Source organism: Sphingomonas arenae (genome assembly GCF_016924655.1).
In the GTDB taxonomy this organism is placed as follows: Bacteria; Pseudomonadota; Alphaproteobacteria; order Sphingomonadales; family Sphingomonadaceae; genus Sphingomicrobium; species Sphingomicrobium arenae.
On record NZ_JAFFJU010000002.1, the window covers coordinates 569072 to 623259 of the forward strand.

At 65.6% G+C, this 54188-nt stretch carries 58 protein-coding genes, 2 tRNA genes and 1 pseudogene (2 of these 61 running past the window's edge); 30 read left to right on the forward strand and 31 right to left on the reverse strand.

The window, feature by feature from the left end; translation table 11 throughout:
- Positions 1-430 carry the 3' portion of a hypothetical protein gene (locus JT720_RS08845; protein ID WP_205480871.1) on the forward strand. Its footprint begins 14 nt before the window's first position, so 430 of the gene's 444 nt are visible here — the last part of the coding sequence; its start codon lies off the left edge, out of view; the stop codon is at positions 428-430.
- 81 nt (positions 431-511) lie between these two features.
- Here JT720_RS08845 and JT720_RS08850 read toward each other — a convergent pair whose 3' ends face one another.
- Positions 512-1075: an OsmC family protein gene (locus tag JT720_RS08850; protein ID WP_205480873.1), complete on the reverse strand. Its 564-nt coding sequence runs from the start codon at positions 1073-1075 to the stop codon at positions 512-514.
- Between the two features lie 23 nt (positions 1076-1098).
- The gene (locus JT720_RS08855) at positions 1099-2004 is read right to left on the reverse strand and encodes a diiron oxygenase (RefSeq protein WP_205480874.1); all 906 of its coding nucleotides are present in this window, start codon (positions 2002-2004) and stop codon (positions 1099-1101) included.
- A 324-nt stretch (positions 2005-2328) separates the two neighbouring features.
- Here JT720_RS08855 and JT720_RS08860 point away from each other — a divergent pair, with 324 nt between their 5' ends.
- The gene (locus JT720_RS08860) at positions 2329-5010 is read left to right on the forward strand and encodes an alpha/beta fold hydrolase (protein WP_272873201.1); all 2682 of its coding nucleotides are present in this window, start codon (positions 2329-2331) and stop codon (positions 5008-5010) included.
- Between the two features lie 7 nt (positions 5011-5017).
- On the opposite strand, the gene JT720_RS08865 is transcribed toward JT720_RS08860, so the two are convergent.
- Positions 5018-5107 (reverse strand) — tRNA-Ser (locus tag JT720_RS08865).
- 107 nt (positions 5108-5214) lie between these two features.
- Between JT720_RS08865 and JT720_RS08870 the strand changes: the two genes are divergently transcribed.
- From JT720_RS08870 to JT720_RS08890, 5 genes and pseudogenes are all read left to right on the forward strand, one after another.
- Positions 5215-5892, forward strand: a complete 678-nt coding sequence (locus tag JT720_RS08870; protein WP_205480878.1) for an SDR family NAD(P)-dependent oxidoreductase — start codon at positions 5215-5217, stop codon at positions 5890-5892.
- A 62-nt stretch (positions 5893-5954) separates the two neighbouring features.
- Positions 5955-6305, forward strand: coding sequence for a heat shock protein HspQ (gene hspQ, locus JT720_RS08875; RefSeq protein ID WP_237219826.1), 351 nt, complete (start codon positions 5955-5957; stop codon positions 6303-6305).
- 124 nt (positions 6306-6429) lie between these two features.
- Positions 6430-6825, forward strand: a pseudogene (gene rplU, locus JT720_RS08880) (50S ribosomal protein L21); the annotation flags it as partial.
- Positions 6826-6969: 144 nt separating this feature from the next.
- On the forward strand, positions 6970-7251 hold the full coding sequence (gene rpmA, locus JT720_RS08885; protein WP_205480884.1) for a 50S ribosomal protein L27: 282 nt from the start codon (positions 6970-6972) through the stop codon (positions 7249-7251).
- A 164-nt stretch (positions 7252-7415) separates the two neighbouring features.
- A complete protein-coding gene (locus JT720_RS08890) occupies positions 7416-7961 on the forward strand; it encodes a GNAT family N-acetyltransferase (RefSeq protein ID WP_205480886.1) in 546 nt (181 codons plus the stop codon).
- A 3-nt stretch (positions 7962-7964) separates the two neighbouring features.
- Here the strand turns inward: JT720_RS08890 and JT720_RS08895 are convergent, their stop codons facing one another.
- The gene (locus JT720_RS08895) at positions 7965-8852 is read right to left on the reverse strand and encodes a metal-dependent hydrolase (RefSeq protein ID WP_205480887.1); all 888 of its coding nucleotides are present in this window, start codon (positions 8850-8852) and stop codon (positions 7965-7967) included.
- 54 nt (positions 8853-8906) lie between these two features.
- On the opposite strand from JT720_RS08895, the gene JT720_RS08900 reads away from it, so the two are divergent.
- Positions 8907-9500 (forward strand): TetR/AcrR family transcriptional regulator, encoded by a 594-nt coding sequence (locus JT720_RS08900; protein ID WP_237219825.1) that lies wholly within the window; start codon positions 8907-8909, stop codon positions 9498-9500.
- Here the strand turns inward: JT720_RS08900 and JT720_RS08905 are convergent.
- From JT720_RS08905 to JT720_RS08915, 3 genes are all read right to left on the reverse strand, one after another.
- Positions 9497-11164, reverse strand: a complete 1668-nt coding sequence (locus JT720_RS08905) for a serine hydrolase domain-containing protein (RefSeq protein WP_205480888.1) — start codon at positions 11162-11164, stop codon at positions 9497-9499. The two genes, JT720_RS08900 and JT720_RS08905, sit on opposite strands and share 4 nt — an antisense overlap.
- 66 nt (positions 11165-11230) lie before the next feature.
- Positions 11231-11752: an alkylhydroperoxidase, AhpD family gene (ahpD, locus tag JT720_RS08910; protein WP_192586945.1), complete on the reverse strand. Its 522-nt coding sequence runs from the start codon at positions 11750-11752 to the stop codon at positions 11231-11233.
- A gap of 137 nt (positions 11753-11889) precedes the next feature.
- Positions 11890-12432 (reverse strand): peroxiredoxin, encoded by a 543-nt coding sequence (locus JT720_RS08915; RefSeq protein ID WP_205480889.1) that lies wholly within the window; start codon positions 12430-12432, stop codon positions 11890-11892.
- Positions 12433-12560: 128 nt separating this feature from the next.
- Here JT720_RS08915 and JT720_RS08920 point away from each other — a divergent pair, with 128 nt between their 5' ends.
- Positions 12561-13505 (forward strand): hydrogen peroxide-inducible genes activator, encoded by a 945-nt coding sequence (locus JT720_RS08920; protein WP_205480890.1) that lies wholly within the window; start codon positions 12561-12563, stop codon positions 13503-13505.
- A 231-nt stretch (positions 13506-13736) separates the two neighbouring features.
- On the opposite strand, the gene katG is transcribed toward JT720_RS08920, so the two are convergent.
- Complete coding sequence (katG, locus tag JT720_RS08925) at positions 13737-15959, reverse strand: catalase/peroxidase HPI (RefSeq protein ID WP_205480891.1); 2223 nt, start codon at positions 15957-15959, stop codon at positions 13737-13739.
- 109 nt (positions 15960-16068) lie between these two features.
- Positions 16069-16635, reverse strand: coding sequence for a CDP-diacylglycerol--glycerol-3-phosphate 3-phosphatidyltransferase (gene pgsA, locus JT720_RS08930; RefSeq protein ID WP_205480892.1), 567 nt, complete (start codon positions 16633-16635; stop codon positions 16069-16071).
- Positions 16636-16803: 168 nt separating this feature from the next.
- On the opposite strand from pgsA, the gene JT720_RS08935 reads away from it, so the two are divergent.
- Positions 16804-18324 carry a leucyl aminopeptidase gene (locus JT720_RS08935; RefSeq protein WP_205480893.1) on the forward strand — a complete coding sequence of 507 codons (1521 nt, stop codon included), beginning with the start codon at positions 16804-16806 and terminating at the stop codon, positions 18322-18324.
- A 14-nt stretch (positions 18325-18338) separates the two neighbouring features.
- The gene (locus tag JT720_RS08940; protein ID WP_205480894.1) at positions 18339-19640 is read left to right on the forward strand and encodes an MFS transporter; all 1302 of its coding nucleotides are present in this window, start codon (positions 18339-18341) and stop codon (positions 19638-19640) included.
- Positions 19641-19644: 4 nt separating this feature from the next.
- Here JT720_RS08940 and JT720_RS08945 read toward each other — a convergent pair whose 3' ends face one another.
- The 5 genes from JT720_RS08945 to rpsA form a co-directional block, all read right to left on the reverse strand.
- Complete coding sequence (locus JT720_RS08945; protein ID WP_205480896.1) at positions 19645-19812, reverse strand: hypothetical protein; 168 nt, start codon at positions 19810-19812, stop codon at positions 19645-19647.
- A gap of 84 nt (positions 19813-19896) precedes the next feature.
- Positions 19897-21510: an EAL domain-containing protein gene (locus tag JT720_RS08950; RefSeq protein WP_205480897.1), complete on the reverse strand. Its 1614-nt coding sequence runs from the start codon at positions 21508-21510 to the stop codon at positions 19897-19899.
- Positions 21511-21621: 111 nt separating this feature from the next.
- A tRNA-Leu gene (locus tag JT720_RS08955) sits at positions 21622-21707 on the reverse strand.
- A 71-nt stretch (positions 21708-21778) separates the two neighbouring features.
- Entirely contained in the window at positions 21779-22075 is a 297-nt protein-coding gene (locus JT720_RS08960; RefSeq protein WP_205480899.1) for an integration host factor subunit beta, read from the reverse strand.
- Between the two features lie 159 nt (positions 22076-22234).
- Positions 22235-23941, reverse strand: coding sequence for a 30S ribosomal protein S1 (rpsA, locus tag JT720_RS08965; protein ID WP_205480901.1), 1707 nt, complete (start codon positions 23939-23941; stop codon positions 22235-22237).
- Positions 23942-24308: 367 nt separating this feature from the next.
- Here rpsA and JT720_RS08970 point away from each other — a divergent pair, with 367 nt between their 5' ends.
- Together JT720_RS08970 and JT720_RS14045 are read left to right on the forward strand one after the other, a co-directional pair.
- On the forward strand, positions 24309-25418 hold the full coding sequence (locus JT720_RS08970) for a lipase family protein (RefSeq protein WP_205480903.1): 1110 nt from the start codon (positions 24309-24311) through the stop codon (positions 25416-25418).
- Between the two features lie 213 nt (positions 25419-25631).
- Positions 25632-25754, forward strand: a complete 123-nt coding sequence (locus JT720_RS14045) for a hypothetical protein (RefSeq protein ID WP_272873185.1) — start codon at positions 25632-25634, stop codon at positions 25752-25754.
- Between the two features lie 3 nt (positions 25755-25757).
- Here the strand turns inward: JT720_RS14045 and mscL are convergent, their stop codons facing one another.
- Genes mscL through JT720_RS08985 form a run of 3 tightly spaced genes read right to left on the reverse strand, consistent with a single transcriptional unit; the run spans position 25758 to position 29392 of the window.
- A complete protein-coding gene (mscL, locus tag JT720_RS08975) occupies positions 25758-26198 on the reverse strand; it encodes a large conductance mechanosensitive channel protein MscL (protein WP_205480904.1) in 441 nt (146 codons plus the stop codon).
- A gap of 57 nt (positions 26199-26255) precedes the next feature.
- Complete coding sequence (gene glyS, locus JT720_RS08980; RefSeq protein WP_336511978.1) at positions 26256-28523, reverse strand: glycine--tRNA ligase subunit beta; 2268 nt, start codon at positions 28521-28523, stop codon at positions 26256-26258.
- The gene (locus JT720_RS08985) at positions 28520-29392 is read right to left on the reverse strand and encodes a glycine--tRNA ligase subunit alpha (protein WP_205480908.1); all 873 of its coding nucleotides are present in this window, start codon (positions 29390-29392) and stop codon (positions 28520-28522) included. Before JT720_RS08985 ends, glyS begins: the two co-directional genes overlap by 4 nt.
- An 84-nt stretch (positions 29393-29476) precedes the next feature.
- Here JT720_RS08985 and JT720_RS08990 point away from each other — a divergent pair, with 84 nt between their 5' ends.
- The 7 genes from JT720_RS08990 to pth all read left to right on the forward strand — a co-directional run bounded on the left by JT720_RS08990 (position 29477) and on the right by pth (position 35480).
- Complete coding sequence (locus tag JT720_RS08990) at positions 29477-30370, forward strand: TraB/GumN family protein (protein ID WP_205480909.1); 894 nt, start codon at positions 29477-29479, stop codon at positions 30368-30370.
- 146 nt (positions 30371-30516) lie between these two features.
- Positions 30517-31362: a TraB/GumN family protein gene (locus tag JT720_RS08995; protein WP_205480910.1), complete on the forward strand. Its 846-nt coding sequence runs from the start codon at positions 30517-30519 to the stop codon at positions 31360-31362.
- 103 nt (positions 31363-31465) lie between these two features.
- Complete coding sequence (locus tag JT720_RS09000; RefSeq protein WP_205480911.1) at positions 31466-31678, forward strand: helix-turn-helix transcriptional regulator; 213 nt, start codon at positions 31466-31468, stop codon at positions 31676-31678.
- Positions 31647-32114 (forward strand): hypothetical protein, encoded by a 468-nt coding sequence (locus JT720_RS09005; protein WP_205480912.1) that lies wholly within the window; start codon positions 31647-31649, stop codon positions 32112-32114. The genes JT720_RS09000 and JT720_RS09005 overlap by 32 nt, the downstream gene beginning before the upstream one ends.
- A 97-nt stretch (positions 32115-32211) precedes the next feature.
- Positions 32212-34074 (forward strand): S8 family serine peptidase, encoded by a 1863-nt coding sequence (locus tag JT720_RS09010; protein WP_205480914.1) that lies wholly within the window; start codon positions 32212-32214, stop codon positions 34072-34074.
- 120 nt (positions 34075-34194) lie between these two features.
- Entirely contained in the window at positions 34195-34818 is a 624-nt protein-coding gene (locus tag JT720_RS09015) for a 50S ribosomal protein L25/general stress protein Ctc (protein ID WP_205480915.1), read from the forward strand.
- Between the two features lie 89 nt (positions 34819-34907).
- On the forward strand, positions 34908-35480 hold the full coding sequence (gene pth / locus JT720_RS09020) for an aminoacyl-tRNA hydrolase (RefSeq protein WP_205480916.1): 573 nt from the start codon (positions 34908-34910) through the stop codon (positions 35478-35480).
- Here the strand turns inward: pth and JT720_RS09025 are convergent.
- A complete protein-coding gene (locus JT720_RS09025; RefSeq protein WP_205480917.1) occupies positions 35443-36333 on the reverse strand; it encodes an oxygenase MpaB family protein in 891 nt (296 codons plus the stop codon). The genes pth and JT720_RS09025 overlap by 38 nt on opposite strands.
- 105 nt (positions 36334-36438) lie before the next feature.
- On the opposite strand from JT720_RS09025, the gene JT720_RS09030 reads away from it, so the two are divergent.
- From JT720_RS09030 to JT720_RS09050, 5 genes are all read left to right on the forward strand, one after another.
- Complete coding sequence (locus tag JT720_RS09030) at positions 36439-37896, forward strand: hypothetical protein (protein WP_205480918.1); 1458 nt, start codon at positions 36439-36441, stop codon at positions 37894-37896.
- Between the two features lie 22 nt (positions 37897-37918).
- The gene (locus JT720_RS09035) at positions 37919-38515 is read left to right on the forward strand and encodes a TIGR02466 family protein (protein ID WP_205480919.1); all 597 of its coding nucleotides are present in this window, start codon (positions 37919-37921) and stop codon (positions 38513-38515) included.
- Between the two features lie 108 nt (positions 38516-38623).
- Complete coding sequence (ychF, locus tag JT720_RS09040) at positions 38624-39724, forward strand: redox-regulated ATPase YchF (protein ID WP_205480920.1); 1101 nt, start codon at positions 38624-38626, stop codon at positions 39722-39724.
- 125 nt (positions 39725-39849) lie between these two features.
- Positions 39850-40302, forward strand: coding sequence for a MaoC family dehydratase (locus JT720_RS09045; protein ID WP_205480921.1), 453 nt, complete (start codon positions 39850-39852; stop codon positions 40300-40302).
- A gap of 3 nt (positions 40303-40305) precedes the next feature.
- Positions 40306-41043 (forward strand): DUF72 domain-containing protein, encoded by a 738-nt coding sequence (locus JT720_RS09050; protein ID WP_205480922.1) that lies wholly within the window; start codon positions 40306-40308, stop codon positions 41041-41043.
- Here the strand turns inward: JT720_RS09050 and JT720_RS09055 are convergent.
- From JT720_RS09055 to petA, 4 genes are all read right to left on the reverse strand, one after another.
- Positions 41015-41554 carry an adenine phosphoribosyltransferase gene (locus JT720_RS09055; RefSeq protein WP_205480923.1) on the reverse strand — a complete coding sequence of 180 codons (540 nt, stop codon included), beginning with the start codon at positions 41552-41554 and terminating at the stop codon, positions 41015-41017. The two genes, JT720_RS09050 and JT720_RS09055, sit on opposite strands and share 29 nt — an antisense overlap.
- Before the next feature lie 78 nt (positions 41555-41632).
- Positions 41633-42556 (reverse strand): cytochrome c1, encoded by a 924-nt coding sequence (locus JT720_RS09060; RefSeq protein ID WP_205480924.1) that lies wholly within the window; start codon positions 42554-42556, stop codon positions 41633-41635.
- Between the two features lie 14 nt (positions 42557-42570).
- Entirely contained in the window at positions 42571-43881 is a 1311-nt protein-coding gene (locus JT720_RS09065; protein ID WP_205480925.1) for a cytochrome b, read from the reverse strand.
- A 24-nt stretch (positions 43882-43905) separates the two neighbouring features.
- Positions 43906-44487, reverse strand: a complete 582-nt coding sequence (petA, locus tag JT720_RS09070; protein ID WP_205480926.1) for a ubiquinol-cytochrome c reductase iron-sulfur subunit — start codon at positions 44485-44487, stop codon at positions 43906-43908.
- Positions 44488-44681: 194 nt separating this feature from the next.
- Here petA and hemF point away from each other — a divergent pair, with 194 nt between their 5' ends.
- Complete coding sequence (hemF, locus tag JT720_RS09075; protein ID WP_205480927.1) at positions 44682-45524, forward strand: oxygen-dependent coproporphyrinogen oxidase; 843 nt, start codon at positions 44682-44684, stop codon at positions 45522-45524.
- Between the two features lies 1 nt (position 45525).
- Here hemF and JT720_RS09080 read toward each other — a convergent pair whose 3' ends face one another.
- Positions 45526-46332: a DUF7847 domain-containing protein gene (locus tag JT720_RS09080; protein ID WP_205480928.1), complete on the reverse strand. Its 807-nt coding sequence runs from the start codon at positions 46330-46332 to the stop codon at positions 45526-45528.
- Between the two features lie 94 nt (positions 46333-46426).
- Here JT720_RS09080 and lipB point away from each other — a divergent pair, with 94 nt between their 5' ends.
- The 3 genes from lipB (at position 46427) to JT720_RS09095 (ending at position 47776) form a co-directional block, all read left to right on the forward strand.
- Positions 46427-47083 (forward strand): lipoyl(octanoyl) transferase LipB, encoded by a 657-nt coding sequence (gene lipB, locus JT720_RS09085; protein ID WP_205480929.1) that lies wholly within the window; start codon positions 46427-46429, stop codon positions 47081-47083.
- Between the two features lie 85 nt (positions 47084-47168).
- Complete coding sequence (locus JT720_RS09090) at positions 47169-47432, forward strand: hypothetical protein (RefSeq protein WP_205480930.1); 264 nt, start codon at positions 47169-47171, stop codon at positions 47430-47432.
- Positions 47433-47530: 98 nt separating this feature from the next.
- Positions 47531-47776 (forward strand): hypothetical protein, encoded by a 246-nt coding sequence (locus tag JT720_RS09095; RefSeq protein WP_205480932.1) that lies wholly within the window; start codon positions 47531-47533, stop codon positions 47774-47776.
- Positions 47777-47786: 10 nt separating this feature from the next.
- Here JT720_RS09095 and queE read toward each other — a convergent pair whose 3' ends face one another.
- The 5 genes from queE to JT720_RS09120 all read right to left on the reverse strand — a co-directional run bounded on the left by queE (position 47787) and on the right by JT720_RS09120 (position 50908).
- Complete coding sequence (queE, locus tag JT720_RS09100; protein WP_205480934.1) at positions 47787-48416, reverse strand: 7-carboxy-7-deazaguanine synthase; 630 nt, start codon at positions 48414-48416, stop codon at positions 47787-47789.
- On the reverse strand, positions 48413-49084 hold the full coding sequence (gene queC, locus JT720_RS09105; protein WP_336511979.1) for a 7-cyano-7-deazaguanine synthase QueC: 672 nt from the start codon (positions 49082-49084) through the stop codon (positions 48413-48415). Before queC ends, queE begins: the two co-directional genes overlap by 4 nt.
- The gene (locus tag JT720_RS09110; RefSeq protein WP_205480935.1) at positions 49081-49431 is read right to left on the reverse strand and encodes a DUF3147 family protein; all 351 of its coding nucleotides are present in this window, start codon (positions 49429-49431) and stop codon (positions 49081-49083) included. Before JT720_RS09110 ends, queC begins: the two co-directional genes overlap by 4 nt.
- Before the next feature lie 175 nt (positions 49432-49606).
- Entirely contained in the window at positions 49607-49978 is a 372-nt protein-coding gene (locus JT720_RS09115) for a DUF3617 family protein (RefSeq protein WP_205480937.1), read from the reverse strand.
- A 36-nt stretch (positions 49979-50014) separates the two neighbouring features.
- The gene (locus tag JT720_RS09120) at positions 50015-50908 is read right to left on the reverse strand and encodes an Hsp33 family molecular chaperone HslO (RefSeq protein WP_205480939.1); all 894 of its coding nucleotides are present in this window, start codon (positions 50906-50908) and stop codon (positions 50015-50017) included.
- A 108-nt stretch (positions 50909-51016) separates the two neighbouring features.
- Between JT720_RS09120 and JT720_RS09125 the strand changes: the two genes are divergently transcribed.
- Entirely contained in the window at positions 51017-51928 is a 912-nt protein-coding gene (locus JT720_RS09125; RefSeq protein WP_205480941.1) for an FkbM family methyltransferase, read from the forward strand.
- Positions 51929-51953: 25 nt separating this feature from the next.
- Here the strand turns inward: JT720_RS09125 and JT720_RS09130 are convergent, their stop codons facing one another.
- The 3 genes from JT720_RS09130 to JT720_RS09140 form a co-directional block, all read right to left on the reverse strand.
- Positions 51954-53144 carry an aspartate aminotransferase family protein gene (locus JT720_RS09130; protein ID WP_205480943.1) on the reverse strand — a complete coding sequence of 397 codons (1191 nt, stop codon included), beginning with the start codon at positions 53142-53144 and terminating at the stop codon, positions 51954-51956.
- A gap of 131 nt (positions 53145-53275) precedes the next feature.
- Complete coding sequence (locus JT720_RS09135) at positions 53276-53761, reverse strand: hypothetical protein (RefSeq protein ID WP_205480944.1); 486 nt, start codon at positions 53759-53761, stop codon at positions 53276-53278.
- A gap of 114 nt (positions 53762-53875) precedes the next feature.
- Positions 53876-54188: the end of an ABC transporter permease gene (locus tag JT720_RS09140; protein WP_336511980.1), read on the reverse strand. It continues 524 nt past the right edge of the window; the window shows 313 of its 837 coding nt (coding positions 525-837); its start codon lies beyond the right edge, outside the window; the stop codon is at positions 53876-53878.

Below are 54188 nucleotides of genomic sequence, written 5' to 3' on the forward strand. Positions count from 1 at the left end.
AGCGGGGTTTGCACATCACGACGAGGGTCTAGCGGAGCAAGGAAGCGAGGAGCCTGGCGCGTTTCAGGACCTATCGGAACAACGATCTCCGATTGGTGGACATGGAAACAAAGGTGACACGCTGGCCGGACACCCAGATGCGCCGCAGGGCATGGGCGATGCCGTAAGCGCCCACTCACCTCCTCCGCACCGCGCTGGCGGCGCTGCAAGCTGGATCAGGCGGCTGTACTGGCGGATCGTTCAAGATCGCGGTCCTGATGGATCCTTCGGCCACGACCCGTTCGGCGACGCGACGGACAGGGATCTCTACGAGCCCGGCAAGATGACCTGGCTGCGGGACATCAGCATCGCGCTGGGGGTGATGACCGTCTACCTAGCGATTTTCTATTACCTTGACTCAGACCTGCCGACGAAGTTCGGCATCCACTGAAGAACGGATTGAGCGGCGGAGCATCCAGTGGGGCCCGGGGATTGCGCCCCGGGACCCACCTGCCCTGCCGGGCCAACCCGATCAGGTGAGCGTGAGCTCACCATTGAGGCGGATCGGCCGGCCGATGTTGAAGTAGTTGGGCGAGGTCTTCATCACCGTCTGGTGGATGGCCTCCATGTCCTCCGGGCTGCCGTCGCCCTTGATCCGAACCCGGTAATCGAGTTGCTCGTAGCCCGGCGGGACCTGGTCGCTGAGGCCGAGGAAGCCGCGCAGGTCCAGCGTGCCCCGGGTCTCGATCTCCACCGATTCCAGACGCACGCCCTTCACCGAAGCGCCGGCGACATAGCCGACCATGATGCAGGCATTGAACGCGGCCATCAGCAGTTCCTGCGGATTGGGAGCGCCGTCGCTGCCGAGCAACTCGAGCGGCTCGTCGGCGTGGATCACGTGCTTGCGGGGCACGTGGCGGCCGCCGATCGTGTAGCCGTCGACCGTGGTCTCGCTGCGGGTCTGCCCGGCCCAGCGGCTGGTCACGTTGAAGGTGACCAGGGCTTCCGAGGGGTCCTTTTCGATCGCTTCGACGACTTCGCCGAGCGCGGTGAGGTTGAGGTCGTTGACGATCTGGGGAGTGGTGGTGTCCAGCATTGTTCTGTTCCTTCCTTGAGGGTTTACGCAAACATCGGCGCGGCTTCGGCAATCCGGCGGGCCGCATTCGGCGAGAGTGTCTCGAGCGTCGCGCGGAAGCGGTCGTGGACCATGCCGGAGCCGATGTAGGTCCAGCGGGCGGCCTGGTGCTGCTGCGCGATCACGGCGTCGCGGTTGGGCACCGGGCGGCCGGTCACCGCTTCGAGCGCATCGAGGTTGAAGGCGGCCTGGGCCGCGAGCCCCGTATCGAGGAAGCCGCCGATCTCGAAGAAGCCGTCGATGGCCTCGTCGATCTGCTCCGCGGTACGGCCTTCGGCCAGCGCCTCGACGATCAGGGTATCGAGCTTGGCGTGCTGGGCTTCCTCGATCCAGTGATTGCGCAGCAGTTCCTTGAACAGTGGGTCGAGGCCCGTGTCGTCGCGGACCGAGCCGAGATAGTGCGCCTGCGTCATCCACTCGATCATCAGGATGACGAGGCCGACGCTGAGCGGATCGTGGCGAAGCACCTCGGCTCCGATCGCTTCCGACGGTCCGATCATCTTCGGCTGGACCGGGAAGCCGCGCAGGAAGGCTGCGTGGAACCGCTTGAACAGGTGGATGTGCTTGGCCTCCTCGCTTGCGAAGTTGAGGATGGCGCGGACCCGCCAGTCATCGTCGTTGAGCGATGGCCGCGCATGGTCGAGCAGGAATGGCAGGATGAACTCCTCCACCACGCCGAACATGCACAGATACTCGTGCGCGCTGATCTGATTGAGGAGCAGCCGCTCCTGCGGGCTGAGCTCCGCCAGATCCGCGGTCCGGGCGAGGCTCTCGGGCAGGAAGGGCTGCGAGAAGTCCAGTTCCTGGTCCTCCCGAAGCACGTCGTCGAGCTGCCAGGCGCCGCGCAGCGAAGCCGCCAAGGTCTGCTGATAGTTGAAGTCGTGGTACATTCTTGCCTCCCGCGAAATGGATCAAGCCGTCATGAAGATGAATGGAGCGAGCCCGAGGGCGGCGGTCGAAAAGCCCACCACGACCGAGCACAAGGTGATTGTGAGACTTCGGGTCCGCACAAGGCTGTAGATGTCGTTCATTGTCTTCTCCCTGGTTGAGCCAGGCACGAGTCGGCCCCCGCTCCGAAGCGATGCACTTGCGGAGTTCTTGAGTTCGCCGGCTGAGTGGCTGGGCAGTCTTTAGGACGACTGCCGATTTGCCAAAATGACCGTCATGCCGGATGATTTGACCCAAACGCCGGAAAGGAACCGCTCCTGGACGTTCTGGCCGACATTCTGGGCTCCCTGCGGTTGACCGGAGGAGTGATCCTCGAAGGGTCGGCCCGTGGGCGCTGGTGCGTGTCGTCGCAGATGCAGCCGGAGGATGTTGCGGCACTGTTCCCCGGCAACGGTCCGATCATCGCGTACCACTACATCCACAAGGGTCGCGTCTTTGCGCAGGTCGACGGCATGCCGGCAGTGGAAGCCGGCGAGGGAAGCGTGCTGATGCTACCGCGGAACGATCAGCACATGCTGTTCACCGAGCGGCGGGACCGCCCGATCGATTCCCACGACTTCCTGAACGGCATGACCGAACGCGGCCTGGCCAAGTTCGAGATCGACGGCGAGGGCGAGGAGGTTGCCTTCTTCTGCGGCTTCCTGGGGGTGGACGGACCGAGCCATCCCCTGCTGGACTGCCTTCCGCCGCTGCTCGTGGTGGAGGATTCCGGCGAAGCGGCAGACGAGTGGCTGCACAGCAACCTCAAGTTCCTGACCGGCGACCGCCAAGCACCGGACGTCATCGCGCGGGTTGCCGAGCTGCTGTTCGCCCAGTCCATTCGCGCCTACCTGGAGCATGTCGAACCGGGCGAGGGCGGCTGGCTGGCCGGGCTCCGGGATTCCGCGGTCGCTAAAGCGCTTGCGACCATTCACAGCCGCTACGCAGAAGAGCTGGATGTCGAGTTGCTCGCGCGGGAGGCGGGGGTTTCGCGAACAGTGCTGGGCGAGCGCTTCGCCGCCACGCTGGGGGAGTCCCCCATGCGTTATTGCGCCAAGTGGCGGATGCGGCGGGCCGCCAACCTCCTGCGCGACGGCAAGGAGAATACTGCCAACATAGCCTACGCTGTTGGCTTCAACTCGGAAGCGGCGTTCAATCGGGCGTTCAAGCGTGAATACGGCTTGCCGCCGGTCGCATGGAAGAAGCGCGTTGAAGCGGAGCGGCGGGAACGCAGGGCCCGGCCGGGGCTGCCCGAACAAGTCGTCCGTTATTGCCACGCGCGCGACGGAACGCGCCTGGCCTACTCGTCAATGGGCGAAGGTCCACCGCTGGTGAAGACCGCCAACTGGCTCAACCACATCGACCACGACTGGGACAGTCCGCTGTGGCGCCACTGGCTGGTGGAGCTGGCCCGCGATCACTGCCTGCTACGCTATGATGAACGCGGGAACGGCATGTCCGACTGGGACACGCCGGAGTTGTCGCTGGATGCATTCGTCGAGGACCTGCGGGCGGTGGTGGACTGCCAGGGGCTGGACCGGTTCGACCTGCTTGCCATCAGCCAGGGCGCGGCGGTGGCAGTCGCTTTTGCCACGCGTTACCCGGACCGGGTCCGGCGGCTCGTCATCTGTAATGGCTATGCCGCCGGCTGGAAGGTCCGCGCCGCTCCGGAAGAGGTGGAACGGCGCGAGGCGATGATGACCCTGACGCGCACCGGCTGGGGGTCCGACGACCCCATCTTCCGCCAGCTGTTCACCAGCCACTACATCCCCGAAGCCAATCAGCGTCAGACCGACTGGTTCAACGACATGCAGCGGCTGTCGGCATCGCCCGAGAATGCAGTCCGGCTGCAGCAGGTGCTGGGTTCGCTGGACGTCCGCGAGTTGCTTACGCAGGTCCGGACTCCGACGCTGATCTTCCACTCACGACACGACAAGGCCGTCCCCTTCTCTCAGGGGGAGGAATTGGCGGCAGGGATAGCGGGCTCACGCTTCGTTCCGCTCGAAAGCCACAATCACATCCTGCTCGACAGCGAGCCCGCCTGGCCCCTGTTCGTTCGTGAGACACGGAGCTTCCTCGCGGAGCCCGAACCGGCCCCGGCGAACCCGGAGGGCAATCGGCTGACGGAGGCGCTCAAGTCCGAGCGGCGCGCGACTTGTAAGTCGAAGGACGGCACCCGGCTCGCATTGTCCCTGCTTGGCGAAGGGCCCGCGCTGATCGTTCCGGGTATCTGGTTCCACCATGTCGGACCCGATACGGAGAGCCCGCTGTGGAAGCACTGGATCGCGTCGGCGCTGGCCTGCGGTCGCACGCTCATCCGGGCGGACGTGCGTGGCGGGGGGGAGTCCGACCCCAGCCCGCTCACTTTCGAGTTCGAGAGACTGGTCGAGGATCTCGCGGCGCAGGTCGCGTACGCCGGGGAACAGGAGGTGGACCTGCTGGCGTTCAGCAACAGCGCGCCCATGGCCCTCGCCTTCGCCGCGCGCCGCCCGGAACGGGTTCGCAAGCTGGTGCTGGTGGGAGGCTATGCGCAGGGGGTCCTGGCGCGAGGCGATCCCGACGAGATCGCCGCGCGCGCAACCATCGTGACCATGGGCCGGCAGATGCTCGAGCGGGATCCGATCGGGTTCGGCCGGGTGCTGGGCTCTCTCGTCGTGCCGGACTGCGACGAGCAGGTCATGCGCTGGTGCGCCGCCCGGATGGGTCATCCGGTCTTCCTGAACGAGGAGGCCCAACGCTGCTACGGGCTGATCGACGTGACCGAGGACCTGGAGCGGGTAAGGGCGCCCGTCCTGCTGATCCACAGCCGCGGCGATCGGGTGAGCCCGTATGCAGGAGTCGAACGGATTGCGGACGCGCTGCCAAACGCGACCCTTCGGGCGCTCGACAGCCAGAACCATATCCTGACCGTCTCCGACCCTTGCTGGCCGCAAGCGCGAGCAGCCTTGCACGAATTCCTGCGCGACTGAGGGATCATGGCGGAGAGGGTGGGATTCGAACCCACGGTACGGTTGCCCGTACGCCGCATTTCGAGTGCGGTGCTTTCGACCACTCAGCCACCTCTCCGCATGAGATCCAGGCAGTCCCGGCGTGCGGCCGGGAGGTCGGTCGCGCGCCTCTAGCAGCGCTCCCGCGGCTTGCCTAGCCCGGCATGACTTGCGATTGCGGACCGCATGAAGGCGATCGTGATCGGTGCTTCGGGCGGGATCGGGAAGGCACTTGCCGACGCCCTGGAAGCGCGCGGGGGGGAGGTGCAGCGGCTGTCCCGCAGCGCAGGCACGATCGATCTGGAGCAGCCGGCAAGCATTGCAGCCGCCGCGGAGCGTCTTCGTGCCTCCGGCCCCTTCGATCGCATCGTCGTGGCGACGGGCCTGCTGCATGATGGCTCCCAACAACCAGAGCGAAGCCTTCGCGATCTGCACGCCGGCTCGCTCGCCCGAAGCTTTGCGGTGAATGCAATCGGCCCTGCCCTCGTGGCGCGCCATTTCCTTCCGCTGCTGCCACCCCTCGGGCGCTCCGTCTTCGCGGCCTTGTCGGCGCGGGTCGGGAGCATCTCGGACAATCGGCTGGGTGGCTGGTACGGATACCGGGCGTCCAAGGCGGCGCTGAACCAGTTGATGCGGACTGCCTCCATCGAGCTCGCCCGGTCCCGCCCCGATGCGATCTGCGTGACGCTGCACCCCGGTACAGTGGACACCCGGATGAGCGCTCCATTCCAGCGCGGGGTTGCGCCGGAGAAGCTGTTCACGCCTGCCACCTCCGCCGGCCACCTGCTCGACGTCATCGAAAAGCTCGGACCCGAGGACAATGGTGGCTGCTTCGATTGGGCCGGAAAGACCATTCCGTTCTGACTTGTGTTGCGCCGCAGCACCATTAGATTGCAGCCATGTCAGTCCAACAACGTTTCGGTGCCATGGACAGTGTTCCGGCAGCACCTCCAGTGGTCAGTGCTCGCTTCGGTATCGGGGACGTGGTGCGCCACCGGCTGCTCGATTTCCGGGGCGTGGTGTTCGACGTGGACCCGGTCTTCGCGAACACGGAGGAATGGTACGAGGCCATTCCGGTGGAGATCCGCCCGTCCAAGGACCAGCCCTTCTACCACCTGCTCGCCGAGAATGCGGAGTCGAGCTACGTGGCCTATGTGTCCCAGCAGAACCTGGTGCGGGACGACGATGAGGATCCGATCGACCATCCGGCCATCGACGGCCTGTTCGATCACTTCGAACCCGGACGCTATCACCTGCGGCGCGAACACCGCCACTAGGGGTCCGTCTCCGGTTGACACCTGCCGCCCCCTCCCTTAGGCGGCACGCTTTCCGCGCGCGGACCCCTGGTCCGGGCGCAAGCCGGCGCGGAAACGAGAGATTCTAGAGCAAAGAGAAGAGCCAATGTTCGCAATCGTGCGCACGGGCGGCAAGCAATATCGTGTTGCCCCGGGAGACAAGATCGTCGTCGAAAAGCTGGACGGCAATGCCGGCGACAGCGTCACCCTCTCGGACGTCCTGCTGGCCGGCGACGGCTCGGACCTGAAGGGCACCGATGGGCTGACGGTGGCGGCCGAGATCGTCGCCCAGGCCAAGGGCGAGAAGGTCGTGGTGTTCAAGAAGCGCCGCCGCCACAATTATCGTCGCAAGAAGGGCCATCGCCAGCAGCACACGATCCTGAGGATCGTGTCGATCGGCGGCGAGCAGGCCACGTCGGGTGGCGACGCGGCCGCGGCCAAGCCGAAGAAGGCCAAGGCCGCGAAGGCGGAGAGCGCTCCGGCTCCGGCGGCGGATGAAGCGACCAGCTTTGAGGGCGTGGCTCCGGCCGATGCGGGCACCACCGCGACGCACGAAGCGGACACCTCGACTCAGAATGCTGCGCCTGCTAAGGGCAAGGGCAAGAAGGCTGCTGCGGCGGCCACTCAGACCGAAGAGTAATCGACGATGGCACATAAGAAGGCAGGCGGCTCGTCGCGTAACGGCCGTGATTCGGAATCGAAGCGCCTTGGCGTGAAGAAGTTCGGCGGCGAGACGGTTCGCGGCGGAAACATTATCGTGCGTCAGCGCGGCACGCGCTGGTACCCGGGCGACAACGTCGGCCTGGGCAAAGACCATACCCTTTTTGCGCTTTGTGACGGCCGCGTGGAGTTCCGCGACGGCCGACAGGGCCGCAAGTTCGTGCATGTCGCAGCGATTATGCCGACCACCGCGGAAGCAGCTGAATAGGGACCGGTCGCTAAAGGGCCGTCCCAGGAGGGGGCAGCCCAACCGAGGTCCGAAATGGGTTTCGAAAGGGAGAAGAGGGAAGCCCCCTCTTCTCCCTTTCTTTTTCTTCTCCCGAAACTGTCACGGAGGGCCTCTAGCGGGCTCTCGAGCGAGGGAGAGTACCAATGTTCGCACGTACCGAGCGGCTGCTGCTCCGGCCCGGCTGGGCTGAGGATGCACCGGCACTTGCTCAGGCGATTGCCGACGAGGCGATCGTGCGAAACCTTGCGACCGCGCCATGGCCTTACGGCCTGAAGGACGCGGAAGCCTTTCTCTCCATGCCGAAGGATCCGGCTCTGCCGACCTTCCTGCTGTTCAAGCGCACTGCTGCGGAACCCGAACTCGTGGGAGCATGCGGGCTGGCGCGGCGGCCATCCGGTGCGGTGGAACTCGGCTACTGGATCGCGCGGGCGCATTGGGGGCACGGCTATGCGACGGAAGCCGGGCGCCACCTCATCGAAATCGCGCGCACGCTCGGCCTGACGCGGCTCGAGGGCTCGCACTTCATCGACAATCCCGCGAGCGGCCGGGTGCTGGAGAAGCTCGGCTTCGTCCCGACCGGCCTCACGGCTCCCAGGATGAGCTGCGCCCGGGGAGCGCAGGCGATGACGAAGCTCTTCAGGCTGAGCCTGATCGAGCGGCGGGAGCGCTCGGAGGCACTGGCGGCCTGATCGTCAGACCGCCGTGCGCACTCGCTTGGCTGGCGGCTCCTGCCGGTAATCGTAGGTCGCGTCCCACCCGCGGATCAGCGCGCGGTCGTCCTCGTTCCACGGGTGGAACCCCGGCAGAAAATACTTGAGCCACGCCGCTGCGACCTTCCGGAACATGCCGGGCGAGCCCCACATGGCCCAGAGCAGCCTGGCGAAAACCCGCTTGCCGGTCAGCCCGTCCTGCCGCAGCAGCTCCAGTGCCCCCTGCGTCCGATGCTCGACGAAGTTGCGTGTGACCAGCAGCATGATGATCGACTTGACCTTCCACCGCTTCCACCGCGACCAATCCTTGGTCGCCGCGAGCCAGGTGTCATAAGCGACGCCCTTGTGCTCGATCTCCTCGACGGCATGCCAGCGCCACAGGTCGGCGCTGGCCTGATCCGCACCGGCCAGGTGCTTGGGGTTGGCGAGCAGTTCGTGCGCGATGATCGCGGTGAAATGCTCCAGCGCCATGGTCGAGGCGAGGTCCAGGACCTTGGGCCGGCCCTCGAGCAGCTTGAGGCTCTCGTCGACGGTCCGCTCCAGCGGGGTCAGGTCGTAGCCGGCTTCGACGGCACGCTTGTTGAACTCGGTGTGCTCACGGCTGTGTATGACCTCCTGCGTGGTGAAGGCCTTGATCTCTCCCTCGAGCACCGGGTCCGCGCGATCCCGAAACGCGCGGACCGATTCGATGAAATAGGCCTCGCCCTTGGGGAAGGTCGCCGACAGGGCATTGAAGATCGCGGTCTGGTACGGATCGCCGCCCAGCCACCAGCGGGCTGTCTTCTCACCGCGCCCGAACCGGCGGTCGCGCGGCGTGATCGTCAGGTCCGCGGGCGTCGGCGTGCTACGCTGAAGACTTGCAACGGCCATCTGTGTCCTCCAACCCTGACAGGCGCGGCACTATCATCGGTATTGCTTACAACAATGTCAATAAAACTGCTCGGACGCAAAAGAGTTTCACCGCAGGAGAGCCGCGCCGCGGCGCTCGGAGCGGCGCGCGAGCTGTTGAAGACCGATGGTGCCGCTGCGGTCACCCTGCAGTCCGTAGCCAAGAGGATCGGGCGGACTCACGCCAACCTGCTCCATCACTTCGGATCCGCGGCGGGCCTGCAGCGGGCGCTGGCGGAGGACATCGCGCAAACGGTGGCAGCCTCGATCGAAGGCGCGATCGAAAAGCGGCGCCTCGGCCAGGCGACCGAACGGGACGTCATCGACGCCATGTTCGACGCGTTCCGCCGTGAAGGCGCTGGCGAGCTGATCGGCTGGATCGCATTGACCCGCCAGCGTGAGGCGCTCGAGCCGGTGATCCAGACCATCGATCGGATCGTCCGCCTGATGAAGGCGGCAGGCGACGAACGACCCGTGGACCGCATGACGCTCGGGCTGACCCTGCTCGCCATCGGGGACAGTCTCGTCGGGCAGGAGGTCGCGCGCGCCTGCGCCCTGCCCCGCGAAACCGTCCGCCAGGTCGCGGTCACCCAGATCGAAGCACTGGCCGGCGAATCGCTCAGGGATTAGTTTGCAGCGACGCGCTGTGCGTCGCGCTTGCTTCCACCCTGATCGACCGTGAGGTGCGAAACCGCCCCATCCTTTTCGTGGAAGGTGACCCGCGCATCGACACCTTCAAGCCGGAACTCGGTCGCACTCGTTGGAACGATCGGGATCGAGTTCTGAGAACCGAGCTTGACGGTTAGCCGCCCATCGGTGCCGAAGGCCACCAGCAGCGGCGCAGGCCCGAACTGGTAATTTCCGGCATACCGCTCCAGCGTCGCCCGCGGCACCTCCACGGCGGCAGCTTCCGCCGGGATCGGTCCAGTCCAGGCGGACACTTCGGGCGTCTTTGCGCCATTCTGGTAGAAGGTCATCACCGGCTTGCCCGATGCGTCCCGGGCAGCCGTGAACCAAGTGAGGCTGTTTGCATAGAAGAAGCGCCCCTGCCCCGCCGGAATCGCCTCGAGGTCGGAGCCCCCCGTTCGCCGGGTGAAGAGCTTTCCATCGCGCAGGAACACGCTCCGCTCACCTTCCGCCAGCTTGTACATTCCGACCAAGGGCTCGAGCTCAGCGGTGGGAACCTCGACCCGCGCGAAGCTGGGGTACGGGTCATTGATCGCCAGGGCTGCCAGTTTCACCGCTGTCATGTCAGGCGAGCTGCGCGGCTCGTCGCTATTGGCGAAAACGGCGACGAACACATCCTCGTCTGGAACATAAAGGCTTGCGGTCGAGAAGCCGAAGATGCCGCCACCATGGCCGATCGACCGGCGACCCCGCACGTCCCCGTTCGACAGACCATAGGCGTAATCGACCTCTTTCCCGTCCGAGAGCCGGGTGCGGGCGATCATCTGCTGATAGGTCTCGCTCTTGACCACCTTGCCGCCGTGCAGCGCCTTGGCCCACTTGGCCAGGTCCCCAACGCTGCCCACCAGCGCGCCGGCGGCATGTGGAACGCTCATGTGGATCGGCCGAGCGGGCGCGACCTTTCCGTCACGATCCGTGTAGCCCGCGGCCATCTGGCTGATGCCCGGCTCATCCAAACCGTGGCGTATCGTCGTGAGACCGAGCGGCTTGGTGATGCGGTCGGCAACCGCCACGTACCAGGGCTTGCCGCTGACCTTCTCGATGATCGCGCCGAGCAGGACGTAGCCGGAATTGTTGTACGAAAAGCGGGTGCCGGCGGGGAACTCGTCCGGCTTCTCACGGAATTCCGCGATAAGGCTATCCGTCGTGACTGCTGTCGCGGGCTTGTCGCTCGACATCCAGCCGGGGATGCCCGTGTAACTCTGGATACCCGACGTATGATTGAGCAATTGCGCGACCGTCGCGGCGGCACCCGGTTTTGGATAGTCCGGCAGGAATTTCGAAAGCGGGTCCGAAAGGGACAGCTTGCCCTCTTCGACCAGCTGCAGAATCACTGCCGCCGTGAACTGCTTGGTGATGGAGCCGAGCCGGAACACCGTGTCAGGGGTGATCGGCCGCCTCGTATCGACATTGGCGAGACCGCGGCCGGCAGAATAGGCAATCTTGCCATCGTCCATGACGATGACGGCGGCACCGGGCGCGTCAGCCGGGAAGCTGTTCGCCAGAAGCGCATCCGCTTTCGCCTTGAAGCCCGCTGGAACGGCCGCCGCCGGTACGGACCAGATCAACGCCAGCGGCAGGACAGCCGCACCCCAACGCATTGTCATTCGACTCTTCTCCCTCTGCGCTGTCTTACGTGACTAACACAGAGGGAGAGGTCAAGCCCCATGCGCTTAGAGAGTGGCGTGAACCGTGGCGACCGCCTGCATGATGGCTGCGACACGGGCCGCAGCCTGGATGGTCTCCGCCTTCACGCCATGCTGCTGGAGCACACGCTCATGGCTGTCGATGCACATGCCGCAGCCGTTCATCGCGCTCACGGCGAGGCTGAACAGCTCGAAGTCGTCCTTCTCGATGCCCGGATTGCCGATCACGTTCATGCGCAGCCGCGCGGGCAGCTTGCCGTATTCCGGGTTCGAGGCGAGGTGGACGAAGCGGTAGTAGACGTTGTTCATCGCCATGACCGCAGCGGCCGCGCGCGCCGCGTTGGCGGCTTCCGGCGATAGCTTGGGCGCACAGTCCGCTTCGGCAGCGGCGACCAGCGGCCGGTAGCCGGAGCCATGCGCGCAGGCGAGCAGAAGGCCCCACTTTCGCTGGTCACCAAGGGTCTGGTCGTTGAGCATGGAGCCGAGGTTCAGCCGCAGGTCCTTGGCATAGTCCGGAAGCGTGTCGGCGAATTCCTTGAGGGAAGACATGGTCTCTCCTGACGAAAACGCCCGCGGGATGAACGCGGGCGCTTGCTTGTTGATGAAGTCGGAAGGGGTCCCGCAGGGGGTACGAGACCCCTTCCTCCCACTCCATAGGGGTCTGGAGGGGAACTGGTGGGTGTGGCTCAGGCCGCGGGCTTCAGCACCTCGTCACCGGCCGTCCAGTTGCACGGGCACAGCTCGTCGGTCTGCAGAGCGTCGAGCACCCGAAGAGCTTCCTGCGGGTTGCGGCCGACGTTGAGGCCGTTGACCGTGACGTGCTGGATGACGTTGTCCGGATCGATGATGAAGGTCGCGCGGAACGCGACATGCTCGTTGCGGTCGAGGATGCCGAGCGCTTCGGCGAGCTGCTTGCCGTTGTCCGCAATCCACGGGAAGTCGCAGGCAGCCAGCTGTTCGTCCGACTTGCGCCAGGCGAAGTGCACGTGCGCGGTGTCGGTCGAAGCGCCGATCAGGTCGGCGTCGCGGTCGGCGAAGTCGTTCTTCAGCTCGCCATAACCGACGATCTCGGTCGGGCAGACGAAGGTGAAGTCCTTCGGCCAGTAGAACAGGATCTTCCAGCGGCCATTGGTCTGGCCCAAGTCAATCGTCTCCCCGGCGGGGAGCGCGGACGTGCCCTGCTGCACGGGAAGAACGAGGCTGGGGATCTTGTCACCGACGGTAAGCATTACTGCGCTCCTGTTTGTAAGAAAAACGGCGTCCCGCGAGTGCGAACGCCGTGTGTGCGATGCAGCATGTAGAGGCTGGCGCTCAGCGTTCAAGCCGATTAATCCGATAAGCTTCATCGGATGGATCAATGACTGTCTACCTACCCACGTTGAAGCAACTTCAATATCTGGTCGCCCTGCACGACCACGGGCACTTCGGCCGTGCCGCGGAGAGTTGCTTCATCACGCAGTCGACCCTCTCGGCCTCGCTGAGAGAGCTCGAGACCCTGCTCGGCGCGAGGCTCGTCGAACGGACGCGACGGGTGGTCCGTTTCACGCCTCTCGGGCTGCGGATCGTGGCGAAGGCGCGACGTGTGCTGCACGAATCGGAGGAGCTGGCGGACATGGCCCGAGCCGAGCGCGCTCCGCTAACCGGCGAACTGCGCATGGGGGTCATTCCGACCATTGCTCCATTCCTGCTCCCCTCGCTACTGCCGCAACTGCGCGCCGAGTGGCCGAGCCTGAAGCTCTACTTGCGCGAAGAAACCAGCCAGGCCGCTTGCGACTCCTTGCAGCGGGGCCAGCTCGACTGCGTGCTGCTGGCGATGCCGTATGCGTGCGGTGACGTGGATACGGAGGAGCTGTTCGACGATGAGCTGCTTGTCGCCTTTCCGGCGAGCGAAGAGCCGCTGAAGGCCCGGGTAGAACCGGAGGATATCGCCACGGGACGGTTGCTGCTGCTGGAAGATGGGCACTGCCTCAAGGACCATGCGCTGTCCGCCTGCAACCGCCCGGAACTGCGCGCATCGGCGATGATGATGGGCACGTCGCTGCACACTTTGGTGCAGATGGTCGACAATGGTCTTGGAGTCACCATGGTCCCGAAGATGGCGGTGGACGCCGGACTGCTCGCCGGAACGGGCGTAACGGTGAAGCCCCTCCAGGCTGATCATGCGCTTCGGCGCATCGCGCTCATCTGGCGGCGAGGCAGTCCAAGAGCGGAAGAGTTCCGGCTGCTGGGCGACGCGCTTCGGCGACACCACGCGGCGCTCAATCCAGCCCGAGCATCCAGCGTGCCAGCTCGACTGGCCTGACCTGCGCCCCCGGGAGAGCGCGGGTCAGCTCGAGCCGGTGAGCCATGATCCATTGGAGACACTCGGACCGGGTTCCGAACGGCACTGCGTGATCCCGCGTCGGCCGCAGGGTCTGGTCGTCAACCAGGAACCGGGCGCCACGCCGGCAGCCCGGCGCTCCTTCCCAGTTCCTCGTCGGAGCCGTCACCGCGGGCACCCACCAGGTGCGCCGCGGATCGAGGCCGTCCGTGTTCACACGCCAGTCGCCACGTCGCGCGACACCTTGCGGTCCGGCAGCAGGTCGAAGCGGTCCGCGTTCATCACCTTGGTCCAAGCCTTGATGAAGTCGCGCACGAACTTCTCTTCGTTGCCGCGCTCGGCGTAGACCTCTGCCGTGGCGCGCAGTTGCGAGTTGGACCCGAAGATAAGGTCGGTGCGGGTCGCCCGCCACTTCTCCTGCCGCCCCTTGCGCGCATAGCCGATGAACTCCTCATCACTCGATGCGTCGACCAGATCCCAGAAGGTATCGTTGTCGAGCAGGTTGACGAAGAAGTCGTTGGTCAGCTGCCCCTTGCGGTGGGTGAACACGCCCTCCGGCTTGTCCCCGTGGTTCGCTCCGAGCACCCGCAGACCACCGAGAAGCACCGTCATCTCCGGTGCGGACAGGCCGAGCAGCGACGCCTTGTCGAGCAGCAACTCTTCCGTCTTCACCGGCTGGCGAGTCTTCAGGTAGTTACGGAAGCCATCCGCCTGCGGCTCCATCCAGCGGAAGCTCTCGACGTCGGTCCATTCCTGTGTCGCGTCGCCGCGGCCGCCATGGAACGGCACCTCGACGTTGAAGCCAGCGTCACGCGCCGCCTTCTCGACCGCAGCCGACCCGGCGAGAACGATGGCGTCGGCGAGACTCATGGAGCCGCGCAGCTCGTTGAGCTTGTCGAGGACGATCTTCAGCTGCTCCGGCTCGTTGACGTCCCAGTCTTTCTGCGGAGCAAGTGCAATACGGGCGCCGTTCGCACCGCCGCGATGGTCGGACTTCCGGTAGGTCGAAGCGGACGCCCATGCCGTCTTGACGAGCTGGGACACGGTCAGCCCGCTCGCGAGCACCTTCTCCTTGAACGCGCTGACCTCCGCGTCCGAGGGCAGCGTTCCGGCGGGAACCGGGTCTTGCCAGATCAGATCTTCTTGAGGAACTTCCGGCCCCAGGTAGCGGATTTTCGGACCCATGTCGCGGTGCGTCAGCTTGAACCAGGCCCGCGCAAACGCGTCGTCCAGCGCCGCCTGATCGTCCTTGAAGCGCAGCGAGATCTCACGGAACTCCGGGTCCATCTTCAGCGCCATGTCCGCCGTAGTCATCATGGTCGGCACGCGCTTGTTGGGATCGCGGGCGTCGGGCGCCAAATCCTCCGGATCGGGGTTGATCGGCTGCCACTGCTTGGCGCCCGCGGGGCTCTCGACCAGTTCATAGTCGTACTTGAACAGCAGCCGAAAATAATCGCCGCCCCATTTCGTGGGGTTGTTGGACCAACTGCCCTCGATGCCTGAGGTCGTGATGTGGCCCTTACCAATCTCCTCCACGTCGGTCAGCCAGCCGAAGCCCTGCCGGTGAATCTCCTCTGACGCAGGGTCTTTCCCGAACGTGTCCGCGGGCTTCGCGCCATGCGCCTTGCCGAATGCGTGACCGCCGGCGGTCAGCGCCACCGTCTCCTCGCTGTTCATCGCCATGCGCAGGAAGGTCGCCTTCATGTCGCGCGCGGACTGAAGCGGGTCGGGATTGCCGCCCGGTCCCTCGGGATTGACGTAGATGAGGCCCATCTGAATGGCGGCCAGCGGTCCCTCCAGTTCGGGCAGCTCCTCCGTGATGCGCGTCTGGGCGCCTTGGTTGACCCAGATTTCCTCGGCGCCCCAGAAGGTGTCGCCTTCTGACTGGTAGACGTCCTTGCGGCCGCCGGCGAAGCCGAACACCGGCCCGCCCATGCTCTCGATCGCGACGTTGCCGGCGAGGATGAACAGGTCGGCCCAGCTGATGTGCTTGCCGTACTTCTGCTTGATGGGCCACAGCAGGCGCCGCGCCTTGTCGAGGTTGCCGTTGTCCGGCCAGCTGTTGAGCGGTTCGAACCTTTGCTGACCCGAATTCGCTCCGCCCCGGCCGTCGGTCACGCGATAGGTCCCTGCGGCATGCCAAGCCATGCGGATCATGAAGGGACCATAGTGGCCGTAATCCGCAGGCCACCATTCCTTGCTGTCGGTCATCAGCGCCGTGAGGTCGGCTTTCAGCGCCTGATAATCGAGCTGTCTGAATGCCTCGGCATAATCGTAATCGGCGCCCATGGGGTCGGGCGAGACGCCATGCTGATGGAGGATGTCGATCGGCAGGGCGTCAGGCCACCAGTCCTTGTTCTGCCGGCCAAGCAGAGAGCGGGCCTTGACCTCACCCCGCATCGGGCAGCCGCCGAGATCGCCAGTCTTCGCATCCATGACCTTGAGCCTCCTGTCAGAATCCTCGGGCAGACTAGGCCAGGTAATCGGCGAGCGAAAACGATTAAGCTTCGTTGATGTGACAAAGGAAATCGATAAGTTGTGCAGGTCAGTCCATGTGCCGGATGCCCACCCGCAGATAGTCCCACCCTGTGATCAGAGTCAGCAGCGCCGCCGCCCAGAGGCTGACCAGTCCAACCTGGTGCACCCACTCTTGCGCCGGCACCGCACCGGCCAGGATCAGCGCTCCGAGCGCCACGAGCTGGAGGGTGGTCTTCCACTTGGCCAGCTTGCTGACCGGTACCGAGACATGCAGCGGCGCCAGGAACTCGCGCAGGCCGGACACAATCATCTCACGCAGGAGGATGACCAGTGCGGGGATGATGTGGAGCCCGTGGATGATCGGCTCGCCGCTGTCGCGCCGCGAGGAGACCAGCATGATGATGACGGCAGCCACCATGATCTTGTCGGCGATGGGGTCGAGGAACTGACCCAGGCGGCTGATCTGGCCCTGGGCGCGGGCGAGATAGCCGTCAAAATAGTCCGTGATGCCGACGATGCAGTAGAGGACGAAGGTGATCGCATAGTCCACCGGAGTCGGCTTCCACAGCAGGAACACGAGGATCGGCACCGCGAGGATGCGCGACAGGGTCAGGAGGTTCGGGAGCGTCAGCATTCGCGAACGCTCTTAGCGGCCTTTGCTCCACTTCGGGAGCCCTGCCACCACGCCGCTATTGTGCTCCCCGGCAAGTCCCGCCAAGACGCGCGAACCCTTCAATGGCTCGGGAAATTGGCGATGCGTCTGATGCTTGCGGTGGCTCTGGGAACAAGCATTCTTTTCTCTGTGCCCGCCGCCGCTCAGCGCCCGGTGCAGTTCGCCGCCACCGCTCCGGCCGGTTCCGACCTGGTCCTGCCGCTCCGCAACGCGGATCACCTCGGCCATGCCGCGGCTGTACTGGACGACGGCAGTCGTGAGGCGGTGCGCCGGGCACTCGCATCCGCGGACTTCGATTTCGAGCGGGGCTCGACCCTTTCGCTTCGGGGGATCGGCCCATGGGCGCGCATCTTGGTCATGGGTATGGGGCAGCCGCCGTTCGAGCCGAAGGTGTTGCAAGACCTCGGCGGCACGATCGCGCAGGAGACCAAGGGATCGCGGGAGCCGGTCGCCGTTCTTCTCCAGACGATTCCGAGCGCGGGCCCACAGGCTGGGCTGCACGTCGCCACCGGCGCGATGCTGGGAGGCTACAGTTTCGACCGCTACAAGTCCGCCGATCCCAAGCGCCCGGCGGGAGCAGAGGCGCCGCTCGTCATCCTGGGCTCCGACGCAGCGACCGCGCAGCGCTACCAGCGCGAGGGCGCCGCACTCGCCGAAGGCACGAACTTCGCCCGCGACCTGATCCGGGAACCGGCGAACGTGCTCTATCCGGAGGTCTTCGTCGAGCGGACGCGACAGGCGTTTGCAGGCGTGCGCGGTGCCTCGATCGAAGTGCTCGACGTACCCGCCATGGAGCGGCTCGGGATGGGCGCAATCTTGAGCGTGGGGAAAGGATCCGCGCGACCGCCGCGCATGCTGATCGTGCGCTATCGGGGCACCGGGAACAACCCTCTCGTCGGACTCGCGGGCAAGGGTATCACCTTCGACTCCGGCGGCATCTCGCTCAAGCCTGGGAGCGGCATGTGGGCCATGAAGGGCGACATGGCCGGCGCTGCCGCCGTGGTCGGCACGGTGCTTAGCCTTGCGAAATCGCAAGCTCCCGTGAACGTGATCGGTGTGGCAGCACTGGCGGAGAACATGCCGAGCGGGAGCGCAAGCCGGCCGGGCGACGTGGTCCGCGCCTACAACGGCAAGACGATCGAGATCCTCAACACTGACGCGGAAGGCCGGTTGGTCCTGGCCGATGCGGTCGCTTACCTCGAGCGGCAGTTTCGTCCGGCCGCGATCGTCGATATCGCGACCCTGACCGGTGCGGTGTCGACGGCCCTTGGTGATGAATATGCCGGCCTGTTCAGCCGCCATGAAGGGCTTGCGGCCCAGCTTTCCGCCGCGGGCACCGCAACGGGCGAGGAGCTGTGGCGGCTTCCGCTTCATCCCAACTATGCGAAGGACATGAAGTCGGACATCGCCGACCTCCAGAACGTCGTGGAGGGCGGCGCTCCCGGGGCAGGGTTTGGTGCGCACTTCATCGGTGAGTTCGTGGCCAGCACGCCATGGGCTCACCTCGACATCGCGAGCGTCGATAACCGCAGTTCGGCGCTTCCGACGGTGCCGGAAGGTCTGTCGGGATTCGGCGTGAGGCTGCTCGACCGGTTCGTTCGTGACTTCCGGCCAGGTGCGTCCAACCCCTCTCTCACCGCGGGCAACTGAGCTCCCGACACCCGATGCAGGACAGCCTCCACCTTCTCCGGACGCGGCGATTCCTGCCGATTTTCGTGACCCAGTTCCTGGGTGCGTTCAACGACAACCTATTCCGCACGGCCATGGTGATGCTGGTGATTTACGGCATCTACCGCGACCCGCAGCAGGAGGCGGCGTTCAGCGCGGTAGCTGGCGGACTGTTCATCCTGCCGTTCTTCATCCTCTCGGCCGTCGCTGGACAATTGGCGGATGCGACCGACAAGGCGCGGATCGTGCGACTGGTGAAGACGGCCGAGATCGTCATCATGCTGTTCGGGGCAGCGGGTCTCCTCCTCCACAACGTTCCCCTCCTGCTTCTCGCCTTGTGCGCCATGGGCGTGCATTCGACCTTCTTCGGTCCGATCAAATACGCGATCCTGCCGCAGCACCTGCGCGACGACGAAGTCCTGGGAGGAACGGGCCTGGTTGAGGCCGGCACCTACATCGGCATCCTGGTCGGAACGCTGCTTGGTGGAGTGCTGGTGCTGCAGAATCTGGACGGCAGCTATCATGCCGAATGGGGCGCAGTCGGCGTTCTTGCGGTGGCGGTGCTGGGCTGGATCAGCGGCCGGTTCGTCCCGCCCGCGCCGCCGGAACATGACGCACCGGACGCGAGAATCGACTGGCACATCCTCCGTGCCTCGATCAGGCTGGTCAGCGCCACGCTGCACATTCCCCGCCTGTTCCTGGCGATTGTCGCGATCAGCTTCTTCTGGGCCATGGGCGCCGTTCTTGCCGCGCAGTTCCCGCCGCTCGTGAAGAATGCGCTCGGCTCGAACCAGGAGGTGGCGACCCTGTTCCTGGCGATCTTCTCGGTGGGAGTGGCGATTGGCTCCGTGGCCGTGAACCGATTGCTCAAGGGCTCGGTCTCGGCCCGCTATTCACCCGTTTCTGCCCTTGGGATGGGTCTGTTCGTGCTGGACCTGTTCCGCAGGGTGAAGGTCTGGCCGAACGTGGAAGGCGCCCCGTTGCGAGACCTCCAGGCGTTCCTTGCGGAGCCGCACGGCTATTGGATCGTGGCCGACCTGCTCGGCGTCGCCATCGCCGGGGGTATGTTTGTCGTTCCGCTCTACGCCTTCCTGACCACCACCGTGCCCAAGTCGCAGACGGCGCGGACCATTGCCGCCAACAATATCGTCAATGCGGGCTTCATGGTGGCAGCGACGGGCCTGCTCACCCTTGCCATCCTGGCCGGAGTCACCGTGGCGGACAGCCTGTTGATCGTGGCAGGATCAAGCCTGCTCTCCGCATGGCTAGGCTGGCGGCTGCACAAGGCCTGCGATTAGGTGGTCACGCCAAAAAAAGGCTGACGAACAGGAAGCCGGCGGCGAAGGTCGTGGCAAACAGTCGAAGATCATCGTTCAGCCCCGACGCCCGAAGCAGCTCCGCACGCGCCTCCGAACGGACTCGCCGGACGAGGGAGGAGTGAGTGAACGACAGGACTGCGGCACGGCTCATGGGACAACCTTAACGCGGTTTTTACCATGGCTGCAACGCGCTCAGCCGACGTCGGCTGCGGGCGTCCCGTCGCGGGACGGTTCGTCAGCTAGCGGCGCGGAGTCGCGGTGGCGAAGTCGGAGCTTCCAGTGGTCCAGCGAGGTTGCGGGTGAGCAGTTCGGCTGTTCGATCTGCGCTCGTGGCCTTTCCGAAATACCATCCCTGGCCGCGACGTGCTCCAAGGGCAAGGACAGCGGCGTGGGTGGGGGCGTCCTCGATTCCCTCCACCATCACGGGAACGCCGATGGCGGAACCCAAGGTCGTGACCGCCCGAACGATCGCCGCGCTCTGACGCTCCGCCATGAGCGTGGTGACGAAGCTTCGATCCAGCTTGATCATGTCGAGTGGCAGGGAGCGCAGCTGCGAAAGGGACGAAAAGCCCGTTCCGAAATCGTCCAACGCGAGACTGATGCCGTGTCCCTTGAGGGCGGCGGCGATCGAGCGTGCAAGTTCCAGATCCGCGAACAGAGAACTTTCGGTGATCTCCACGATCAGCCGCTCCGCCGGGAAGCCCGCCTCCTCGAGCAGTCGCACGATCTTCTGGGTCAGGCAGGGATCACTCAACTGCGTAGGCGAGATGTTCACGGAAATCGTCAGCTTCGCGTCCCAATCTCGTGCCGCGGCAAGAGCTGCGCCGATGACCTTTTCCGAGAGAAGGCCGATGAGCCCGATGTCCTCGGCGACCGGGATAAACACATCGGGACGGATCATCCCACGGGTCGGATGCTGCCACCGGGCGAGGACTTCAAAGCCGATGATCTCTCCGCTGCGGAGATCGACCTGGGGTTCGAAGAAGGGAACGAACTGGTCGTGCTCGAGACCCAAGCGGAGAGCATGCTCCAGTTCGCTTCGGGCGATCAGCGCCTGCTCCATGCTGGCGTCGAACCAGACCGGCCGCGCCGAGCGAGCACTGCGGGCACGCTCCAGGGCGATGTCCGCTCGGCGAAGCAGGTCCGCAGGGCGGCTGTCCGACGCGGCAGGCTGCACCGCTATTCCGAGGAACGCGCCGACCTGTGCCAAAGTCCCGTCGATGTCGTAGCTGCGACCCAGAATACGGAGCAGCGCTTCTCCGGCCTGCTCCACCCGCTCGCGATTGTCGCAGTCGCAGGCGACTGCGACCGCGAACTCGTCACCGCTCAGCCGCGCGATGACGGCATCTGCCGGAAGTTCCTGCCGGATGTGGGAGGCAAGGCGCCTCAGCAACTCGTCCCCAACATCGTAGCCATGCCGGTCGTTCACCGCCTTGAAGCGCTGCAATTGCACCGACAGAATGGCAACATGACGCCCCGCTGTGCTGATCTCTGCGTTCAGCTGCTGCAGCCCGTCAGCAAACCCTTTGCGATTGGCGAGACCGGTGAGGCTGTCCGTAGAAGCCATGATGGCGGCACGGCGCTCTCCATCCGCCCTCAGCTCCGCTTCATGCTGAAGGTCCACGTAACGGCGCCATCCGAAGAGGATCAGGGCGACGTTGAGGATCAGGGCAGTCGCCGCAACCTTCATGCTGGTGCCGAAGCTGGCGCTGCGGCCCTCGGTTGCGATCTGCAGAAGCGAGCCGCCGTTCCAGATCAGCAGCATCACGGCGGACACGAGGATCAGGACGACGAGAAGATCCCGCCGCGCAGCTTCTGTCCGACTGTTCGCGGAGATGAGGGTACGCACGATCAGAGCCACGCGCACAGCTTAAGCGTGTGTCGTTAACAAATCGCTCCGCTTCGGAGTGTTCGGATGCGGTGTGCCCGGAAATCCGCCATCTCCCTGAAGGCGCCGGTCTGGTGCGGACGGCGGGACTCGAACCCGCACGCCCAAGGGGCAGAAGATTTTAAGTCTCCAGCGTCTACCGGTTCCGCCACGTCCGCACCGCTCCCTCTTCGGGATGCGATGCAGGTCGGTCAAGCGAAGTTGGCCGCTGCCGGCCGAACGGCCGCCCTTATTCTGCGGTGACCTCGCCCAGGTTCAGTCGCTCCCGCATTTCCTTGCCGGGCTTGAAATAAGGCACGCGCTTGGCGTCGACGTCCACGCTCTCGCCGGTCCGGGGATTTCGGCCGACGCGAGCATCGCGTTGACGCGTAGAGAAGGCGCCAAAGCCACGGAGTTCTACCCGCCCGCCGCTGGCCAGCTGCTCGGTGATGGAATCGAACAAGGCCGACACTACGCCCTCGACCTCACGTTGGGTGAGGTCGGGAAAGTCGCCGCAGAGCTTCTGAACCAGTTCCGACCGGATCATTCGTTTGTCCCCGCAATTCGCAATCGCTGCGAGCGCCCCCCGGCGCCCTCCATGGAAGCTGTCACAGCTGCCCAGTACACGCAAGCGAGCAGGGCAGAAAAAACGGGCGCGGAGAAAGACTTCCCCACGCCCGTGTGCCTTTTCGATACGCTCCGACGCTTACTTCTTGGTCGCGTTCTTCAGCGCCTCGCCAAGGATGTCGCCCAGCGACGCGCCCGAGTCCGAGCTGCCGTACTGCGCAACAGCCTGCTTCTCCTCGGCGATCTGCATCGCCTTGATGGAGAAGGTCGGCTTCTTGGACCGATCGAAACCGGTGACCATGGCGTCAAACTTCTGCCCGACCTGGAAACGCTCCGGACGCTGCTCGTCGCGATCACGGCCCAGATCGGTGCGCTTGATGAAGCCGGTCGCCCCATCGTCGCCGACCTGAACCTCGAGACCGCCGTCGCGAACCTCGAGCACCGTCACGGTCACGACTTCGTTCTTGTTGACGCCGCCACCCGTGCTGCTGCCGACGGCCACGCCGCCACGCTCGAGCTGCTTCATGCCGAGGCTGATGCGCTCCTTTTCGACGTCCACGTCGAGCACGACCGCCTGCACTCGCTCACCCTTGCGGTGCAGCGCCAGCGCGTCCTCACCCGAGATGCCCCAGGCGATGTCCGACATGTGCACCATGCCATCGACGTCGCCGTCGAGGCCGATGAACAGCCCGAACTCGGTGGCATTCTTGACTTCGCCCTCGACCTGGCTGCCGACCGGATGCTTCTCCGCGAAGTCGGCCCACGGGTTCGACTGCGCCTGCTTGAGGCCCAGGCTGATACGGCGCTTCTCGCCATCGACCTCGAGGATCTTGACGTCGACTTCCTGGCTGGTGCTGACGATCTTGCCCGGGTGGACGTTCTTCTTGGTCCAGCTCATCTCGGACACGTGGACCAGGCCCTCGATGCCTGGCTCCAGCTCGACGAAGGCGCCGTATTCGGTGATGTTGGTCACGCGGCCGCGGAATACGCCGTCGATCGGATACTTGGCGGCGGCGCCCTCCCACGGATCGCTCTCGAGCTGCTTCATGCCGAGGCTGATACGCTGGGTCTCGCGGTTGATGCGGATGATCTGCACCTTCACCGTGTCACCGATGTTGAGCACCTCCGACGGGTGGTTGACGCGCTTGTAGCTGACGTCCGTGACGTGCAGCAGGCCGTCGATGCCGCCCAGGTCCACGAAGGCACCATAGTCGGTGATGTTCTTGACCACGCCGTCGATGACCTGGCCCTCGGCCAGGCTCTGAATGAGGCCGCTGCGCTGTTCGGCGCGGGTTTCTTCCAGGATAGCGCGGCGCGAGACGACGATGTTGCCCCGGCGGCGATCCATCTTCAGGATCTGGAACGGCTGCGGCAAGTCCATCAGCGGCTGCACGTCGCGAACCGGACGGATGTCCACCTGGCTGCCCGGCAGAAAGGCCACGGCACCGCCGAGGTCGACGGTGAAGCCGCCCTTCACGCGGCCAAAGATCACGCCCTCGACGCGGTTCCCGGCCTCGAATTCCTTCTCCAGCTTGTCCCACGCAGCCTCACGGCGGGCGCGGTCACGGCTGAGCATCGCCTCGCCCTGCGAGTTCTCGACCCGGTCGACGTAGACCTCGACCTTGTCGCCGACCTTCAGCTCTGCCTTCTGGCCCGGCGCTGCGAACTCGCGCAGCGGCACGCGGCCTTCGCTCTTCAGCCCGACGTCGATGACCGCCAGGTCGTTCTCGATCGCGGTGACGGTGCCTTCGACGACGCGGCCTTCAAAGGCCTCGTTCTCGCCGCCAAGCTGTTCATTGAGGAGCGCCGCGAAATCGTCGCGGGTGGGAAAAGCCGCCGTGGCCATATAAAAGTGTGTCTCTCTACTTCAGTTTCGTTTGCCGCCAGCCGGACCACCATGGTCGGCTTACCCTCTGGCGGGCCTGGAAACCCAATGCCGCCCCGCCGGCCCCATGCCGGTCGAGGCATCCGCGCGAACGAGGCTGCGGGCAGGTCCATTCCAGCGAAAAAAGCGCGTCGAGGACGGACCTCATGGGTCCGGAGCCTCACGCGCACCGCCGAAAGACGAGCTGCCCACGGGTTCCACCGCCCGCCGGACGCGCGGCCCTATAGTGCAGAAGCCCTTGAGCGGCAAGCGATAGGCACTTGTGCCGTATGCGTTACGGTTGCAGCATCACATAGATTAGCGATCAGGTCGAACGGGAGACCCCTTGATGCTGCGATCCGTAGCCGTTCTCGTCGCACTCGCCGCCAACACGCCAGCCCTGGCGCAGCAGGCCGGACAGCTTATCTCCGCCGAGCCTGTCGTGCAGACGCCCGGCGGCAGCCAGGCGTGGAAGATCCGCTACTGGACGACCACGACCGAGAGCAGGCCAATCCAGGTCACCGGAATGGTGGTCGCGCCCCGAGAAGCCATCCCGCCGCGCCCGCGCGACGTGATCGCCTGGACTCACGGCACTTGGGGCGTGGTGGAGAAATGCGCACCGTCGCTCAGCCCGCGTTTCTTCGAGCTCACCCCGGCCGTGCCGGCAGTTGCTTCCGGCAAGGTGGTCGTCGCTCCGGATTACCCCGGCCTCGGCGCGGCCACGCCCCACCCCTATCTGGTCGGGAGAGCTACGGCACGCTCAACGCTGGACGCGGTTCGGGCCGCGCAGCAGATCGCGGGCGCTGCCGCGGGACCTCGATTTGCGGTGTGGGGCGAGAGCCAGGGCGGGCACGCAGCGCTGTGGACGGGCCAGCGAGCGCGTGCATATGCGCCGGAGCTCGTGTTGGTTGGCATTGCTGCTGGCGCGCCAGTCACGGATCTTGCCGCCAACTTCCGTGCGGCGCGCAACCCCAATGCCAAAGCATTCATGACCGCGCTGGCAACATACAGCTGGTCTCAGCATTACGGCATTCCCCTGGTGATCGGGCGGAGAGGTACGCCCGGCATCATCCGCCGCATGGCGCAAAACTGCGTGGACAGCCTGATCTCGCCTAACCTTGGAACCATGCTCGGCATGCTGACCTTGCGCCGTGACCTCAAAGGCGTGGACCTCGCGTCCACCCAGCCTTGGGCCCGGTACGTGCGCGCCAACAGCCTTGCTCCGCAGTCTCCGGTTCCGGTCCAGATCGCGCAAACGCGAGAGGACCCGCTCGTGTCCTCGGCCGTGACACGCCAGTACGCTGGCCAGCTGTGCCGCGCCGGCGTTCGGGTCGATTGGGTTGATCTCCCAGGCAAGGATCACGCGACGACCGCCAAGCAGTCTGCATCCGCAACCCTTGCGTGGATCAACGACCGCTTCGCCGGTGCTCGCGCGCCGAGCGACTGTGGTCGCATCTAGCCGAGAGAGGACTCGACGTGCGCTTGTCACTCGTCGCCGCCGGCGCAAGCCTGTGCCTCGCTGCGACCGCCGCATGCGCCTCGACCCCGGAGGCCTGGGCCCAGCTCAATCAGCGCGCCAACCGTGCGTGCGTGGCCATGTCCGGCTTCACCTACCCGCAGCTTCTCGCGGCAGCGGATCAGCTTAAGCGACACGATCCCGGTCGAGGCTCGCATGATCTGCGGGCGTGACAATGCGGGCCGATACAAGCGGTTGCTGTGCCTCTACGACCGGCGCACCGGCCGGGCCGAGGTCCAGGCGGCGCCCAACTGGAACGCCGCCACGACCCGTCCCTGACGGTCAGGCGCGAGGCGCACCCCGACCTTCGCGAAGCTCGTCCCTGATCTCGCGGAGCAGGAGGATGTCCTCGGGCGGAGCCTCTTCTGCCGGACGCCGCCCCATCGCCCGGTTGGCGGCCTTGACCAGCAGGAAGATCACGAACGCGAGGATCAGGAACTTGATGACAGCCGTCAGGAAGGCGCCGTAACCCAGGATTGGGACGCCGGCCTTCTTGAGCGCGGCATAGTCGGTGAGGGAGCCCGTGTAACCGGCGGGCACCTCGCCCAATCGGACGAAGTAGGACGAGAAATCGAGACCGCCGAGAACTTGACCTAGCACAGGCATGATCATGTCGTCCGTCAGCGAGCTGACGATCGCGCCGAATGCCGCACCTATGATCACGGCGACCGCCAGATCGATGACGTTGCCGCGGGCGACGAAGGTCCGGAATTCCTTGAGCATGAGCCTCCCCATTCTGACCGCGCGAGAACAACGCAACGGCTCGCGTGAGAGGTGAAGCTAACCTTCGATCCGGCTGAAGTCAGCTACCCGATGTACCGCATCGCGGAAGCGGGCGAGCAGGTTGAGGCGGCGGGCGCGGTCTTCCTTGTTGTCGGCGTTAACCGTGACCTTATCGAAGAAGGCGTCGATCGGCTGGCGGAGGGAGGCGAGCGCGGCCATTGCTGAACGGAAGTCCTCCTGCTCGATCGCGGCTTGGGCGTGTGGCTCGGCCTGGTCGAGCGCGGCGACCAGCGCACGTTCTTCCTCAGGAGCATCGGCCGGTGCGGCCGAACCCTGCGCCATCTGGGCAATAGCCTGCGCCAGCTCCGGCGCTTCGTCGACCAGCACCAGAGGGTCTTCCTCGCCGGTCTGCGGCATCGCCTGCTCGCCGGGATCGCTCATGACGCGAGGCAGCGACCAGTTCTCCTTCTTGAGAATGTTTGCGGCGCGCTTGTAGCCGGCGAGGAGGTTGGCGCCGTCACCTGTGTTCAAGAATATCTGGAGCGCTTCCGCTCTACGCCGAACGCGCCAAAGGTCACCATCAAGGCGGCTATCGAGATTGGTCGACGCTTGGACCACGTCATAGCGGATACCCTCATCACGCATCTGAACACCCAACCGATCGTGAAGAAAGTCTTCGACCTTCAATCCAGGACCGACAGTTCCGTCAGTGTGCCATGCCCTAGCAATTTCGCTGACGAGAGCTCGCACGTTCGCAGCCTCGACTAGCCTCAGGTACGCGAGGCCAGCCCGACGCAGGGCGAAAGGGTCTTTCGAGCCAGTAGGCAGAAGGCCCTCACGGAAGAATCCGAAAAGAGTATCTAACTTATCCGCCAGCGCCACCGCTGCCGTTACCGGCGCGGTGGGCACCTCGTCGCCTTGCCCGACCGGCTTGTAATGATCGCGGATGGCGTCCGCGACGGCCTTGGGCTCGCCCTGCGCCTCGGCGAGGTAGCCGCCGATGATGCCTTGCAGCTCCGGGAACTCGCCGACCATGCCGGTGACGAGGTCAGCCTTGGCGAAGCGGGCAGCGCGTTCGGCTTGGCTGGCTACGTGCGCCACTTCCTCGTCATTCCCGCGAAGGCGGGGGTCCATCTCGGAACTGTCCGCCTGCACGACGGTAGCGAGATGGACCCCCGCCTTCGCGGGGGTGACGGTGATTATGCGTTGCTCCACGAGCCATCGCGCCAGCTTCGCTACGCGCTCGACCTTGTCCGCAACCGTGCCGAGCTTCTCGTGGAACACGATCTGCCCGAGCTTCTTCGCTTGGCTTTCCAGCGGAACCTTAAGGTCCTGCTCCCAGAAGAACCGCGCATCGCTGAGCCGCGCGGCCAGCACGCGGCGGTTACCCTCGACGATCGCGGCGCCGCCGTCGCTTGCCTCGATATTCGCCGTGCAGACGAACGCAGGCGCCAGCGCGCCGCTCGCGTCGGTGCAGGCAAAATACTTCTGGTTGGTGCGCATGGTGAGCACGATAACCTCGCGCGGCACATCGAGGTAATCGGGGTCGAACCGGCCGAGCAGCGGCACCGGCCATTCGGTCAGCCCGGCATTCTCCGCCACCAGCCCCTCGTCCTCGACCAGCGCCAACCCCTCGGCCTCAGCCGCCGCCCGCGCCCCGTCACGGATGATTGCCGCGCGTTCGTCCTGATCGACGATGACGCGGCAGGCCTTCAGCTTCTCGGCATAGTCGCTCGCCCCGCCGAGCGTGATCGGCCCTGGATGATGGAAGCGATGCCCGACGGTCGTCGCGCCGCTGCCAATGCCGTCCACCTCGACCGGTACGATCTCCTCGCCCAGCAGCGCGACGATTCCGTGCAGCGGCCGCACCCAGCGGAGGCTCGCCGTGCTGGCCGACGCCGCGCCCCAGCGCATCGACTTGGGCCAGGGAAAGCCGCGCACGATCCGCTCGATCGCCGGCCCGAGCACCGCCGCCGTCGCCTGCCCCGGCTTGTCGACCACTGCGAACAGCACGCCGTCGCGCTCGACCAGCTGCTCCCGGCTGAGCCCGGTCTTGCGCAGGAAACCCTCCAGCGCCTGCGGCGGCGCGGAGGCACGCGGGCCCTTGATTTCCTCGGACTGCGCCGCCGTCGCCAGGGGCAGACCGCGCGCGATCAGCGCAAGCCGCCGCGGCGTTGCGAACGTCTCGATCGCCTCCGCTGCGAGCCCGACCTTGTCCAGCTCCTCCGCGAACAGTCGCGCGAGGTCGTTGCGGGCCTTGGCCTGCATGCGCGCGGGGATCTCCTCGGAGAGGAGTTCGAGGAGGAAGTCAGCGGTGCCGCTCACGCCGCATACCCCTTGCATTCCATCCACTTGCCGCACGCCGCTTTGGCGAGGTCGCGCACGCGGCCGATGTAGGCCTGCCGCTCCGCCACGGAGATCACGCCGCGCGCCTGCAGGGTGTTGAAGATGTGGCTGGCCTTGATCGCCTGCTCGTAAGCCGGAATCGCGAGGCCGGCGCCGAGCGAGTTCTCCGCCTCGGCCGCGGCCTTGCGGAACAGGTCGAACAGCGCCTCGGTTTCCGCCACCTCGAAATGCCAGGCGCTCATCTGCTTTTCGTTGTCGAGGAACACGTCGCCGTAGGTCACGCCTTCGGAGTTGAACCGGAGGTCGAACACGTTGTCGACGCCCTGGATGTACATGGCGAGCCGTTCCAGCCCGTAGGTGAGCTCGCCGGCCACGGGCTTGCAGTCGAAGCCGCCGACCTGCTGGAAGTAGGTGAACTGCGTTACCTCCATTCCGTCGCACCAGACTTCCCAGCCGAGGCCCCAGGCGCCCAGTGTCGGGCTCTCCCAATCGTCCTCGACGAAGCGGATGTCGTGCTTGAGAGGATCGATCCCGATCGCGTCCAGGCTGCCGAGGTAGAGCTGCTGCAGGTCCGCGGGCGCGGGCTTCAGCATGACCTGATACTGATAGTAATGGCCAAGGCGGTTCGGGTTCTCGCCATAGCGCCCATCCGTTGGTCGCCGGCACGGCTGCACGTACGCCGCCTTCCATGGGTCCGGCCCGAGCGCCCGCAGCACCGTGGCCGGATGGAAGGTCCCCGCCCCCATCTCCATGTCGTAGGGCTGCAGGATCAGGCAGCCGCGCTCCGACCAATAATGGTGCAGCGTCAGGATCAGGTCCTGGAAGCTCAGTGGCGTTCTCTCTGTCACGGGCGGGCGTTTGGCAGGAGCTTGGGGCGCGGGCAAGTCGTGCCTACATGGCTCGTTAACCTGGGCCGGGAAAGAACAACACCGATGATCATGAAGTGGGTACAGCGCGGCCTCGCCGCTCTCGGCATCGCGGCGGCGAGCGGCTGCGCTACCGCTCCGCAGGAACAGGTCGCCCGGCCTGCGCTGTGGCAAGTCGCCGACAAGGATACGACCATCTACCTGTTCGGCACGATCCACGTGCTGCCCGACGAGCATAGCTGGCGCACGCCGACCCTGGAGAAAGCCATCGCGGGTTCGACCGATCTGATCGTCGAGACCATAATCGACCCGAGCAACCCGCAGAAGACGCAGGCGGTCATGCTGAACCTGGCGCAGAGCCCAGGACTGCCGCCGCTCCAGCAGCGCCTGCCGGAAGCGAAGCGCGCCGATCTCACCGCCACTCTGGCTCAACTCGGCATTCCGGCAGGAGCGCTGGACCGGTTCGAGACCTGGGCGGCGGCCCTGATCATCCTCCAGCTCCAGCTGCAGAAGGCGGGGCTGGAAAGTGACAATGGCGTCGAGTTCGTGCTGAAGCGCGACTTCGCCGCTGCCGGCAAGCCGATCGGCCAGCTCGAGACCAACGAGGAGCAGTTCGGCTTCTTCGACACCTTGCCGGAGGACTCCCAGCGACTCCTTCTGGAAGGGTCGATCGAGCGGCCGGAGGAACTCCGCACCGAGTTTGGCGCGATGCTCGCAGCCTGGACCCGCGGCGACGTGGCGGCCATCGCCAGGAGCTTCAATCGCGAGTTTTCGGAAGCTCCTGCGCTGGAGGACGCCCTGCTGAAGCGGCGCAATGCCAATTGGGCTCGGTGGATTGAACAGCGGCTTGCACAGCCTGGCAAGATCCTGGTGGCGGTCGGGGCTGGGCACCTAGCCGGCGACACCTCGGTTCAGTCGCTCCTGAAAGAGCGCGGCATCAAGGTCACTCGATTACAATAATTCACCCTGCCTCTTCAGCCACTTGACACTCCGTTAACTGTCAGCGGACACTATCGGCTTGAACAACGCGGCTGGGGGGTCGCAACATGGTCGGTGGAAGGTCTCTCCGGGGCAAGTGCGCCCGGAGCACGAGAGCGTTCGGCCTGGTGAAGCGGCTCTGGCGAGCATCCGCTGCTCTGCTGGTTCTGACCGCGCCCGCCGCAGCGGGAGCGCATGACGCAGCATCACCGGCTGGGCTCACTGAAGAATGCGCCAATCCGGCTCTCTGGGTCGTCCGCGACTCCGACACGACCGTCTATCTGTTCGGGACCTTCCACGCCCACGACGGCAAGGCCCACTGGTTCGACCATGCGGTCAGACAGGCTTTCGATGGCTCGGACGAACTGGTCCTTGAAACATTGGTCCCGGAGAGTCCCGCCGCGATTGACGCCGCCTTGGCTCGCCACCGGGCGCGCAAGTTGGTGGCGGCCTCTCCTGCCCTTCCGGCAGCCCAGCCCAGCGCAGGTCTCGCGGGGACGCGTCAGGCGATGACCGCGGCCAAGTCCGTCGGCTTGTCCGTTGAGCAAGGCGCCGACGCCGTGCTCCATCGTGCCGCGACTGCCGCGGGAAAGCCCGTCTTGGGTCTCGAAAGCTTCGAGTTCCAACTGGCCATGTACGATCGTCTGCCAGGTGCCGCCGCCAGTCCGGCGCGAGCGAAGCCCAAGGCCTCTCCGGCGGTCATTGCCGGCCAGATGAAGCAAATGGTCGGGGCATGGAACGCGGGCGATCACCGGACCTTCGAAGGCGTGGTGTCGGCTGTTCAGGCACAATCCCCAGAGGCCTACCGCATCCTGTTCGCTGACCGAAATGCGGCCTGGTCCGAGTGGGTGACGGCTAGAATGAAATTGCCGGGCACCGTCTTCGTGGCCGTGGGCACCGGGCATCTCGTCGGCAAAGACAGCTTGCAGGCACTGTTGGCAGCGAAGGGGCTGACGAGCGCACGCGTGCACTGAACGTCAGCTCTGCATGACTTAGTGTCAGCTATGCTTGACAAATCCCCGACTCACGGATACGTAAGGCACACCTGACATCGTGTCAGGGGAGCCGGACACTGCGATGAACAATCGACTGCGAGTCTTGCGGGCGGAACGGGGCTGGAGCCAGGCGGAGCTTGGCGGCCGGCTTGGCGTATCCCGTCAGGCCGTCAACGCGATTGAAACAGGCAAGTACGATCCGTCGCTCCCGCTCGCTTTCAAGCTCGCGCGGCTGTTCGAGCTGCGGATCGAGGAGATCTTCGATGATGGTGAAGTCGACCATGGACACGGGTGAGGGCGAGCGCCTGCTGGCGGCGCGGCGCCGACGATTCTGGACGATCGTTGCGCTGCTGGTCGGGACAGGAGCCCTCGTGGGCTTCTTCAGCGGCATGTACGCCGGCTACACCGACGCGGCCCGCGCGGAAGGAGGTGTCGCGGCTCTCGGGCCGAGTGACTTTCCATTCGTCCTCCGCATTGCAGCTGTTGCGGCCGCGGTCCTTGCTTTCGCAGCCTTGACCTGGTGGTTCACCGTTTCGGTCGACGAGTTGGAGATTGCGGACAACCTGTGGGGCTCAACCGCAGGCCTCTATGCCTACTCGATCCTGTTTCCGGCCTGGTGGGCGCTTTGGAAGCTCGAAGTTACCAGCGAGCCGGATGACTGGATCATATTCGCCACAAGCCTGATCGTCGCAGGCATCGTCTATCTGTGGCGCAAGTGGCGGTACCGGTGACCGCCGTTTGCAGACCCATGCCTGCCAGGCCGTCGAAAGTTCATCGGTACGGTCACATTCACTCTTTAGCCAAACGTCATCTCACTGGGGGAACACCATGCGCCTGACCAAACTTGCCATTCTTTCGACCACTGCCCTGCTCTTCGCTGCCGCGCCGGCCGCGGCCCAGCAGAAGAAGGTCATCGCTACCGCTGCCGATCTGCCGCGCGTGCAGGTGCAGCTGCCCGCCAAGCCCAGCGAGATCGCGATCAATGGCGGTCCGCAGCTGGAAGCACTGGAAACGCAGCTCGAGGCTTATGTGCGTGACCTCATGACCAACTACGACATCCAGGACCGCTCGACGCGCATGGGCCTGCTCAGCGTGCTGGCGCAGGATGCGCTGGTAGACAATCGCTGGGACGAATATCTGAAGCTCGCGGACGAGATCGCGGCGCTGGAGGAAAAGCCGGCGCAGCGCGCCGTCTCCGGTTTGCTGGGCCGCTCCTATGCGCGCGCCGCCAAGGCGGTTGGGGAAGGCAGCCCCCAGTTCGCCGACCGCTTCGAGACTGAGCTTCGCACTGCTCTCCAGGCGCTCGATTGGTCATTGGTGGCCGATTCAATCCAGGCGAGCCGCGGAAGCTACCAGACGATGAGCCGCGACCTGATCGTCGGTGGCTTGCAAGGCGGACTGGACACCGCCGCCGCGGCCCAGAACAACAAGGTCGATATCGGGATCGCCGGAGCGCTGATCGGTGCACACCGCACGCTCACCGAAGTGCTGCCGCTCAAGGACCGCATTTTCCGGGTCTATGACGCGCAGGTGAAGGCGAACCAGAAGGAGAAGGCAGACCGCTGGAGCGAGCGGCTGGTCGAGCTCACGCCCGCCCAAGCGCAGCAGCCGGTGGTGATCGCGATCTGGGACGGCGGCTTCGATCCGTCGGTGTTCGGGAGCAACTTGTGGCGCAACGCCAAGGAGCAGGCCAACGGCCGCGACGACGACGGCAATGGCTTCGTGGACGACGTTCACGGCATCGCGTTCACGCCGGAGTGGACGCCGTCGACCGGCGATCTCCGGCCCATGCCCGCTGAGGACACGTCCAACCTGCCGTCTCTGCTCAAGCTGGTGAAAGGATCGCTTGACCAACAGGCGGCAGTGGACTCCGCGGAAGCCGCGGCCATGCGGCAGCGGCTGTCCACGCTCAAGCCGAACGAGGTTCTGCCCTTCTCTCTGCAGATGGCGCGGGTCGGTCTGTTCCTTCACGGCACCGCAACCGGCTGGACCAGCAGCGTCGGCAACCCCGCCGCGCGGTTGCTCAACACCCGCTTCGACTACGAGATCGCCGCCGTGCCCAAGGCGATGGACGAGAAGATCGCCGAGAACTTCGCCGATCACGTGTCCCGCGCTATTGCCTATTACAAGGCAAACGGGGTTCGCGTCGTGAACATGAGCTGGCGCATTACCGAGCCGCAGATCGAGGCGATGTTCGCCGCGCATGAGCCTGACCTGGCCAAGCGCAAGGCCCGCACGAAGGCCGTGTTTGACCGCATGAACGGTGCGCTGGAGACAGCCTTCCGCTCGGCCCCCGACGTCCTATTCATCGCCGGGGCTGGCAACGAGGACCAGGACGTCGACTTCGTTCGCAGCTTCCCGGCCGGCATCAACCTGCCCAACGTGATCACCGTGGGTGCGGTCGACGTAGCTCTGCAGCCCGCCGGCTTCACCAGCTATGGCAAGTCGATCGACCTCTACGCCAACGGCTTCGAAGTGCCCTCCAAGGCGCCGACCGGGCTGCCGATCAACATCTCCGGCACCTCGCTTGCCGCCCCGCAGGTCACCAACCTCGCCGGCAAGCTCCTCGCGGTGAACCCGAAGCTGACGGTCGCGCAGCTTCGCCAGATCATCGAGGAGACCTCCACGGAGGAAGGACCCAAGAAGTTCAAGGTGATCAACCCGAAGGCGGCACTCGCCCGGGCCAAGTAAGCGCATCGGGGCGCGTCATTTGCCATGACGCGCCCCTTCCGCTATGCGCCCGGCCGCTCCCCATGGTCATCCCTGGAGGCGTGGGGGCTCACACACGAACTTACATAAGGAATTGCACGCATGAGCGAACAGCTGACGCTGCCCGCCGAGACGCGTGACCGGGCTGGCAAGGGAGCCTCCCGTGCACTGCGTCGCGAAGGTCGGGTCCCCGCCGTTGTCTACGGCGCCAACCAGGAGCCGCTGGGCATCCACGTCGAGGAAAAGCTCCTCGCGAAGATGCTTTCGACCGGTCACTTCATGAACACGGTGGTCATGATCGATGCCGGCGGCGAGGCTGTCCGCACCCTGCCCAAGGACGTGCAGTTCCATCCCGTGACCAGCCGCCCCGTGCACGTCGACTTCCTCCGTATCGGCGAGCACAGCAAGGTGACGGTCGCGGTGCCCGTGCGCTTCACCGACGAAGAGGGCAGTCCCGGCATCAAGCGCGGCGGCGTGCTCAATGTCGTCCGCCACGAGCTGGAACTCGTCTGCGATGCGGCCGAGATCCCCGACGAGATCGTCATCAGCCTCGCCGGCCTCGATGTGGGTGACAGCCTCCACATCTCGGCGGTCCAACTGCCTCAGGGTACCGAGAGCGCGATCACCGACCGCGACTTCACCATCGCCACCGTCGTCGCTCCGTCCGCGCTGAAGAGCGAGGAAGGCGACACCCAGACGGAAGCCGAAGGCGGCGACGAGGGTTAACTCACCAGACCCGCTCACCCTGAGTAGCGGCGAAGTCTCTACTCAGGGTGAGCGCTTTATTTTTCGCGCGCCCGCCCTACTAACCCGCCATGCAGATCTGGGCAGGCCTCGGTAACCCGGGCGCGCAATATGCGCTCCACCGGCACAACGTCGGCTTCATGGCGGCCGACATCATCGCCGAGGTCCACGCCTTTTCGCCCTGGACCAAGAAGTTCCGCAGCCTGGTCGCCGAAGGCCGCATCGGCCGCCACCGCACCCTGCTGCTGAAGCCCCAAACCTTCATGAACGACAGCGGCGACGCGGTTCAGCAGGCGCTGCACTTCTACAAGCTCGACGAGGGCGCCCTCACCGTCTTCCATGACGAACTCGATCTCGCGCCGTTCAAGGTCAAGGTGCGCACCGGCGGCGGCCTCGCCGGCCATAATGGCCTGCGCTCGATCAACGCCTCGCTCGGCCCCGACTTCCGCCGCGTCCGCATCGGCATCGGCCATCCCGGCCACAAGGACCGCGTCACGCCACACGTCCTCGGCAACTATGCCAAGGCCGAGATGGAGCCCCTGTCCGACCTCCTCGCGGCCATCGCCGCCGGGGCCGAGTGGCTTGCCAAAGGCGACGACGTGCGCTTCATGAGCGAGGTCGCCCGCCGCCTCCACCAGGACTGAGCCGCCGCCCGGCCTGGCTCCACGGCGCGTCGGGTACCTCGATCGCTCCGCTCACCCGCGCCGCCAGCCGCAGCAACGCCCGCCCGCCCCTTCCCAGGCCCGGCTCTGCGCGCAGGCCGAGTCGCTCGCGCAGGCAGAGCGGAACCAGCGACAGGGCCCCCCGTGCGAGCAGCGGCTGCAGCCACCCCGCTCCGCCCGGCAGAATCCTGCCCGTCCTCATGATCGCTAGGAACTCGTGCAGCACAGGCGATGGGCCGAGCCGCGGTGCCATCTCCGCCAGCAGTGCCCACATCTCCCCTCGCGAACGCGGCGCATCCGCGACCCCGTACAGCGCCGCGCCCAGGCTCGCCTCGTCGTAGAAGGCGTCCTCCTCCCCGGCCGACAGCGGTGCCACATACGCCTTGTACGCTTCGACAAATCCGAACGCCGCCGTCGCCTGGACCCACCGCAGCAGCACCGGATCGTCCGCACGGTACGGCTCGCCCGCGTCCGTCACCCCGCGCACTTGGCGGTGAATCCCATTCACCCGCCTCGCATAACCCTCGAACCGGCTCCTAGCGCCATAGACCGTGATCATCGCGCCCAATCCGGTGCGCCGCATCCGCTCCCGCGGGTCTCGGCGGAAGCTGCTGTGGTCCCACACGCCCGATCGCACCCCCGGCTCCCCAAGCTCCAGCAAGACAGCCGTGATGCCGCCGACCGCCAGGCTCACCGGGTTCTGGAACACGCGCCACGAGACGGAGGCCGGCCCGACGATTGCCGGCTCTCCCGCGGGCACGGTGAAGTCCTCCTCCGGGAAGACCAGCTCGCGCGCCAGCAGCGGCCCGGCGATCCTGCTCAACAGCCAGCTCATGCATCCCGAACGCTCCACGCCGGCCGCTTGCCCCGCCCGCACGCCGCGCTAGGTTGCCCCATGGCCTTTCACCGCCTCTTAGCTCCTCCGGTTTAAGGCAGCGCCATGGACATGGCCGCGACCTGGACCCCCGCCCGCACCGGCAGCCTGGCCCCGAGCCTCATCCTGCTCGCCGCAGCAGTGGTCGCCGCCAACGTCCAGAGCTTCTTTATCCCGATCGACGGCGATGTTTCCTGGCTGATCACCGTCTCGGAACAGGTGCTCGCCGGCAAGCGGCTCTACATCGACCTGTTCGAGGTCAATCCGCCCGCCTCCGTCTGGCTCTACGTGCCGATGGTGTGGCTCGCCCAGCTCACCGGCCTGCGCGCCGAGGGAGTCGTCGCGGGCACCACCATCCTGCTCGCCTTTCTCTGCTCTTTCGCGACCCTCCGGCTCGCCAGCCGCCTCCGCCATTCACCTCCGCCAATCGCGTTCGCCGCCACCCTCGGCTTCGTCACTCTAGTCCTCCCCGGCGGCCTGTTCGCCCAGCGCGAGCATGTCGCCCTCCTGCTCGCCCTGCCGACGCTGACGGTGTTCGCACTGCTGGCCGAGCAGCACCCGCTGAGCGCTCGCACGCGCTTCGTCGCTGGCCTCGCCGCCGGGCTGGTCGTTGTTATCAAGCCGCATTTCGCGCTTGCCGTCGGCCCGGCCGCGCTCTGGGCCGCGTGGCAGGCGCGCTCACTTCGGCCGCTCGTGCCCGCCATCGTCGCCGGCGCGCTGGTCCTTGCCGCCTATGCGGCCGGCCTGCTGCTCTTCGCCCGCGCTTACTTCGACTACCTCCCGTTGCTCGCGGGCACCTACCTGCACATGCGCGAGCGCTGGCACCTGATGCTTGCAGGTCCGAGCGTCTTCACCCCCGCCGCCTTGCTCGGCCTGGCCGCCCTCCTACGTCCCGCCCGCGTGCCGCCGCTCGCCACGACTCTGTTCCTCGGAACCGTGGGTTTCGCCCTCGCCGCAGTCATCCAGGGCAAGAGCTACGCCAACCACGCCCTCCCCGGCACCGCGCTCGGCATCGCGGCGTTCGGCGTCCTGCTGCTCAAGGGTGGCGTCACGCGCGAGCGCCAGCGCCTCGTCGGGGCGGCCGCCCTGATCATGGCCGCGATCCCGCTCTCTTCCACCCACCGCATCCTGCCCCAGCCCGGACTCGCCGAAGCCCTTCGCCGAGTCGCGCCGCCAAATCCGAAGATGATCACGCTCGGCACCGAACTGGTGACGGGCCACCCCGCCGTTCGCAACGTCGACGGCCGCTGGATCGGCTCCCGCGCCTCGCTGTTCACCGTCGCCGGCGTCCAGTACCGCCGCCCCACAAAGATGAGCGGAGCCGAGCGCGTCCAGCTCGAACGCTGGTACCAGGCCGATATCCAGTCCTTCGCCGACGACGTCGCTCGCGGCCGGCCCGACGTGGTCCTGGTCGAAGTCCTCGAGAAACGCTGGATTGCCCGCGAGCCGCTGCTGGTGAAGGCCATGCGCCCCTATCGCTACGCCACGCGCGCCGGCGACATCGAGATCTGGTTGCGCCGCTGACCGTCCGCGCTACGGCAGCCTTATGACTCGGAGCCTGTTCGCCACCCGACTCCACGAAGCCGATCTCGGCGACGAGGCGCTCCTCGCCGACCTCGCCCATTCCATCCGCAGCCTTGCCGAGGACGACGTCGCCGGCCAGCGCTGGAGCCGCGACAAGGGCTATCGCGGCTACACCAGCTACGCCTCGCTGGACGACCTCCCTCGGCGCGACCCGGCCTTTGCGGACCTGTCCAGGCACCTCGTGCGCCATGCCGCCGCCTTCGCTTCCGACTGCGCCTTCGCCATGCCCCGCAAGCCGCGCATCGACAGCCTTTGGGTCAATCTGCTGCGCGGCGGCGGGCACCACAGCGCGCACATCCACCCGCACAGCATCATCAGCGGCACGCTCTACGTGGAGGTGCCCCCCGGCACCGGCGCAATCCGCTTCGAGGACCCGCGCCTGCCCATGATGATGGCCGCACCGACGCGCCACGAGGATGCGCCGGAGGAGCTGCAGCCCTTCGTCACCGTGCAGCCCCGCCCGGGCCTGATCCTGCTGTGGGAAAGCTGGCTGCGGCACGAGGTACTACCCGGCACCGGCCGCGCCGAGAGGTTGTCCATCTCCTTCAACTTCGCCTGAGTCGTCACCCCGGACTTGATCCAGGGTCCGCCTTCCTTTCTAGGAGACGCCAACAGAAGCAGGCGGACCCCGGCTCTAGGCCGGGGTGACGCAGTCTCAGGAGTACACATGGGTTTCCGCTGCGGCATCGTCGGCCTGCCGAACGTCGGCAAGTCGACCCTCTTCAACGCCCTGACCGAGACGCAGGCGGCGCAGGCGGCCAATTATCCGTTCTGCACGATCGAGCCGAACGTCGGGCAGGTCGGCGTCCCCGACCCGCGCCTCGACAAGCTCGCGGCGATCGCCGGCTCGGCCAAGATCATCCCCACGCAGCTCGGCTTTGTGGATATCGCGGGCCTGGTGAAGGGCGCGAGCAAGGGCGAGGGTCTCGGCAACCAGTTCCTCGGCAACATCCGCGAGGTGGACGCCATCGTCCACGTCCTGCGCTGCTTCGAGAATGACGACATCCAGCATGTCGCCAACAAGGTCGATCCGCTCGCTGATGCGGAGACGGTTGAGACCGAGCTGCTGTTGTCCGACCTCGAGAGCCTGGAAAAGCGCGTGCCCAACCTCATCAAGCGAGGGCAGCAGGGCGACAAGGAGAGCAAGATCGCCGCTTCCGTCCTGGGGCAGACGCTGGAGCTGCTGCGCGAGGGCAAGCCGGCGCGCCTGACCCAGCCGAAGGACGAGGAAGAAGCGCGAGTCTTCGCTCAGGCCCAGCTGATCACGGGCAAGCCGATACTCTACGTCTGCAACGTTAATGAGGAGGACGCGGCCCGCGGCAACGCGCTATCCGAGCAGGTGTTCGCGAAGGCCAGAGCCGAGAGCGCCAACGCTGTGGTCGTCTCCGCAGCGATCGAGTCCGAGCTGGTCGGCATGGGGCAAGAGGACCGCATGGAGTTCCTGTCCGAACTCGGCCTTACCGAAACCGGCCTCGCCCGCGTCATCCGCGCTGGCTACGACCTCCTCCACCTCATCACCTTCTTCACCGTCGGCCCTAAGGAAGCCCGTGCATGGACGGTCGAGAAGGGGGCCAAAGCTCCGCAGGCGGCGGGCGCCATCCACTCCGACTTCGAACGCGGCTTCATCCGCGCCGAAACCATCGCCTACGACGACTATATCGCCCTGAACGGCGAAGCCGGCGCCCGTGACGCAGGCAAGCTGCGGCAGGAGGGTAAGGACTATGTGGTGCAGGACGGCGACGTGATGCACTTCAAGTTCAACGTCTGAAGCACCGATGCTAACGCCGAAGGCGTTAGGCGAGAGATGCGGAGGGCGGGCCGGCCTGCAGCGCAGCCGACAGGACCGACGTCTTGGGATTTACTCCCATGACGGGCTCTTCCATGAGAGCATTCATGATCTATTTCGAAGACCTCGTGCTCGGCGAGGAACAGCTATTCGGCTCCGTCGAGGTCACCCGCGAGGAAGTCATCGACTTCGCGCGCAAGTACGACCCGCAGCCGTTCCATTTGTCTGACGAGGCCGCGGCCAAGACCTACTTCGGTCGCCTATCGGCCAGTGGCTGGCATACCTGCGCGATGACCATGGGAGTGATCGCGCGCCGCGTGGTGCAGCAGGAGCAGGCCGGCCTCGGCTCCCCGGGGATCGACGAGCTGCGTTGGCTAAAGCCCGTCTACCCGGGCGACACGCTCAGCGTGTACGGCACGGTGATCGAAAAAACTCCTTCGCGTTCCAAACCCGATATCGGCAGCTTTCGGACGCAGACCCGCGTCGTCAATCAGGATGGGGTCGACGTGATGCGGTTCACCAGCATCGTGCTGATCAGGCGGCGCCCGACGCAAGGCTGACGCGTGCCCGACATCCAGATCGGAACAGCCGGTTGGACGATCCCCCGCGATGTTGCCGTCAAGTTCCCGAAGGAAGGTTCAGCCTTGGAGCGTTATGCGGCGCAGTTCAGCTGTGCCGAGATCAACAGCAGCTTTCATCGGTCGCACCGGCCATCCACTTGGGTGCGCTGGCGGAACAGCGTTCCCGAAGCATTTCGGTTCTCCGTCAAGCTGCCGAAGACCATCACGCATACGCGTCGTCTTGTGGATGCGACCGAACTGCTGGACGCCTTCCTGTCAGAAGTTGCGCATCTCGAGGAAAGGCTGGCCGTGCTGCTGGTACAGTTGCCCCCAAGCCTCGCGTTTGACACTGGCACTGTCGAACGCTTCTTTGCCGATTTGGTCCGCCGCGCGACTGTCCCCCTCGCCTGCGAGCCGCGTCATGCGAGCTGGTTCCAGCCTGATGCCGACACGCTACTGGGCGCTCTTGGCGTTGCGCGCGTAGCGGCCGATCCCGCCCGCGTTCCGGCCGCTGCAGAGCCGGGCGGGTCCGGCACTTTGCGATACTGGCGCCTGCACGGATCACCGGTCATGTACCGATCGAGCTATGGGGATCGGATCACGTCATATGCCGAGCAGATGACGAAAGCCGCTCGATCAGCGGAATGCTGGTGCATCTTCGATAACACCGCCAGTTCCGCAGCAACGGCAGATGCACTGCAACTTCAAGCCGCTATGCGCCGGCAAATTCCAGTAGGCTGACGCAATCAACCCCATTCTGCCGGAGCATCGCGCTGCCGCCGAGCTCCGATAGGTCGATAATGAAGCGAGCGCCGGTGACCACGCCGCCAGCCCGTCGCACCAGGCGTGCGGCCGCCAAGGCCGTGCCGCCGGTAGCCAGCAAGTCGTCCACGATCAGCACCCGCGCGCCGGGCGTGCAGGCGTCGACGTGCATTGCCAGCCGGTCGGAGCCATATTCCAGCGAATAGTCCTCGGCAATCGTCTGGCCTGGAAGCTTGCCGTCCTTGCGGATCAGCAGCAGGCCGCATCCGAGTTCCACCGCCAGTGCACCGCCGATCGCGAACCCCCGTGCGTCAATCGCGGCGACGAGGTCCGGCTCCTGCTCCACCGTGGCACCCAGGCGGGAGACAGTCTCCCCGAAGCCCCACGGGTCGAGCAGCAAAGTCGTGATGTCGCGAAACTGGATGCCGGGCTTGGGGAAGTCGGGGATCGTCCGCACCAAGCGCTTCAGGTCATCGTTGTAATTCGTCATGCGGGCTTGTCCCTAACGCAAACAGCCCGGCGCCAAGGACGCCGGGCTGCTGCTGCTGCATTGTAGTGGAGGCGCTGATCAGCCGGCGATCCCGCGCTCGCCCTTCTGTTCGTCCATGCGCTCTCGGAAAGCGGGCTCCAGCGGACCCCGGATAGAGACCTCGCGCTTGGCCGTGGCCCAGATGTTCCGGTAGGCCAGGTAGGCCAGGATGGTCGCGATGGTGAGGAAGATCAGCGTCGCCCATCCGGCGCGGTGACGATTCTCGAGCGTCGGCTCCGCGGTCCACATCAGGAAGGCGCTGACGTCCTTGGCCATCTGGTCGACGGTGGACTTGGTCCCATCGGCGTAGGTCACCTGCCCGTCCGCGGTCAGGGGCGGCGGCATCGCGATATTGAGGTTCGCGAAATACGGGTTGTAGTGGAGGCCCTGACCCGTCTTCGCTTCAGGGAACTTGCGAAGCAGCTCGGCCGGTTGCTGCTGGTAACCTGTCAACAGCGAGTAGATATACTCAGCGCCGCCCTCGCGAGCTTCGGTGATCAGCGACAGGTCGGGCGGATAGGCGTTATTGTTCGCCGCACGGGCCGCAGTCTCGTTGGCATAGGGGCTTGGGAAGCGGTCGGAGGGCAGTGCCTTGCGCGTCGTCGCCTCACCAGTTTCCGGGTTTACGTCAGGAACCTCGATCGCCCACTGGTTGGCGATGGCCTTCACTTCGGCCTCGTTATAGCCAAGGTCCGACAGCTGGTAGAAGCTGACGAACTTCATCCCGTGGCAGGCGGCGCAGACCTCCTTGTAGACCTGGAAGCCGCGCTGCAGCTGTTCCCGGTTGTACTTGCCGAACATGCCTTCGTGCGTGAACGCGACGTTCTTCGGCTTAAGGTGGAACTCCTCCTCGGCCGTGTGCGGGGACGGGTTCTGGATCGCGTCAATGCCATTCACGACCAGGGAGATGAGCAGGACGCCGACGAAGCCGAGCCCGACGAAGAAACCGATGATGCGGACCATGTGTCCCTTATCCCTTATTCAACGGCCGTGACGGCGGGCGACGTCTTGGCCAGCCCGAACGGAGCGCTCTCCTGCTTCTCACCGTGCAGCACCGATTCCGTGATCGAGTTCGGCAGCGGCAGCGGCTTCTCGAACTTCGAGACGAGCGGCAGGATGATGAGGAAGTGCGCGAAATAATAGGCGGCGGCGACCTGGCTCAGCGCCACGGTGAGCGGCGTGATGTGCGCCACCCCGAGATAGCCGAGCAGCGCGATGTCGAACACCAGAATCCAGAAGAAGATCTTGTACACCGGACGGTAGCTGGTCGACCGGATCGGCGAGCGGTCCAGCCAGGTGAGGAAAAACAGCAGCAGGATCGAGCTGAACATCGCCAGCACGCCCCACAGCTTCGCCGGCAGGATGAAGTCCACCGTGAAGGCCCGCAGGATCGCGTAGAAGGGCCAGAAATACCATTCCGGGACGATGTGCGCCGGCGTCACCAGCGGGTTCGCCTCGATGTAGTTGTCGGGGTGACCCAGGCTGTACGGCCAGAAGAAGATGAACAGCGAGAAGATGATCAGCGCCACGCCCAGGCCGAAGCCGTCCTTCGCCGTGTAGAACGGGTGAAAGGGCAGCGTGTCCTTCTCATCCTTGACGTCCACGCCGGTCGGGTTCGACGAACCCGGGATGTGCAGCGCCCAGATCTTGAGGATCGTCACGCCCGCGATCACGAACGGCAGCAGGTAGTGAAGCGAGAAGAAGCGGGTCAGCGCGGCTTGGTCCGGCGCATAGCCGCCGAGCAGCCAGACCCGGATCGGCTCACCAACCAGCGGGATCGCCGAGAAGAAGCCGGTGATCACCTGCGCCCCCCAGTAGCTCATCTGCCCCCAGGGAAGGACGTACCCCATGAACGCGGTGGCCATCATCAGGAGATAGATGACGAGGCCGAGCATCCACACGACTTCACGCGGAGCCTTGTAGGAACCGTAGTAGAGGCCGCGGAAAATGTGGATGTAGATGACTGCGAAGAAGAAGCTGGCACCGTTCTGGTGAACGTAGCGCAGCAGCCAGCCCGCGTTGACGTCGCGCATGATGCGCTCGACCGACCCGAAGGCCGCACCCGCGTAGCTGTTGTAGTGCATCGCCAGCACGATGCCGGTGATGATCTGCACCATCAGTGCGAAACCGGCCATGAACCCGAAATTCCAGAAGAAGTTCAGGTTCCGCGGGACCGGATAGCCGCCGCCGACCGCACCATAGACCAGGCGCGGAACGGGAAGGCGCTCGTCCACCCACTTCATGAAGGGTGACTTCGGTTCGTAGGGCTTGGCCCAGGCAAAGCTCATGATCGGTTCCTAACCCTCGTGACTTCAGCCGATCCGAACCACGGTATCGGAGGCAAATTCATATTCCGGCACGACCAGGTTCAATGGCGCGGGGCCCTTACGGATGCGCGCCGCCTGGTCGTAGTGCGAGCCGTGGCAGGGGCAGAAATAGCCGCCATACTCGCCCTTGTTCTCGCCCTCGCCGATGCCCAGGGGGACGCAGCCCAGATGCGTGCAGACGCCCAGAGTTACGAGCCAGTTCGTCTTGCCGGGCTTGGTCCGGTCGGCGAGCGTCTGCGGATCGCGCAGGTCAGACAGCGGCACCTTGTTCGCCGCCTGGATCTCCTGCGGGGTCAGGTTGCGGATGAACACCGGCTGCTTGCGCCACACGGTCTTGATGCCTTGGCCGGGCGCGATCTTCGAGATGTCCACCTCGACCGACGCGAGCGCACGAACTTCGGCCGACGGGCTCATCTGGTTGACGAGCGGCAGGACCGCGATGCCCGCGCCCACTCCGGCAAAGCTCACCGCGGCGATGTTGATGAAGTCGCGGCGCCGCACGCCATCCCCCGCCTCCGGGGTCGGCTCGCCGGGCATCATCGGCTGGGTCTGTTCCACTGTGGCCATCTGTACCTTCGACGCATCTGAAAGAGCGCGTACGGACGGGCACGCGCCTATGACGAATGCCGCCACGGCGGACCGAAGCGGGTTGGCGCGCCTGATAGCGAGGCGTTACGAGCTTTCCAAGCGGCTTGTTGAATGCTGCGAGCGGTTCGCAACTGGGACTTTTACGGATGCTGTCGGTCGCCTAACAGCCGGCCATGGACCCCCTGGATCAGCAGCAGCAAGCCGCCCGTACCTGGTTCGAATCCCTCCGTGACCGGATCTGCGCGGAATTCGAGGCGATCGAGCGAGAAGCGGGCAGCGAAGCGTGTTTCCTCTACACCCCTTGGGAGAGAGTCGACGTCACGGGCGAACCCGGCGGCGGGGGTGTCCGTGGCCAGATGGCCGGGGAGGTTTTCGAGAAAGTCGGCGTGAACGTCTCCACGGTGGGCGGCCGCTTTTCGGACGAGTTCGCGCGCTCCATCCCGGGCGCCGAGGAGGATCCGCGCTTCTTCGCCACGGGGATCAGCCTGGTGGCGCACATGGCGAACCCGCATGTGCCGGCCGTGCACATGAACACGCGCTTCCTGACAACGACGCGACGCTGGTTCGGCGGGGGAGCGGACCTCAATCCGGCGCTGCCGTACGATGAGGATCGGGCCTTCTTCCACGACCAGCTGCGCGCGGCCTGCGATCGGCACGATCCGACCTATTACGAACGCTTCGCCAAGTGGGCGGACGACTATTTCTGGCTTCCGCACCGCAACGTCGCGCGTGGGGTCGGTGGAATCTTCTACGACCGGCTGGAAGGTGAGTTCGATCCGAACTTCGCCTTCACTCGCGACGTGGGCGAGGCCTTCCTGGCGGCGTTCCCGCCGCTGGTGCGCAAGCGGATGGGAATGCCGTTCAACGAAGCTGACATGGAGCGCCTGCTGGAGTTCCGCGGTCGGTACGTGGAGTTCAACCTCCTCTACGACCGCGGGACACTGTTCGGGCTCAAGACGGGGGGGAACGTCGACGCCATCCTGATGAGCCTGCCGCCGCTCGCCCGTTGGAAGTAGCTCAGGGCGCGTCTGGCACGGACGCCGATTCGGGAGCGGCCGGACCGGTCAGTTGCGCGTAGAGGCGGGTGATCAGGAGCACCAGCAGGACGGTCAATGCCGCCGAGAGCAGCTGCGAGGTCAGGGCCAGCACGAGAGCGCCGGTGCTCCATGGTTCCGGCGGCCCGTCGGCCAGACCCACCACCACCCCGACCACGCTCGTAACGGCAGTGATCACGATCAAGGCGGCGACGAAGAACAGCACCAGGAAACCGAACAGCCGCCACCAGCGCCCGCGCGTCAGCCCCCAACTCCTTCGCAGGATCGTGATCGGTCCTGCCGCTTCGCTCCCAGCGACGGGTGTCGTCAGAATCAGGCGAACGGCGAGGAACAGGAAGATCAGCAGCACGACCACCATGATCAGCGCGCTCGTCGGATCGGGAGCGTTGGGGTTGGCCTCGATCCGCTGCGCGAAGGGAACCACCAAGAGGGCAAGCGGCAAGACCCACAACACAGTGGCTCCCAGGAAAGCCGGAGTTCGTCGCGCACCATGTGCGATGGCTTCACCAACCGACTGACGGCGCCCGAGCGCGATCTGCACCACGGCCAATTGCCCGACGACCCCGATCAGCAAGGCAAGCAACTGGACCAGCGTCCACCAGCCCGGTTCCGCCATCTGGCCGGCCGGAGCGCGTGGCTGGACCATGGCCGAAATCGTGCCGGGCAGGACCATCAGGGCCAGCGCAAGGGTCGCGATGAGGCTGCCATCGCGCCGGAGAACCTCTCGCGTCTCGTCCCAGGCTCGTGAAATCGACAAAGGCTGCATCATGTCCCTCAACTCTCTTCGTGCGCGCTTATGCGCAAGGAGCGAGCGAACTGGCAATCGCTTGCCGATCGCGGTCAGCCGATCCATCTGCAGCGTGATGATCGATGACATAGCGTGGAAAGCGAGCGACGACCTCGTGCCCTATGACGAGGCACTGGCCTTCATGGAGGAACGGGCCGCGGCCATTCGCGCCGGCACGGCTTCCGAGTGCATCTGGCTGCTGGAGCACCCGCCGCTGTACACCGCCGGCACGAGCGCGGATCCCGCCGAGCTGTTCAATCCCGAGCAGTTTCCGGTCTTCGACGCGGGTCGGGGAGGACGCTACACCTATCATGGCCCGGGCCAGCGGGTCGGCTATCTCATGCTGGACCTCGATCGACGTGGGCGGGACGTCCGGCGCTTCGTCCATGCCCTGGAAGGCTGGATCATCGCCGCTTTGGCCGTGCTGGGAGTTGAGGCGCACCGCTCGTCGGGGCGGATCGGCATCTGGGTCGGCGAGGGTCCGGCCGAGGCGAAGATCGCGGCCATCGGCGTGCGGGTCAGGCGGTGGGTCACGCTTCACGGTTTCTCCGTCAACGTCAGCCCAAACCTGTCGCATTTCGGCGGCATCGTTCCCTGCGGAATTGCGGAATATGGCGTCACCAGCCTCGATGCGCTCGGAAAAAGCGCCCGGATGATGGACCTAGATCGCGCGTTGAGGGTTCACTGCCCTGATTTCCTTCGGGAAATCCGTGGAAGTGAGAAGGCCACTTGAGGGGCGCTTGGATCGCCACTATTGTGCCGCCCGATTTGCGACGCGGGCAAACCGCGCCAGATCCAATTTATCGAGGGAGTTTTGAATGCGTGCTCTTATCCTGGTCGCTGGTGCGGCCCTCGCAGTTTCGGCCTGCAGCAGCAACGAAGCCGCGAACAACACTGCCGTTGACGAGAACCTGATGGCCGACAACATGATGATGTCGAACGACATGATGGCGACTGACGCCAACATGATGATGAACGACATGAACATGTCGGCTGACGCCAACATGTCGGGCCTGAATGCGGCTGAGACCAACGACCTGATGACCAACACGCCGGACACCAACGTCGCAAACGGCATGTAACTGGTTCTCGCCTCCCCTGTCGGGAGGCGTTTGAGTTTGAGGGGGCTGCCGGTCCGTCCGGTGGCCCCCTTTCTCATGAGGAAGAGCGGGAGGACGGTATGGTTCGGATAACGGTGGTTTTGGCCGGTTTCCTGGCGCTTTCGGCGTGCGGAACCAAGCAGGAGTCGGAGCAGCAGACCGGGGTCGAGGAGAACATCAACGTCGTGACCGCGCAGGGCAATGACGTGACCGCGATCGACGCCGCGACGAGCGACGATGCCAACATGGCCGCAGACGTTGAGTTCACGTTGAATGAGACTGGAGACGTCGAAAACGGCACGGAAAACGCGTCAAACGTCGAGTAATTGCTCGCCCCTACGCCAATCCGACGATTTTGTGCGCCTGGAGACTGAGGCGCCACCTGGGCCGGGCCATCGCCAGCGCGACCGCGGACTGAATCGCTCCGCGAGCATCGGCGCAGTCCATCGGCTGCACCAGAAAATGACGAAAGTCCCAACTCTCCAGCTCGGCGGGATCGATGCCGTCCTGCGGCCACACCAGCTTCAGCTCGTCGCCGGACCGCTGAACTACCTTCGTGCCCGCTTTCGGGCTGATGCAGAGCCAGTCGACGGGGGCAGCCGGCAGAGTCCCGTTGCTTTCGGCAGCCACGCGGAACCCGCGCTTGTGCAGGGCGCCGATGAGCGCTTGATCCAGCTGCAGCATCGGCTCGCCGCCGGTGACCACCACCAGGCGCTGCTCATGCCCGTCACCCCAGAGCCGCTCGACATGATCGGCGAGATCCTGGGCGTCCGCGAACTTGCCCCCGCCCTCGCCGTCTGTGCCGACGAAGTCCGTGTCGCAGAAGCGGCATTGCGCGTTGGCCCTGTCCTGCTCGCGGCCTGACCACAGGTTGCAGCCAGCGAACCGCAGGAACACCGCGCGGCTGCCCGACTGCACGCCTTCCCCCTGCAGGGTGAGGAACGCCTCCTTGACGGCGTAGGTCATGCGTAGTGGGTCGGGTCGGGCAGTCCCGCTTCTTCAAAGCCCCGGGCTCGCAGCCGGCACGCATCGCACTGGCCGCAGGCGCCGCCGTCCGGCGCCGGATCGTAGCAGCTGTGACTCAACCCCGCGTCCAGACCGAGCCGGGCGGCCTCTCGCGCAATGTCGGCCTTGGTCATCTGCTGCAGCGGGGCATGGACGGTGAAGCGATCGCCTTCCACGCCGGCCTTGGTCGCCTGGTTCGCCAGCGCCTCGAAAGCCGCCACGAACGCGGGCCGGCAGTCGGGATAGCCCGAGTAATCGAGCGCATTCACGCCGACGAACAGGTCTCGCGCGCCAGCTGCCTCGGCCCAGCCGAGCGCGAGGCTGAGGAAGATGGTGTTGCGCGCTGGGACGTAGGTCACGGGGATACCGTCGCCGAGCCCGTCCTTCGGCACGGCCAGATCGTCCGTCAGCGCCGAGCCGCCGAAGGCCCGCAAGTCTAGGGGCAGGACGATGTGACGATCCGCGAGAAGGGCCGCAATCCGGGTTGCGGCCTCCAGCTCGACCCGGTGCCGCTGGTTGTAGTCGATCGTCAGGGCCAGAAGCCGAAAGCCCTGTTCGCGCGCCAGCGCTGCGCAGACCATGGAATCGAGGCCTCCGGACAGCAGGACCACCGCGGAGCGCCGGGTCACAGCCTCACTCCCATCCTCGGAGCCGCCCAGAACATCAATGCATAGAGCGCCAGGGTTCCAGCCAAGCCCAATGCCATGCTGGGCCAGAAGCCGAGGCCCGTGCGCAGCATCCAGGGAAGTGCCACGAAGAGCGGCATCGAGGGAAGGAAGAACCAGAAGGTGCTCGTCGCCAAGGCTGCGACTCGTTCCGGATCGCCGCTGTCCCGCCAGAGCCAGATCATCGCCAGCAGGCTGGTGACCGGCAACGATGCGACCAGCCCGCCCCAGCCGGGCGCACGGCGGGCGATCTCTGAAATGAGAGCCACCAGCAAGCCGGATATCGCCGCCTTGAGGATGAAGTAGAGCATGGGGCGCCTCTACGGGCGAGTGCCTGAAAAAAGAAGGGCCGCTCCGGCTCTTCGCCATCGCGGCCCAGGTTTCGGGTCAAGCCCGATAGGGAGGAAAGCGTGCCCAAACACTGGGGCACGACCAGACCCTCATAGCCCCTCGGGGTTAAACCACCCCTTAACAACATTCAGAAGATCAACAATTTCCGACGCGCCGGGCATGGAGTTGGTAGGAAAACGGCAGGCCGCTGGAGATCCCCTGCGTTTCCAGCCGCAGGGAGCGCGGCGTGATCACCGTCACCTTGGTGCGACCGAAGTCGCCGCCCTGGCAGGTGTAGTGGATGATGGTCTCGGCGGCGCGATCCGAAAGGATCACCCGGGTGCAGGATCCGCCACGATGCTCGAACTGGGCCAGCATGGCAGGGTCGGCAACGCAGACCCGGGTAGCGCCATGACCGGTGGCCGAGCGGCTGACTTCCCAGCGCCCGCCGGCCACGTTCTTCAGCGCGACAGGCGCGGCACCGACGAGCGCTATCGCACCCACGGCCACCAGTCCGGCGAGTCGCATCGAATTTCGCATCACCCGGTTGATACCATCAATTTGTTAATCGAAGAGAACCGGAAAGGAGGTAGAGCAGAATTCGCAGTTGACCCGGATCACGCCGTCGTCACCTGCCATCTCCGCCCGCTCCTCTTCCGGGAAGCGAGCGATGACCGAGCGGACATAATCGGGATTGCACCGGCAGCCCTGTCCCAGGTCCACGGGCTCCAGAGTCCGAACCTCCGGCTCCTCATGGAACAGGCGCCAGATGAGGTCGCCAAGCGGCAGTGCAGGGTCGGTCAGCTCCTCGGACCGTGTCGAACCGGCCAGAACGGCAACATGCTGCCACTCCGGGTGATCGAGACGCGTGTGCAGCCGCTCCCGCCCTTCCTCGCCCTCGGGCAGGTGCTGGAACAGCACGCCGCCGGCGATCCAGCCGGTCCCATTCTTCTCGGCCGCGAGCCGGACGATGCTGGGGATCTGCTCGGACTGGCTGAAGTAGCTCTGCGCCGCCTCGGCCAGGCTTGCGCCCTCCAGCGGCACGATGCCCTGGTAGCGCTCCTTGGTCGCCGGCTGGTCGAAGGTGATCGCCAGGTAGCCGGTGCCGAACAGGGTCGCGAGCGACGGCTCGTGCGCCGCATCCGCCAGCCGCTCCGTATCGTGCCGGACGTAGCCGCGCAGCTGCCCGCCGAGGTAATCGCAGACGAGCAGGTCGACGATGCCGTCCTTGGTCTGAGCCTGCATGGTCAGCTGCCCGCCCGGATCCTTGAGCAGGGAGCCGAGCAAAGCGGTCAGCGCCAGCGCCTCCGCGAGCAGTTTCTCAATGACCGCCGGATAGGCGTGCCTGGACAGGATGGAGTTGAGCGCTGGCCCGAGGCGAACCGCACGGCCGCGCGCCGAGCGCGTCGGAATGGTGACGCCCAGCGCCACGTCGAGGTTCGAAATGTTGGAAGTCATCGGGTGGGGAGATAGGAAGGGCTTGCGGGAGCGACAAGCCGCGCCGCCTTTGGGCTGGGGAGCGGCTTCGTGAGCATTGGCCGCCCCCCCGCATAGAGGAGGGACAGCATGGGTCGATGGACCAGCGCCTACACGCACGGGGTCAGTTGGCTCCTACGCCCTTATATTCGGCGGGAGCTGCCCGGCTGGGGCATGCTCTATCGCACGTTCATCGGCTCGAACGAGGCGGATCACCGCTGGGCCGGTCATGGCGAGCGGTGGGTGCGCGGCAAGCTGCACCACTATGAAATGTCGGTGCGAATCTCGGGCTGGTCCAACCGCGCGACCTTCTTTCTCGAACGCTTCTACGACCTGCCGACCCAGCTCCTCATGCAGCACGTTCTGGAGCGCGGAGACACGTTCGTCGACATCGGCGCGAACGAAGGCATGATGACCTTGCTTGCGGCCCGGCTCGTGGGCCCAGGCGGCAAGGTGGTCGCCTTCGAGCCCAGTCCCGTGCCGCGGGCGATCCTCGAGCGCAACCTCGAACGCAACGGGATCGAGCATGTCCGCGTCCACTCCGTGGGTCTGGGCGACCGGGAGACCGACTTGCAATTGCTCGTTCCCGACCGGAACAGCGGCGAAGCCACCTTCACGCAGATGGACCTTCCCGGGAAGGTCGTGACCTGCCCGGTCAAGGTCGCCGACGCCATGCTCAGGCAAGAGACGCCGAAGTTGATCAAGATCGACGTGGAAGGGTTCGAGACGCGCGTGCTGACAGGCTTGTCCGAGACAATCGCGCGGTCTCAACCGTTGATCAGCATTGAGATGATTGCAGGTCATCTTCAGCGCGACGGAAGCTCACCCGCAGCGGTGTGCGCCCTCTTTCGCGAGCTCGGCTACGTGGGCAGGCGGCTCGGGTTGCGGCGCGTTGGACGCAGCCACCGCCTGACGCTGAGCGAACCGGAAGACCCTTGGAGCGACGGAGATTATGTTTGGGGCCGCCCCGCCAGCATCGAAGCTTTGGAGCGCAGATTGTGACCCGGGGCTAGCCCGCCGGGCGCGATCAGGCCGCGGCGGCGGGAACCTCGTATTCGGCGGCGGCGGCGCTGAGGCCGTCGACGAACTCGCGCACGTGCTGTTCCTCGATGATCAGCGGCGGAAGTACGCGGACGACGTTGTCGCCGGCCGCGACCGTCAGGATGCCCCGGGTGCGCAGGTAGCCGACGAAGGCGCGGCTGTCGGTCTTCATCTTGATGCCCAGCATCAGGCCGAGCCCGCGAACGCTGTCGAAAAGGTGGTCGTGGTTGGGGATCATCTGCTCGAGGGCCGAGCGCAGGCGGTCACCCATGGTGCGGACATGCTCCAGGAACTCAGGGCTCGCGACCACGTCCAGCACCGCCATGCCGGCGGCCATGGCGAGCGGGTTGCCGCCGTAGGTGGAGCCGTGAGTGCCGATCACCATGCCCTGCGCGGCATTCTCGGTCGCCAGGCAGGCACCCAGCGGGAAGCCGCCGCCGATGCCCTTGGCGGACGCAAGGATGTCCGGAGTGATGCCGTACTGCTCATAGGCGTAGAGCGTGCCGGTGCGGGCGACTCCGCACTGCACTTCGTCGAGGACCAGCATGAGGTCGTGCTCGTCGCAGATGGCGCGCAGGCCCTTCATGAACTCAGGGGACGCGGGGCGGATGCCGCCTTCGCCCTGGATCGGTTCGACAAGGAAGCCGGCGGTGTTCTCGTCCACCGCGGCGCGGGCGGCTTCAAGATTGTCGAACTCAACGACCTTGAAGCCCTCCAGCAATGGGGCGAAGCCGTCGCGCAGCTTGACCTGGTCGGTCGCGCTGATGGTGGCCATGGTGCGCCCGTGGAAGGCATTGGAGAAGGTGATCAGCGTGTGCTTGTGCGGGTTACCCTTGGCATGATGGTAGCGCCGCGCGGTCTTGATCGAGCATTCCACCGCTTCGGCGCCCGAGTTGGTGAAGAAGACCGTGTCCGCGAAGGTCAGCTCCGTCAGCCGCTGGGCCAGCGCCTCGCCCTGCGGCGAACCGTACAGGTTCGACACGTGCATCAGCGTTTCGGCCTGCTTCTGAATCGCTCCGATCAGGTGCGGGTGGCTGTGGCCAAGGAGGTTGACGGCAATGCCGCTGGCGAAGTCGATGTATCGCTCTCCGCCCTCCCCGATCAGATGGACGCCCTCGCCCTTGACCGGCCGCACCTCGCTCCGTGGATAAACGGGCATGAGCGGAGTGATGGCCATTCGGGCGTCCTTTTCTGCTGTGCTGTTCGGGTCGGCGGTCCCCACCGCCTGCCGCGCCTATAGCCGCTCCGGAGCGCAAAAGAAAAGGCGCCGCGGTCTCCCGCAGCGCCTTAACTCAGTGGAGGCGATCCTTAGCCGGGATAGCGGCCGCGGTCGTCCTCGTAGCGGTCGTCACGTCCGTCGCGATCGCGGTCGCTCCAGCCGTCGCGGCGGTCCCAGCGGCCATCACGGTCACGGTTGCGGTACTGGCCGTCACGCCAGCCGTTGTTGCCGTCACGAACGTCGTCGCGGATCTGGCTGCGAAGCCAGGCGATGCGGTTGTCGAGATCGTGACGCTCCCGCGAATTCAGGCCACGGCTCTGGGCATAGCTGCGGGCGCGCTGCTGCAGGTCGGCAGCATGGCTACGGAGCCAGCGGGCCTCACGCTCGCTGATCCGGTTGCGGCGGTCCAGCTGCTCGATGCGCGACCGGAGCTGGTCGGTCTTGACGATGTAGTTACGGGAAGACTGGTCGAGCCGATAGCCGTACCCCTGACCCGGGTAATATTGGGCCGCGGCGGGGCTTGCGGCAGCGATGGCGCTGGTGGCGACGGCGGCGGCGATGAAGAACTTGCGCATGACACTCTCCTTTCGAGCGTTGATGCGTCCTTCTACGACTCGGCCCCTACCCGGACGCTGAACGTCAATGTTAGCTGCCGTTCACTTGTCTTAACTTGTCAGGCCTGGGCGGGTTCAGTTCTTGATCTTCCACCCGCTGCGCAACAGGCCGAAGCACAGGCCCCAGAGCACGAGGTTCAGCACGGCGAGCACCGCGGCCCCGACCCAGATTGGGGAGTCCGCCGCACCCAGGAAGCCGAAGCGGAAGCCGCTGATCACATAGAAGAAGGGGTTTGCGTGGCTGATCCCGCGCCAGAGGGGGGCGAGTGCCTCCACCGAATAGAAGGTGCCGCTCAGCAGGCTTAACGGCGCCACTACGAAGTTGGTCACCGCCGCCGCATGGTCGAACTTCTCCGCCCAGATGCTGGTCAGAAGGCCGAGGAAGCTC

Bases quoted from the DNA above. Each gene is read 5' to 3' on its own strand.
- JT720_RS08850 (WP_205480873.1), bottom strand. From the start codon at position 1,075: ATGCTGGACACCACCACTCCCCAGATCGTCAACGACCTCAACCTCACC.
- JT720_RS08855 (WP_205480874.1), bottom strand. From the start codon at position 2,004: ATGTACCACGACTTCAACTATCAGCAGACCTTGGCGGCTTCGCTGCGC.
- JT720_RS08870 (WP_205480878.1), top strand. From the start codon at position 5,215: ATGAAGGCGATCGTGATCGGTGCTTCGGGCGGGATCGGGAAGGCACTT.
- hspQ (WP_237219826.1), top strand. From the start codon at position 5,955: ATGGACAGTGTTCCGGCAGCACCTCCAGTGGTCAGTGCTCGCTTCGGT.
- rpmA (WP_205480884.1), top strand. From the start codon at position 6,970: ATGGCACATAAGAAGGCAGGCGGCTCGTCGCGTAACGGCCGTGATTCG.
- JT720_RS08890 (WP_205480886.1), top strand. From the start codon at position 7,416: ATGTTCGCACGTACCGAGCGGCTGCTGCTCCGGCCCGGCTGGGCTGAG.
- JT720_RS08895 (WP_205480887.1), bottom strand. From the start codon at position 8,852: ATGGCCGTTGCAAGTCTTCAGCGTAGCACGCCGACGCCCGCGGACCTG.
- JT720_RS08900 (WP_237219825.1), top strand. From the start codon at position 8,907: ATGTCAATAAAACTGCTCGGACGCAAAAGAGTTTCACCGCAGGAGAGC.
- JT720_RS08905 (WP_205480888.1), bottom strand. From the start codon at position 11,164: ATGACAATGCGTTGGGGTGCGGCTGTCCTGCCGCTGGCGTTGATCTGG.
- ahpD (WP_192586945.1), bottom strand. From the start codon at position 11,752: ATGTCTTCCCTCAAGGAATTCGCCGACACGCTTCCGGACTATGCCAAG.
- JT720_RS08915 (WP_205480889.1), bottom strand. From the start codon at position 12,432: ATGCTTACCGTCGGTGACAAGATCCCCAGCCTCGTTCTTCCCGTGCAG.
- JT720_RS08920 (WP_205480890.1), top strand. From the start codon at position 12,561: ATGACTGTCTACCTACCCACGTTGAAGCAACTTCAATATCTGGTCGCC.
- katG (WP_205480891.1), bottom strand. From the start codon at position 15,959: ATGGATGCGAAGACTGGCGATCTCGGCGGCTGCCCGATGCGGGGTGAG.
- pgsA (WP_205480892.1), bottom strand. From the start codon at position 16,635: ATGCTGACGCTCCCGAACCTCCTGACCCTGTCGCGCATCCTCGCGGTG.
- JT720_RS08940 (WP_205480894.1), top strand. From the start codon at position 18,339: ATGCAGGACAGCCTCCACCTTCTCCGGACGCGGCGATTCCTGCCGATT.
- JT720_RS08945 (WP_205480896.1), bottom strand. From the start codon at position 19,812: ATGAGCCGTGCCGCAGTCCTGTCGTTCACTCACTCCTCCCTCGTCCGG.
- JT720_RS08960 (WP_205480899.1), bottom strand. From the start codon at position 22,075: ATGATCCGGTCGGAACTGGTTCAGAAGCTCTGCGGCGACTTTCCCGAC.
- rpsA (WP_205480901.1), bottom strand. From the start codon at position 23,941: ATGGCCACGGCGGCTTTTCCCACCCGCGACGATTTCGCGGCGCTCCTC.
- JT720_RS08970 (WP_205480903.1), top strand. From the start codon at position 24,309: ATGCTGCGATCCGTAGCCGTTCTCGTCGCACTCGCCGCCAACACGCCA.
- JT720_RS14045 (WP_272873185.1), top strand. From the start codon at position 25,632: ATGATCTGCGGGCGTGACAATGCGGGCCGATACAAGCGGTTGCTGTGC.
- mscL (WP_205480904.1), bottom strand. From the start codon at position 26,198: ATGCTCAAGGAATTCCGGACCTTCGTCGCCCGCGGCAACGTCATCGAT.
- JT720_RS08990 (WP_205480909.1), top strand. From the start codon at position 29,477: ATGATCATGAAGTGGGTACAGCGCGGCCTCGCCGCTCTCGGCATCGCG.
- JT720_RS09000 (WP_205480911.1), top strand. From the start codon at position 31,466: ATGAACAATCGACTGCGAGTCTTGCGGGCGGAACGGGGCTGGAGCCAG.
- JT720_RS09005 (WP_205480912.1), top strand. From the start codon at position 31,647: ATGATGGTGAAGTCGACCATGGACACGGGTGAGGGCGAGCGCCTGCTG.
- JT720_RS09010 (WP_205480914.1), top strand. From the start codon at position 32,212: ATGCGCCTGACCAAACTTGCCATTCTTTCGACCACTGCCCTGCTCTTC.
- JT720_RS09015 (WP_205480915.1), top strand. From the start codon at position 34,195: ATGAGCGAACAGCTGACGCTGCCCGCCGAGACGCGTGACCGGGCTGGC.
- pth (WP_205480916.1), top strand. From the start codon at position 34,908: ATGCAGATCTGGGCAGGCCTCGGTAACCCGGGCGCGCAATATGCGCTC.
- JT720_RS09025 (WP_205480917.1), bottom strand. From the start codon at position 36,333: ATGAGCTGGCTGTTGAGCAGGATCGCCGGGCCGCTGCTGGCGCGCGAG.
- JT720_RS09030 (WP_205480918.1), top strand. From the start codon at position 36,439: ATGGACATGGCCGCGACCTGGACCCCCGCCCGCACCGGCAGCCTGGCC.
- JT720_RS09035 (WP_205480919.1), top strand. From the start codon at position 37,919: ATGACTCGGAGCCTGTTCGCCACCCGACTCCACGAAGCCGATCTCGGC.
- ychF (WP_205480920.1), top strand. From the start codon at position 38,624: ATGGGTTTCCGCTGCGGCATCGTCGGCCTGCCGAACGTCGGCAAGTCG.
- JT720_RS09045 (WP_205480921.1), top strand. From the start codon at position 39,850: ATGATCTATTTCGAAGACCTCGTGCTCGGCGAGGAACAGCTATTCGGC.
- JT720_RS09055 (WP_205480923.1), bottom strand. From the start codon at position 41,554: ATGACGAATTACAACGATGACCTGAAGCGCTTGGTGCGGACGATCCCC.
- JT720_RS09060 (WP_205480924.1), bottom strand. From the start codon at position 42,556: ATGGTCCGCATCATCGGTTTCTTCGTCGGGCTCGGCTTCGTCGGCGTC.
- JT720_RS09065 (WP_205480925.1), bottom strand. From the start codon at position 43,881: ATGAGCTTTGCCTGGGCCAAGCCCTACGAACCGAAGTCACCCTTCATG.
- petA (WP_205480926.1), bottom strand. From the start codon at position 44,487: ATGGCCACAGTGGAACAGACCCAGCCGATGATGCCCGGCGAGCCGACC.
- hemF (WP_205480927.1), top strand. From the start codon at position 44,682: ATGGACCCCCTGGATCAGCAGCAGCAAGCCGCCCGTACCTGGTTCGAA.
- JT720_RS09080 (WP_205480928.1), bottom strand. From the start codon at position 46,332: ATGATGCAGCCTTTGTCGATTTCACGAGCCTGGGACGAGACGCGAGAG.
- lipB (WP_205480929.1), top strand. From the start codon at position 46,427: ATGATCGATGACATAGCGTGGAAAGCGAGCGACGACCTCGTGCCCTAT.
- JT720_RS09090 (WP_205480930.1), top strand. From the start codon at position 47,169: ATGCGTGCTCTTATCCTGGTCGCTGGTGCGGCCCTCGCAGTTTCGGCC.
- JT720_RS09095 (WP_205480932.1), top strand. From the start codon at position 47,531: ATGGTTCGGATAACGGTGGTTTTGGCCGGTTTCCTGGCGCTTTCGGCG.
- queE (WP_205480934.1), bottom strand. From the start codon at position 48,416: ATGACCTACGCCGTCAAGGAGGCGTTCCTCACCCTGCAGGGGGAAGGC.
- JT720_RS09110 (WP_205480935.1), bottom strand. From the start codon at position 49,431: ATGCTCTACTTCATCCTCAAGGCGGCGATATCCGGCTTGCTGGTGGCT.
- JT720_RS09115 (WP_205480937.1), bottom strand. From the start codon at position 49,978: ATGCGACTCGCCGGACTGGTGGCCGTGGGTGCGATAGCGCTCGTCGGT.
- JT720_RS09120 (WP_205480939.1), bottom strand. From the start codon at position 50,908: ATGACTTCCAACATTTCGAACCTCGACGTGGCGCTGGGCGTCACCATT.
- JT720_RS09125 (WP_205480941.1), top strand. From the start codon at position 51,017: ATGGGTCGATGGACCAGCGCCTACACGCACGGGGTCAGTTGGCTCCTA.
- JT720_RS09130 (WP_205480943.1), bottom strand. From the start codon at position 53,144: ATGGCCATCACTCCGCTCATGCCCGTTTATCCACGGAGCGAGGTGCGG.
- JT720_RS09135 (WP_205480944.1), bottom strand. From the start codon at position 53,761: ATGCGCAAGTTCTTCATCGCCGCCGCCGTCGCCACCAGCGCCATCGCT.